Below are 55678 nucleotides of genomic sequence, written 5' to 3'. Positions count from 1 at the left end.
AGCGCTGGCAAACCACGATATCCATGAAGCCGAACAGATGACCCGCGTGCTGCGCACCCAGATCGATGTGGTGCTGACACGTGGCGCAGGTGTGCTCAATGCCGATGATGCACAGACCGCCGATCTGGCCCGCCTGTGTGATGGCCAGGTGCTGTTCTACAGCCTGGATGCCAGCAACGCCACCGTGGCCGCACACCGCGAAGCCGGTGGTCGTGCCGTGCTGCTCAAGGGCGAGGAGGTGGTGCTGGTGCAGGACAGCACCGAGCGTGTGCTGGGCACACTGACTGCGCTGCGCCCCGTCAATGGCTTTGAGCCTGACCATGCCGCACTGCTGGCGGCTGTGGCTACCGCCTGGGCGCTGGACATTACGCCGGAGCTGATTGCTGCTGGCATCAAAACTTTTGACTATCAAGCGGCTTGATGCTTGTATAAACATAGCTGCTAGCGCTTGATACATCTACGTTAGAAGCCAATTTGACTCATAACTTGGCGGAAAGACAGACCATGGAAATTTCTCGCACCCGTGCCTTGCGTGGCCCCAACCTCTGGAGCCGCAACACTGCCATCGAATGCATCGTGCACTGCACGCCGCAAGAGCACGACTTCACGCAAATTGCCGGTTTTGAAGACAAGGTGCGTGCGCGTTTCCCTGCCATCGGCAGCCTGCAGGGGCAGGGCATGGACAACACCTTGTCCATGGCCCATGTACTGGAAGCTGCTGCACTGGCCATGCAGGCACAGGCTGGCTGCCCTGTCACCTTCAGCCGTACCCACGCAACCGTTGAGGCAGGCACTTTCCAGGTGGTGGTGGAGTATTCGGAAGAAGCCGTGGGCAAGCGTGCCATGGAGCTGTCTGAAGCGCTGATCAACGCGGCCCTGAACGACACCGAGTTTGATGTCAAGGCTGCCATTGCCGAGTTGCGCGAGCTGGACGAAGAAGAGCGCATGGGCCCATCGACGGCTTCGCTGGCCAATGCAGCCAAGGCGCGTGGTATTCCCTTCCGTCGATTGACGGCAGGCAGCCTGGTGCAACTGGGCTGGGGCTCCAAGGCCCGCAAATTCCAGGCCGCAGAGGTGGACCAGACCAGCTCCGTGGCGGAAACCATTGCCCAGGACAAGGACCTGACCAAGCGCCTGCTGCATGCAGCAGGCGTGCCTGTGCCCATGGGCCGCCCCGTCAAGGATGTGGAAGATGCCTGGAAAGTGGCGCAAGAAGTGGGCTTCCCGGTGGTGGTCAAGCCCCAGGACGGCAACCAGGGCAAGGGTGTGACGGTGAACATCACCACACGCGAGCAGCTGGAGCGTGCCTATGCCACGGCCATGGAGTTTGGAACGGTGGTCATGGTGGAGCGCTTTTTGCCCGGCCATGACTTCCGCCTGCTGGTGGTTGGCAACAAGCTGGTGGCTGCCGCCCGCCGCGATCCTCCCCAGGTGCTGGGCGATGGTGAGCACACCATCCGCGAGCTGGTGGACATCGTCAACCAGGACCCACGCCGCGGCTCTGGCCACGGTACGGCGCTGACCAAGATTCGTCTGGATGACATCGCCATTGCACGCATTGCCGGTGAAGGCCTGACGCCTGACTCCATTCCCGCACAGGGCCAGCGCGTGGTGCTGCGCAACAACGCCAATCTGTCTACCGGCGGCAGCGCCACCGATGTGACCGATGACGTGCACCCTGATATTGCCGCCCGCGCCGTGGAAGCAGCTGCCTGCGTGGGCCTGCACATCTGCGGCGTAGACGTGGTGTGCGAGACCATGCTCAAGCCGCTGGAAGAACAGAATGGCGGCATTGTGGAAGTGAATGCTGCCCCCGGTCTGCGCATGCACCTGGCACCCTCATTCGGCAAGCCCCGCAATGTGGGAACCCCCATGGTGGACCTGCTGTTTGGCCCCGGTGAAGACGGTCGCATTCCCGTAGTCGCCGTGACCGGCACCAACGGCAAGACCACCACCACACGCCTGATTGCGCACATCTTTGCCTCGCAAGGTCTGCGCGTGGGCATGACCAATACCGATGGCGTCTATGTGAATGGCCGTCAGATTGACAGCGGCGACTGCTCCGGCCCCAAGAGTGCACGCAATGTGCTGGCCCACCCCGAGGTGGATGCCGCCATTCTGGAGTGCGCGCGTGGCGGCATCTTGCGTGAAGGTCTGGGCTTTGACCGCTGCCAGGTGGCCGTGGTCACCAATGTGGGCGAAGGCGACCACCTGGGCCTGAACTACATCACCACCGTGGAAGACGTGATGGTCTTGAAGCGCGTCATCGTGCAGAACGTGGCCCCCAACGGCTATGCCGTGCTCAATGCCATGGACCCCCATGTGGCCCCCATGGCCAATGTTTGCCAGGGCAAGGTGATCTACTTTGGCGCAGAGCGCTTCCACCCCGTCATGGCCACGCACCGTGCACAGGGCAACCGTGTGGTGTATGTCGATGATGGCCACATCGTCTGCGCGGAAGGTGCATTCAAGGAAAGCATTGCACTGGCAGACATTCCGCTGACCCGCAACGGCACGATTGGCTTCCAGGTCGATAACGCCATGGCATCGATTGGTGCTGCCTGGGCGGCCGATCTGCCCTGGGACACCATCCGTCGAGGCTTGGCGTCCTTCCACAACGACAGTGCCAACGCGCCCGGCCGCTTCAATGTGATGGACTACCGTGGTGCCACCATCGTGGCCGACTATGGCCACAACCCTGATGCCATCCGTGCTCTGACGCAGGCCGTCTCCACCATGCCTGCGAACCGCCGCAGCGTGGTGATCAGCGGTGCTGGTGACCGTCGTGACCAGGACATCATTGAGCAAACCCGCATTCTGGGCGCTGCGTTTGATGATGTGATCCTCTACCAGGATGCCTGCCAGCGTGGCCGTGAAGATGGCGAAGTACTGGCCCTGCTGCGCAAGGGACTGGAGGGTGCAACGCGCACCAGCTACACCACGGAAATCCACGGCGAATTCATCGCCATTGACCATGCATTGAGCCGCCTGCAACCTGGTGATCTGTGCCTGGTACTGGTGGACCAGGTGGAGGAATCGCTGGAGCACCTGCGCAAGCATGTGCAAGCGGCCTCCAAGGCTTAAGTCCAGACCTTGCTGTCATGCTAGCGAGGGCTCCGGTGACGGAGCCCTTTTTTTGTCTCTCTACGCCGAACTCGCTTGCCGCGAAAATCGCTGCATGGAAATTTTCAAAACCATCGCCCTGTTTGTTGCCACCGCACTGGCTGAAATCGTGGGCTGTTATCTGCCCTACCTGTGGCTCAAGCAAGACAAATCGGCCTGGCTGCTGCTGCCAGCCGCTGCCAGTCTGGCGCTGTTTGCGTGGTTGCTCACCCTGCACCCGACAGCTTCCGGCCGGGTGTATGCCGCCTATGGTGGGGTGTACATCAGCGTGGCCATGGTGTGGCTGCTGGTGGTGGACAAGGTGCGCCCTTCCATGACCGACTGGATTGGCGTAACAGTGAGTTTGCTGGGCATGGCCATCATCATCTTGGGTACGCGCAGTAACCCCTGAAAAACACTTTTCAAGCTGTCTGAACGGCAGCGCTTTGCTGCTTTTTGTTCCAGCGCACGCCGCACCACACGCTGATGGCAGCCAACAAGGCCAGACCCGCGCCTACGCTGCAGGCGCCTTGCCAGCCTGCCAGATTCCATGCCCAGACACCCAGCGCAGAACCTGCGGATGCACCTGCAAAGTAGCCCGTCATATAGACGGCATTCATGCGGCTGCGGGCCTCTGGCAGCAGGCTGGCCACACTGGACTGGTTGGTCACATTGATGGCCTGCAGGCCCAGGTCCATCACCAATACCCCGGCCACAAACCACCACACGCTGCTCTGCCCCTGCCACAGCAGCCACCACGACAGCAGCAAAGTCACAGCCCCCAGGCGCAGCAAGGCATTGCCTTTGCCCTTGTCAGCCCAGCTGCCTGCCATATTGGCAATCAAGGCGCCGGTCACTCCTGCCAGCCCCACCAGACCAATCTGTGCATCGCTCAAATGCAAGGGGGCGCTGGAGAGCACCAGTGCCATGGTGGCAAACATCACGCTCACAGAGGCGAACGCCAGTGCGCTGGCGGTCGTGCGCAGGCGCAGCGCAGGCTGGGTACGTAGCAGCTGCCCCATGGATCTGAGCACCTGCGTGTACGGCATGGGCTGTGGATGGCGTGAGGTGGGCAGGGCGCGGCGCAGCCACAGCGCCATCAGCACCATGGCCACGGCAGTGACCTGGTAGACCAGGCTCCAGCCGCCAATGGCAGACAGACCTCCTGCCACGCTGCGCGAAAGCAAAATGCCCACCAGCAAGCCGCTGAGCACCAGCCCCACATTGCGCCCGGCATGCCCCGGCGCTGCCAGCGCAGCTGCCATGGGCACCAGCACCTGAGCAGCCACAGAGAACAGGCCTGCTATGAGTGTGCCCGCCATGAACATGGCAAAGCTCTGGCTCCATCCCACCAGTGCGTGTCCAGCTGCAGCCAGCAGCATCAGCACCACAGCCATGCGGCGGCGCTCGAACTTGTCGCCCAGCGGGGTGATGAACAGCAGGCCCACGGCATAGGCCACCTGGGCCACGGTGACAGACAGGCCTGCTGCGGCATCGTCCACATCAAAGTGCAGGGCAATGGAGTGCAGCAGGGCCTGGTTGAAATAATTGCCGCCAGCGCACAGACCACAGGCCAGCGCCATCAATAGCAGAGCAGGCGCAGCCAGTACGGTGGGCTGTGCCTTGGGAGTAGGTGAGGGCATGAGAATGGAAACCACCGTCAAAGTGGCGCAAGCGGCAGGAGCCACTGGGCATGCGGGCTGGGTGGTGCAGCATCAGGGCATGCAGCCATGAAAAAGCAGGGAGTAATTGTCAGTCTGTCGCCCGGAGCCTGCAGCAGTTGTTTACAAAGCAGGCAGGCTTGGTGGCACATCTGCCTGCAGCCATGCACGCCAGATACACGTATGCTTGTGCGCATGAAAGTACGCACACTCTGGCTGACCAGCGCCGCTTTGCTGCTGGGCTGCGGCTATGCCACCGCAGGATCTGAAACCATTGGCTCGGTCGATACCGTGTTCAAGTGGATTGGCCCGGACCACAAGATCGTGGTCGATGCCTATGACGACCCCAAGGTTGCAGGCGTGACCTGCTATGTCTCGCGTGCCAAGACGGGAGGCGTCAAGGGAGCGCTGGGACTGGCCGAGGACAAGTCGGAAGCTTCCATCAGCTGCCAGGCCACGGGCGCCATCAGCTTTGCGGGGCCTATCAAGCAGCAGGAAGAAGTGTTTACCGAGCGTACCTCACTGCTTTTCAAGCGACTGCGCGTGGTGCGCATGGTGGACAGCAGCCGCAATACGCTGGTGTATCTGACGTATTCAGACCGCGTGATTGAAGGTTCACCCCAGAACAGTGTGGCGGCGGTTCCCGTGCCGCGCAGCACGCCGATTCCTCTGAAGTAAACGCAGAAAAAACAAAAGGCCGCTTGCGCGACCTTTTGTTGTGTAGTGCATCCACCGAAGCCTTGCAGGCTTCGGTCAGCAGCCAGGCAATTACATGCCCATGCCGCCCATGCCACCCATACCGCCCATGCCACCCATGTCAGGTGCAGCAGCTTCAGCCTTAGGAGCTTCAGCAATCATGCACTCGGTGGTCAGCAGCAGGGAAGCTACGGAAGCAGCGTTCTGCAGGGCTGTACGAGTCACCTTGGTGGGGTCCAGGATACCCATTTCCAGCATGTCGCCGTAGGTGTCGTTGGAAGCGTTGAAACCGTAGTTGCCAGAGCCGTTCAGCACAGCGTTCACCACCACGGATGGCTCGCCACCAGCGTTGGCCACGATTTCGCGCAGAGGAGCTTCCACAGCCTTCAGCACCAGCTTGATACCGGCGTCCTGGTCAACGTTGTCACCCTTGAGCTTATCGCCCACAGCTTGCTTGGCGCGCAGCAGAGCCACACCGCCACCAGCCACGATACCTTCTTCCACGGCAGCGCGGGTAGCATGCAGCGCGTCTTCCACGCGTGCCTTCTTTTCCTTCATTTCGACTTCGGTAGCAGCGCCCACCTTGATCACGGCAACACCGCCGGCCAGCTTGGCCACGCGCTCTTGCAGCTTTTCGCGGTCGTAGTCGGAAGTGGCTTCTTCGATCTGGATGCGGATTTGCTTGACGCGGGCTTCGATTTCTTCGGCCTTGCCAGCACCGTCGATGATGGTGGTGTTTTCCTTGCCGATTTCCACGCGAGCAGCCTGGCCCAGGTCTTCCAGCGTTACCTTGTCCAGTGTCAGGCCCACTTCTTCAGCGATGACCTTACCGCCAGTCAGGATAGCGATGTCTTCCAGCATGGCCTTGCGACGATCGCCAAAGCCAGGTGCCTTCACAGCCACAACCTTCAGCACGCCACGGATGGTGTTCACCACCAGGGTAGCCAGAGCTTCGCCTTCCACGTCTTCTGCAATGATCAGCAGAGGACGGCCAGCCTTGGCCACTTGCTCCAGGGTAGGCAGCAGGTCACGGATGTTGCTGATCTTCTTGTCGAACAGCAGCACGAAGGGGTTGTCCAGAATTGCAGCTTGCTTTTCGGGATTGTTGATGAAGTAGGGCGACAGGTAGCCGCGGTCAAACTGCATGCCTTCCACGACATCCAGTTCGTTGGCCAGGCTCTTGCCTTCTTCCACGGTGATCACGCCTTCCTTGCCGACTTTGTCCATGGCCTGGGCGATGATTTCACCCACGTCGGAGTCGGAGTTGGCGGAGATCGTACCCACCTGGGCGATTTCCTTGGAAGTGGTTGTAGCCTTGGACTGGGCCTTCAGTTGCTCCACCAGGGCAGCCACAGCCTTGTCGATACCACGCTTCAGGTCCATGGGGTTCAGACCAGCGGCCACGTACTTGGAGCCTTCGCGCACGATGGCCTGGGCCAGCACGGTAGCGGTGGTGGTACCGTCACCAGCGATGTCGTTGGTCTTGGAAGCCACTTCCTTGACCAGCTGAGCACCCATGTTCTGCAGCTTGTCCTTCAGTTCCACTTCCTTGGCCACGGATACACCGTCCTTGGTCACGGTGGGGGCGCCGAAGGAGCGCTCCAGCACCACGTTACGGCCCTTGGGACCCAGAGTTACCTTCACGGCGTTGGCCAGAATGTTCACGCCTTCAACCATGCGGGCGCGTGCTTCGCCGCCGAATACTACGTCTTTAGCTGCCATTTCAAATCTCCGAATTCAGTTCAAAAAGTGGGATGGGTGAAAAGTCTTGATTTACTTTTCGACGACGGCAAACAGGTCGTCTTCCTTCATCACCAGCAGTTCTTCGCCATCGACCTTCACGGTCTGGCCAGAGTACTTGCCGAACAGCACGCGGTCGCCAACCTTCACGTTCAGAGCAATGTGCTCGCCCTTGTCGTTGCGCTTGCCGGGGCCAACAGCCAACACTTCGCCCTGGTCAGGCTTTTCAGCAGCGTTGTCAGGGATATAGATGCCCGAAGCTGTCTTTGTTTCGTTCTCAAGGCGCTTGACGATCACGCGGTCGTGCAAAGGACGCAGATTCATAACATCTCCTAGATATCAATCAACAAGGTGAAACCAAGGCCACCCTGCCTGTGCAGAATGGCTGTAAATGCTGCGAGCTCAGGTGCTGTTAGCACTCAAGCCCGTCGAGTGCTAATAATAAGGTAAAAATTTTTGCTTTCAAGAGGTGGGTGCTCTCGGAATTTTGTAAACCCTGGGTGAACCTGTGAAAAAGGCTCCCGAAGGAGCCCTGTGCCAAGCCGTCTTGCAGGATCAGCATCCAGCGGTGTGGTCTTGGTTTTTGAATATGTGAGTGATTACTTTTTGGTGCACTGCGCCGCCAGGTTCTGCAGGGCGTCGCCGGTCATGCGGTAGCGAATCCACTCGGACTGGGGCTTGGCGCCCAGGCTGTCATAGAACTCGATGGACGGGGTGTTCCAGTCCAGTACGCTCCACTCAAAGCGGCCGCAGTCATTGTCTACCGCGATTTTGGCCAGGTGGCTCAGCAGCGCCTTGCCTGCGCCCTTGCCGCGGTGCTCGGGCGAGACGTACAGATCTTCCAGATACAGGCCCAGGCGGCCCTGCCAGGTGGAGTAGTTGAAGAAGTACACGGCAAAGCCCACGGGCGTGTCGCCATCCAGGCAGATCAGGCCAAAGACCTTGGGGTTGTCGCAAAACAGCGTGCGATGCACATGGGCGGGTGTGGCCAGCACTTCGTGCTCGGCTTTTTCGTAGATGGCCAGCTCGCGCACAAAGTGCAGGATCAGGTCGGTATCTTCGATCGTGGCGGGGCGGATGGTCAGGGCAGACATGGCAATCTCAGGCAAGGGGTGGGTCAGGGCAACGCAGGCTCAGGGCCAGCGCCAAAACGTGCAAAGCAGCGGCGCAGCACGTGGAAATGGTCTTCAAACATCTGGCTTTCCATGGCAGCCAGTTCGCTCACCGGTACCCAGCGGGCCGCAGCCGCATCGTCACCGCCTTGCACGGCGGGCAGGGTATCTCCGGGCAGGTGAAAGACAAACACATGGGTGATGGTGCGCCCGCGCAGGCTGCGGTCCGGGTGGTCAAACACTTTGCAGCCCTGCAAGGCGGCCTGCATGTCAGCGGCAGCCAGTGGCAGGCCGGTTTCTTCGTCAAGCTCGCGCAGGCAGGACTGCCACAGCGTATCGCGGGGCTCCACAAAGCCGCCGGGCAGCGCCCACAGGCCTTTGCCGGGTGCATGGCCGCGCTGGATCAGCAGCACATGGCCATTACAAACCAGCAGGCCATCGACGGTGACAAACACCGGCGGGTAGGGCGCACTGGCCCAGGCAGACTTGTAACCAGCAATCATGCGCCATTCGGCACGCATGGCAGCGTAGTCGGGCGTGGTTTGCCACTGGCGCAGCCACTGTGCCGTGGAAGCGGGTAGCAGCGGGGCGAGTTGTTCCCACATCTGGTCGTGCGGCAGGTCCTGCAGGTTCCAGTAGATCTCTCGCGTGGGTGTGCCGTCAAACGCGCCCTGGCGGGGCAGGCTCAGCAGCTCCCAGTCCGGAAAGCGTGCCAGATAGCTGCTGGTGGCGTCCTTGAAATGGCCCACAAGCGCAATGCGTGCACCGGCGGGGACTTCTGTGTGCACGGCTGCAATCACGGCCTGCACCCAGCGCGGCTCGTCATAGTAGTCCCGCACGGGCACGCAGCGCACGCGGGCAGCATCCGCAGCGGGCAGGCTGCCAAGGATCAGGGTCTTGCGCTCCGGCCAGGTGAAGGGGTTCTTGGGGCTGCGCGCCTGGTAGGCGCTGCCCAGCACGACGACCACTTGCGCTGCGGCCTGCAGAGCCTGCTGCAGCAGCGCCAGATGGCCCAGGTGGAAGGGCTGAAAGCGCCCGATCAGCACTGCAGTGTGAGGAACAGAAGAACTATGCATCTTTTAAAAAGAATAGCTGCTAGCGCTTGTAAATAAATGTTTTCAAATAGTTTTGTATTTGAAATTCAGGTAAATCAAGCGCTGGCAGCTATGGTTTTATTGGTCTTGGTCCGGCTCGGCAATCTGAAACACCTGGCGCAGATAGGCCAGATAGGTTTCATCTTCGCACATGGTTTTGCCGGGTGTGTCCGAGATCTTGGCCACGGGCTGGTCGTTGGCGCGCACCAGTTTCATGACGATGTTCAGCGGCGTCAGCCCCACATCGTTGGTCAGATTGGTGCCAATGCCAAAGCCCAGCTGGATATGGGGCGCAAAGTGGCGCCACAGTGCCAGGGCACGCTCCAGATTCAGGCCGTCTGAGAACACCAGCCGTTTGGTGTGCGGGTTGATGCGCAGCTTGCGGTAGTGGGCAATGGCCTGCTCGCCCCAGGCAAAAGGGTCGCCCGAGTCGTGGCGCAGGCCGTCGAACAGTTTCGCAAAGTACAGGTCAAAGTCTTCGAGGAAGGCGCGCATGCCGACGGTGTCGGTGAGTGCAATACCCAGGTCGCCCCGGTATTCCTGCACCCAGTCTTCGAGCGCGGCTTTCTGAAAGTCGCGCAGGCGCACGCCCTGAGACTGAAAGCTTTGCATGTACTCATGGGCCATGGTGCCAATGGGCACGATGTCCAGCTCCTTGGCCAGCAGCACGCTGGACGTTCCCTTGAACCACTGTGGCACTTCGCACGTCATGGTGGCGACGACTTCGCGGTGCCAGGCTTCAGAAAAGCGGCGGCGCAGGCCAAAGTCGGACAGCTCAAACGGGTGGGCCAGTACGGGCTCGTCCTTGACGGCACGCAGGCGCTCCATCTTGGCCTGCAGGCGTCGGCGGCCTTCAGGGAGGGTGTCCGCGGTCTGCAGGCGGCGGAAGTACAGCTCGTTGACGATGGCCAGCACATGGATTTCAAAGCCCATGACATGCACCTGGGGGCCGTGGGCTTCAATGCTCAGGCCGCCTTCGGGCGTGGCTGCAACCCGAACAAAGTCGCGCTGGAACTGGAACAGGCGCAGAAAGTCAACGAAATCGCTCTTGATGTAGCGCAGGCTGCTGAGGTAGTCGAGCTCGTCCTTGCTAAAGCGCAGGCTGCACAGGTGGTCCAGCTCGGCATTGACTTCGGCCTCCAGCTCCGCCAGCGGGTAGGCCGTGGCATTGCGGCAGGCAAAGCGGTACTCCGCCAGCGTGGTGGGGTGGCGGTGCAGCATGGCCTGCCACATGGTGAATTTGTAGAGATCGGTATCGAGCAGGCTGCGAATGATGGGCATGGGGCAGTCGTCCAGCAAAGGTTTACAGGCGCAGGTCTGCGGTGGTGGACAGCTGCACGCCAGCGGCCTGCATGCGCTGCAGGAAGGCAGCATGCTCAGCCGCAAAGCCGTGGACGGGGCTCATGGCATCGGTCAGCAGCACCACGCGCTGGGCAAACCCGGCGTGCGCGTGCTCCAGCAGGTGCTCGACGGTGGAGCGCACGCAGTGGCTGCTGGCTTCGCCCGCCACGATCAGCTGCTCGGCCTGCAGCAAGCTGTGCAGCAGGGCCTGGTTCAGACAGGTCTCGGGGGCAGCGGGGTCGGGCACTTCGGCTTCGAGGGCGCTGTAGTGCTCCGTCCAGGGATTCATGCCTTTGAAGACATTGCAGACGGCACGTTGCCGGGCGGTTTGCCAGTCCGCGCAGGCAGCCAGCACATCGGCATGCACACCATGGCCCCAGCTGCCAATTTCGCAGTGCACGGGCCAGACCATCAGTGTGTAGCGGCCACGGGCTTCCAGTGCATCCAGGTAGGCGAGCGTTCGTTCCAGATGCGCAGGCTGGCGTGGCTGGAACTGACCAGCACGCACCTGGGCGGCGGTGATGGCGGTAAAAGGGGAGACATCGCTGCCATCGACCTGCTGCCAGAACGCGGGGTGGGCAATGTCAAACACCTGGTGCGAGTCCAGCGTGACGGTGATGTGGTCAATCTGGCTGCCCTGCGCGCGCAGCCATGCGGACAGACGCTGCATGTCGGCATGTGCTCCGGGCACGGGCAGGCTGGGGCACAGCTGGGCGGGGCAGGCACTGGCAGGCAGATCGCAGAAATCGTTTTGCGGGTCGATCAGCAGCAGTTGGCGAAGAAGGCTCATGGCGCGTCAAACGGTACAAAGCAATAGCAAGCAGTTTAGGCGCTTGCAGACGCGGTACGGCCTAAAAGTACAAAAGGGCTGCAAGCGCAGCCCTGTCATGCACTCCGGTGTGCATGTGTCCTATTTCATCATCTTGCGTGCAGCACCCACACCCAGTGCTGCCAGCACGATAAAGATGACGGCGATGACCAGGAAGATGAAGAACAGAATCTTGGCAATGCCTGCAGCGCCTGCTGCAATTCCGGTGAAACCGAACAGACCCGCCACCAGAGAAATGATGGCAAAAATGATGGCGTACTTCAGCATGTGATGCGCTCCTGTCTGGTAGAGCCCTAAGGCCAGTAGCTTCACGATAAAAGCAATGCATCAAGCCGTTCGTCGGCTGCTGTGTGCCGAACATGTAGGAGTGCCACCTGCGCTGCAGACGTAAAAAAGCCCACGCGAAGTGGGCTAGGGCAGATGGGTGGAGCCTTGAATTACTTCAAGCCTGCAGCTGTGCGCAGCACAGCGGCCTTGTCCGTCTTTTGGTCTGCGCTTACATGGCTAAGCCATATGAGCTTCGCCCACGAACAGATACCGCGCTGATTGCGCGGTGGTTTGAATTACTTCAAACCCGCTGCGGCACGCAATGCCGCAGCCTTATCTGTTCGTTCCCAAGTGAACTCGGGCTCTTCGCGGCCGAAGTGGCCGTAGGCAGCGGTCTTGCTGTAGATGGGGCGGCGCAGGTCCAGCATCTCGATGATGCCGCGTGGACGCAGGTCAAAGTGCTCTGCCACCAGCTTGGCGATCTGCTCATCCGGAATCACGCCCGTACCTTCGGTGTAGACGGTGATGTTCATGGGGCGTGCCACGCCAATTGCGTAGGCCACCTGCACCTGGCACTGGCGTGCCAAACCGGCTGCCACTACGTTCTTGGCCACATAGCGTGCAGCGTAGGCCGCGGAGCGGTCCACCTTGGTTGGATCTTTACCCGAGAACGCGCCGCCGCCGTGGGGGCAGGCACCGCCGTAGGTGTCCACAATGATCTTGCGGCCGGTCAGACCGCAGTCGCCCTGGGGGCCACCCACCACGAAACGGCCTGTGGGGTTGATCAGATACTTGGTGTCCTGCAGCCACTCTTTGGGCAGCACGGGCTTGATGATTTCCTCAATGATGGCTTCGGTGAACGATGCCTTCATCTTGGTGGCCGACTCGGACTGGTCGGGGCTGTGCTGGGTAGATAGCACCACGGTGTCGATGCTGTGGGGCTTGCCATTCACATAGCGCATGGTCACTTGCGACTTGGCATCAGGGCGCAGGAAAGGCAGGCGGCCATCCTTGCGCAGCTGGGCCTGACGCTCCACCAGGCGGTGTGCGTAGTAGATAGGCGCAGGCATCAGCTCGGGGGTTTCGTCGCAGGCATAGCCAAACATCAGGCCCTGGTCACCGGCGCCGATGTTCAGTTCGTCGTCGCTGGCGCGATCCACGCCCTGGGCAATGTCCTGGCTTTGCTTGTCATAGGCCACGAGCACGGCGCAGCCCTTGTAGTCGATGCCGTATTCGGTGTTGTCGTAGCCAATGCGCTTGATGGTGTCGCGTGCGACCTGGATGTAGTCGACGTTGGCACCGGTGGTGATTTCACCCGCCAATACCACCAGACCGGTATTGGTCAGTGTTTCGGCTGCCACGCGGCTGTGTGGGTCTTGGGCGAAAATAGCGTCCAGAATTGCATCGGAAATCTGGTCCGCTACCTTGTCGGGGTGGCCTTCAGAGACCGACTCTGAGGTGAAGAGAAAGTCGTTCGCCATTGAATAAACTCCTGTGATCAGCAAACGCGTTGCCGCGGCTGAATGAGTCGGGGCGAACGCTTTAGCAGTCTTGTTTTATGTCGCCCTGCAAGTTGCTCTGTTAACTCGGCGACAGTCCTCTATTGTAATGCCAAGCCTTTTTCGATTTCTTTCAGTAGTGCCTTTACCCCTGGCGCACTTGTTGGGTGCTGCCATGGGCTGGATTGCGTGGCTGTGCTCGCCCACCTACAGGAAACGCTTTGCAGCCAACAGCACGCAGGCGGGCTACCGCTTTGCACAGGTGCGTCCCGCGATTGCGCATGCCGGTCGCATGGTGGCAGAGCTGCCACGCCTGTGGCTCAAGGACACAGCCGTCAATGCCGTGCATGGCACGGAGTGTGTGGAGCAGGGCTGGGCCAAAGGCAAGGGCATTCTGTTTCTGACGCCGCATCTGGGCTGTTTTGAGCTGTCGGTGCAGGGTGCGGCCAATCTGTGGTCGGCCGAGCATGGCCCTATCACCATCTTGTACCGCCCGGCCAAGCAGGCTTGGCTGGCTGAGATGATGCTCACCGCGCGCAACCGCAGCGGCATTCAGGCCGTACCCACCACGCTGGCTGGTGTGCGACAGATGATCAAGGCCTTGCGCAAGGGGCAGGCTGTGGGCCTGCTGCCTGACCAGGTGCCGCCCCACGGGCAGGGCCAGTGGGCGCCATTTTTTGGCAAAGACTCCTACTCCATGACCCTGGCGGCGCGGCTGGCGCTGCAGACCGGGGCTACGGTTATTCTGGTGCGCTGTGTGCGCCTGCCTGCAGGTCGTGGCTATGAACTCTTTTTTGAAGCTTTGCCTGCGCAGCTGTCCAGTGATCTGGATACGGCCGTGGTGCAGATCAACCAGGCTATGGAACATACGATTCGTCAATGCCCCGAGCAATACCTCTGGGGCTATGGCCGCTACAAGCAGCCCCGCCGTGAAGCCGCAGTGAGCGCCGATGCAGAAGGTGGTGCGCAATGAGCTGGAGCAAACTGGGCGTGGGCCTGATGCATGTGCTGGCCAAGCTGCCGCTGCCTGTGCTGCGCGGGCTGGGGCGCGTCGTGGGCAATGTGCTGTATGTGGTGGCAGCGCCGCGCCGCAAGGTAGCGCTGCGCAATCTGGAACTGTGCTTCCCTGAAAAGACCGATGCCGAGCGCAAGGCGCTCGCCAAGGAAAGCATTGTCGTGTTCTGCCAGACCTTTCTGGACCGCAGCTGGCTGTGGTTTGGCTCGGAGGCGCTGGTGCGCAGCCGCGTCAAGCTCACGGGAGCCGTGCATGAGCTGGATGGCGACACACCCACGATTGTGTTTGCGCCACACTTCTACAGCATGGATGCTGGAGGTCTGGCCCTGCCCCTGAACACCGAGCGCGAGTTCACCTCCATCTTTGCCACCAATCCTGATCCGGTGCTGGATGCCTGGTTCATGGCTGGCCGCCAGCGCTTTGGCAAGGTGCGCATGCTCAACCGTGCCGATGGGGTCAAGCCCATCATCTCCACGCTGCGCAAAGGCGGTCTGCTGTATCTGCTGCCGGACATGGACTATGGCAAGAACGACTCCGTCTTCGTGCCGTTCTTTGCCGTGCCGGAGACGGCCACCATTCCTTCACTGTCGCGCTTTGCGCGCCTGGGCAAGGCCAAGGTGGTCGGGCTGTACAACCGCATGACGCCTGATGGCTATGTGGCGGAGATGACGCCTGCCTGGGACAACTTTCCTACTGAAGACCATGTGGCCGACACAGCGCGCATGAACCGTGAACTGGAAGCTGCGATTCGCACCATGATTCCGCAGTACTACTGGGTGCACCGGCGTTTCAAGACACGGCCTGATGGGCAGGAGTCTTTGTATAAAAAATGACCGCTAGCGCTGATGTAGCAAGCGCTGGCAGCTATTAAAAATAAAGCCAGTCAATGACTGGCTTTATTGGTTGGGAGTTGCGGTCAGCCTTGGGTGCGGGGTGTGGGGACTGCTTCCAGCACAGGAGGCAGACCTTCAGGATGGCTCCAGTGCCACAGCAGCTGCGCCACTTCGTTGACGCCCTGCTTCTTCAGCGCAGAGAACATGCGCACTTCACCACCTGCTGCATTGAGCTTGGTGATGGACAGAATCTTGGCCTGCTCGGAGCGCGTGAGCTTGTCCGCCTTGGTCAGCAGCACGAGGAACTTCAGTCCCTTTTCTACGCGGGGGCGCAGGGCGTGCAGCAGGGCTTCGTCCAGTTCAGTCAGGCCCAGGCGTGGGTCGCACAGCAGCACCACGGCGGTGAGGCTTTCGCGCTGCAGCAGGTAGTTGAGCATCACGCGCTGCCAGCGCTCCTTGTCCGAGTGTGAAACTGCGGCATAGCCGTAGCCTGGCAGGTCAGCCAGCACGGCATCCGTCACGCCCTGCTTGCCCAGCGCAAACAGGTTGATGTGCTGGGTGCGGCCGGGTTTCTTGGAGGCAAAGGCCAACTGCTTTTGCTGCGTCAAGGTGTTGATGGAGGTGGACTTGCCAGCGTTGGAGCGGCCCACGAAAGCGATTTCGGGCACGTCCACCTTGGGCAGTTGGTCCAGCTGCGCAGCTGTGGTGAGGAACCGCGCAGTATGCATCCAGCCCATTGCGATTTTGGGATCAATGAGGGAAGTTTGACCCGCAGCAAATGTAGAAGAGTTGGTCGTCATGGGGGAGTATTAAGCGTGAAGGCCTCATTGTAGAATCTGGCGGTTTTGCGGACATAACCAGACCCACAATATGAAGTTGCTCGCCTCTTTGATGACGGCTGCCGCGCTGGCAGCACCCGTTTTCCCGGCAATTGCTGCGGGTGAAACCCCTGCTAAGGCTGACCTCGTTCAGGGCCAGGCCAGCTATGAGGCTGTCTGCGCAGCATGTCATGGAGTGGATGGCAATTCACAGATTGTCATCAATCCCAAATTGGCACAACAACATCCTGAGTATTTGATCAAGCAATTGCACGATTTCAAGGACGACAAGCGTGCAGATCCTGTGATGAAGGGCTTTGCCATGATGCTGTCCGACGAAGAGATGAACAACATCTCTGCGTGGCTGGCACAGCAGAAGGCGCAGCCTGGTTATGCCACCGACAAGGAACTGGTGCAGCTGGGTGAGCGCATCTACCGTGGTGGCATTGCAGACCGCAATATTGCTGCCTGCGCCAGCTGCCACAGCCCCAATGGTGCCGGTATTCCCTCGCAGTACCCACGTCTGGCGGGTCAGCATGCGGACTACACCATCAAGCAGCTCAACACTTTCCGCGATGGCAGCCGTAACAACAGCGTGCAGATGCGTGATGTCGCCGCCAAGATGACGGATCGCGAGATCAAGGCTGTGGCTGACTATATTGCCGGCTTGCGCTAAATCAAACAGATGACGGTTTGAGCGGGAACTTGCCGCGCACAACGACTCTCATTCAGGGCGGGGCCATCGTGTACGATGGCCCCGCCTTTTGCTATCCGGGTTCCGGTGTTTTCTTCCATGTCTGATTCATCTTCTGGCCAGCCTGCCCCGCACGACCGCCCACAGCATGTACGCGCAGTCATGGAACTGCTGGCATCCATGCGTTTTGCAATTGCCTTGCTCACCGTGATCTGTATTGCTTCGGTGATCGGCACGGTCCTCAAGCAGCACGAACCTGCGGTCAATTACGTCAACCAGTTCGGACCTTTCTGGGCGGAGCTGTTTCTGGCGCTCAAGCTCAATGCGGTCTACAGCGCCTGGTGGTTCCTGCTGATCCTGGCATTTCTGGTGCTCAGCACCAGTCTGTGTCTGCTGCGCCATACACCCAAGTACCTGGCAGACCTGCGCAATTACAAGGAAAACATCCGCGTCCAGAGCCTGCAGGCCTTTCACCACAAGGCGCAGGCTGAACTGAATGAGGCGCCAGAGGCGGCAGCGCAGCGCATCGGCGGCGTGCTGGCGCGCAGTGGCTGGAAGGTCAAGCTGCAGGAGCGTGCCTTGCCTCAGGGCAAGGGCTATATGCTCGCGGCCAAGGCGGGTGCAGCCAACAAGCTGGGTTACATCGCTGCCCACACGGCGATTGTGCTGATCTGTATTGGTGGCCTGCTCGATGGTGACATGGTGGTGCGTGCGCAGATGTGGTTTGGTGACAAGACGCCATACACCGGCGTAGGCCGCATCTCGGACGTGCCTGAGCAGCACCGCCTGTCCATGCGCAACCCCACCTTCCGAGGCAATCTGATGGTGGCTGAGGGCACGCAGGCTGACACGGCCATTCTGAACCAGTCGGATGGCGTGCTGCTGCAGCCGCTGCCTTTCTCGGTAGAGCTGAAGAAGTTCATTGTCGAGTACTACGACACGGGTATGCCCAAGCTGTTTGCCAGCGACATCATCATCCACGACAAGGAAACTGGCGAGCAGATCGCAAAGCGTATTGAGGTCAACCATCCCGCCAGCTACCGCGGCATGGAGATCTACCAGTCCAGCTTTGACGATGGGGGCTCACGCGTGAAGCTGCAGGCCGTGCCGTTCACGCTGGGCGGAGAGGGGTTTGAGGTGGATGGTCATATTGGCACCAGCACCCAGCTGCTGCGTGCAGGCTCCAGCAAGCCCGAAGATGCGCTGACGCTGGAATTTACCGAACTGCGCACCATCAACGTCGAAAACTTCGGTTCGCAGAAAACACCGGGTGATACCGCCGTGGATGTGCGCAAGGTAGATCTGCGCAGTTCCATTGAGTCGCGCCTGGGTGCTGGTCACAAGACTACAGGTGGCAAGGACTTGCGCAATATCGGCCCCAGCATTGGCTACAAGCTGCGTGATGCTTCGGGCCAGGCGCGTGAATACCAGAACTATATGAGCCCTGTGGACCTGGGCGACGGTGGCGCTGTCTTCCTGCTGGGCGTGCGTGAGACACAGGCCGAGCCTTTCCGCTACCTGCGTCTGCCAGCCGATGAGCAGGGCAGCATGCAAGGCTTTATGCGTCTGCGCGCTGCGCTGATGGACCCCGCCATGCGTGAAGAAGCCGTGCGTCGCTATGCCAAGCAGGCGGTGCAGGAAGACCGCGCAGACCTGCGCGAAGCACTGGCGCAGTCTGCACTGCGCGTAGTGAACCTGTTTGCAGGGACTACGTTGGCCATCGACGGTGGCAAGCCTGATGGTGGCCTGCAGGCCGTGGCGCAGTTCATCGAGTCCAGTGTGCCGGAGGCCGAGCGTGAACGCGCCAGCGAAGTGCTGCTACGCATTCTGAATGGCGTGCTGTATGACCTGGCACAGCTCAGCCGTGAAAAAGCCGGACTGCCCGCTATGGAAGCTGGCCCGCAGACCCTGGCTTTCATGACGCAGTCCGTCTTTGCGCTCAGCGATGCGCAGTTCTACCCAGCGCCCATGGCTTTCATGCTGCAAGACTTTACCCAGGTGCAGGCCAGCGTGTTCCAGGTAGCGCGTGCGCCGGGGAAATACATTGTGTATCTGGGCTGTCTGTTCCTGATCATTGGCGTGTTTGCCATGCTGTATGTGCGTGACCGCCGTCTGTGGGTCTGGGTGGCAGCGCAAGATGGCAAGGCACAGGCCACGATGGCGCTGTCTTCCAACCGCAAGATCATGGACACTGACCGAGAATTTGAGCAATTGCAAGAAAAGCTGCTCCGCGCCCCCGGCAACGAGCATCCCCCCACGGAGCGTTCTGTATGAGTAGTACGACTACTTCCACCATCACCTTGAATGAGGGCTTTTTTGCACGCCGCAACTGGCTGGACTGGCTGTTTGCCGTGCTGGTGATTGCGGGCGGGGGCTTTGCCTTCCAGCGCTACAGCTATGCCATGGATGGCTACGAACAGGCCATTCTGGTGGGCACGGTTCCCTGCATGATCTGGCTGGGCTGGTTCTGGCGGCCGCTGCAAAAGCTGATGCTGGCCGTGGCAGCGCTGTCGCTGCTGGCGATCTGGCTGTATCAGGGGCCAGATGGTGTGGCGCAGATTGACCGTTCAGACACGGTCTTTGGCCTCAAATATTTTCTGTCCAGCCAGTCAGCCATCCTGTGGATGAGCATGCTGTGCTTCATGGCTACGGTGTTTTACTGGATTGGCCTGTTTGCCAAGGGCGAGCGTGACAGCTTCAGCAAGATCGGTTCGCGCATGGTCTGGATGGCCGTGACGCTGGCCCTGGTGGGCACCATGGTGCGCTGGTATGAGAGCTATCTGCTGGGGCCAGACATTGGCCACATTCCAGTGAGCAATCTGTACGAGGTGTTTGTGATGTTCATCTGGATGACATCGCTGTTCTACCTCTACTACGAAGCGCAGTACAAGACCCGCGCGCTGGGTGGTTTTGTGATGCTGGTGGTCAGCGCTGCCGTGGGCTTTCTGCTCTGGTACACCGTGGTGCGTGAGGCGCATGAAATCCAGCCCCTGGTGCCTGCACTGCAAAGCTGGTGGATGAAGCTGCACGTGCCGGCCAACTTTATTGGCTATGGCACTTTTGCGCTGGCGGCCATGGTGGCCTTTGCCTATCTGATCAAGCAACAGGCGCAGGAGACGCGGTGGTACAAGCTGGCACCGCTGTGGCTGCTGGGCGTGGCCCTGTGCTTTGAGCCGCTGGCTTTCCGCCAGAGCCAGGAAATGGGTGGCAGCTACTGGATTGTGTACTTTGGCATTTCTGCCCTGATCGTGGCGGCCATTCTGGCAGCACGCAAACAGATTGCATCACGTCTGCCCAGCTATGAAATTCTGGACGATGTGATGTATAAGTCCATCGCCGTGGGCTTTGCCTTCTTCACCATTGCCACCGTGCTGGGGGCGCTGTGGGCCGCAGAAGCCTGGGGCGGCTACTGGAGCTGGGACCCCAAGGAAACCTGGGCACTCATCGTCTGGCTGAACTACGCTGCCTGGCTGCACATGCGCCTGATGAAGGGCCTGCGCGGCACGGTATCGGCATGGTGGGCGCTGGTGGGTCTGGCCATCACCACCTTTGCCTTCCTGGGCGTGAATATGTTCCTGTCTGGCCTGCACAGCTATGGTGAGCTGTAAGCGCTGCGCAGCAGTCGGAGCAACAAAAAGGAGCGCCTTGGCGCTCCTTTTTTCATGGGCTGTGCTTACTGGCGATCGCCCAGTGCACGCTGGATCTTCTGGTCGGTCTTGTACTGGCTCAACGCATAGACGGCCCAGATGGCAGCAGGCACCCAGCCAATCAGGGTGATCTGCAAAATCAGGCACAGCAGCCCGGCAAAGGGGCGGCCAATGGTGAAGAACACGGAAAACGGCAGAAGCAGGGCAAGCAGCAGGCGCATGGCAGTACAGAAAAGCGTTGTCAAAATGGGCCGGGGGCAGTGCCCGGGCATGGGGGCAAGTATCGCCGCAGTAGCTGCTTTGTGCATGCCATGGCTTGCAGGGGCCGAGCGGCAGGGCATACTTTGCGGGTCTGATGACTGATGTGATAAGGAGCCACAGAGACATGAGCAGCTTTCAACTGACCAGCCCCGACATTCCCGCAGACGGCAGCATCGCCCCCGTGTTTGAGTCCGACATGTTCGGCTGCGGCGGTGCCAACCAGTCGCCCGTGCTGCAGTGGAGCGGCGCACCCGAAGGCACCAAGAGCTTTGCCGTGACCGTGTATGACCCCGATGCACCGACGGGCTCGGGCTGGTGGCACTGGATGGTGATCAATATTCCCGCCAGTGTCACAGAACTTAAGGCCAACGCCGGAGACAAGAGCGGCGCCAACCTGCCCGACGGCGCACGCCAGATGCGCAATGACTATGGCATCTACGCCTGGGGTGGCATGTGCCCGCCACCGGGTGACAAACCCCACCGCTACATCTTCACGGTGCATGCGCTGTCGGTGGACAGGCTCGATATTCCCGAAGACGCGACCACGGCAGTGGGCGGCTTCATGATCAACGCCAACACCATTGCCAAGGCATCGTTTACCTCGACCTACGCACGCGCGGCGTAAAGAACTTTTCAAAAACTGAAGCGGCTAGCGCTGAATATTTGTGGGTTTCAGATGGTTTTGTATCTGAAATCAAGCAAACACAAGCGCTAGCCGCTTTGTTTTTAGGAGTTTTAAGCGTTTGTTGGCGTGCTTTTAATGCGTGTTCATGCCCAGAAACTGCCGCAGCTCCGGTGTCCTGGGGGTGCCAAACAGTTCCTCGGGAGGGCCCATTTCATGCACCTTGCCCTGGTGCATAAAGACGACCTGGTCGCTCACCTTGCGTGCAAAGTTCATTTCATGCGTGACCATGACCAGGGTCATGCCCTGCTCGGCCAGGCTTTCCACCACGCTGAGCACTTCGCCGACCAGCTCGGGGTCGAGTGCCGAGGTCACTTCGTCACACAGCAGAATTTCCGGGTCCATGGCCAGTGCACGGGCAATGGCCACGCGCTGCTGCTGCCCGCCCGAGAGCTGGTCGGGCATGGCATCAAACTTTTCTGCCAGACCCACACGCGCCAGCAGGCGCTCGGCATTGCTGCGCGCCACGTCCTTGGGCTGGTCCATGACCAGCGTGGGGGCCAGCATCACATTGCGGCCGACCGACAGGTGCGGAAACAGGTTGAAGCTCTGGAAGATCATGCCCACGTTCTTGCGCAGCTCGCGCATGGCCTGCGGGTTGTCGGCCTGCAGGGGCTGGCCGTGCACCGTCAGCTGGCCTTCCTGAAAGACTTCCAGGCCGTTGATGCAGCGCAGCAGCGTGCTCTTGCCGGAGCCGCTCTTGCCGATGATAGAGACCACTTCGCCGCGCTGGATCTGCAGGTCTACGCCCTTGAGCACTTCATTGCTGCCGTAGCGTTTGCGCAGACCACGGATATCGACCAGTGGCAGGATGGGAGGGGAGGAAACAGGTGCAGTCATAGGTCTCAGATTCAGGAACGTTGGGGGCGCAGGCGGCGCTCCAGGCGCTGGCTCCACAGCGACAGTGGAAAGCACAGGGCAAAGTACAGGGCGGCTACGCAGCCGTAGACCAGGAAGGGCTCAAACGTGGCGTTGGCAATCAGCTGGCCAGCCTTGGTGATTTCGATAAAACCAATCACGCTGGTCAGCGCTGTGCCCTTGATGATCTGCACCACAAAACCGGCGGTGGGCGCAATGCCCAGACGCATGGCCTGCGGCAGGATGACGTGGCGCAGCTGCTCGGTAAAGCTCATGGCCAGGCTGGCCGAGGCTTCCCACTGGCCACGGGGCACGGATTCCACGCAGCCGCGCCAGATGTCACTCAGATAGGCGGCGGAGTACAGCGTCAGGCAGACGCTGGCAGCCAGCAGGGGCGAGGTGTCGATGCCGATCAGCGCCAGACCAAAGTAGGTCAGAAAGATCTGCATCAGCAGCGGCGTGCCCTGAAAGATCTGCACATACAGGCTCACACAGCGGGTGGCGCCGGGCAGCTTGGACAGGCGCAGCACCAGCAGACCCAGACCCAGCAGTGCGCCGCAGACAAAGGCGATGACGGACAGCGCTACCGTCCAGCGCAGGGCCAGCAGCAGTTGGTAGGCAATGTCCCAGAAGGTGAATTCAACCATGGTGTCTCTCCGGGTCAGGCGCGGCGGCGGCCAAAGATAAAGCGGGGGCCGATCCACACCAGGAACTGGCGCAGCAGCACGGCCAGCATCAGGTACACCAGCGTGACGACGATGTAGCTTTCAAAGCTGCGGAAGGTGCGGCTGGAGATCAGATTGGCGGCGTAGGACAGCTCTTCGGTCGAGATCTGGCTGCACACGGCAGAGCCCAGCATCACGATGATCATCTGGCCCGTGAGCGCGGGCCACACGCGGCCCAGTGAAGGGGGCAGCACCACACGGGTAAAGGTCTGCCAGCGGTTCAGGGCCAGGCTCATGGCCGCTTCCAGCTGGCCGCGCGGCGTGGCTTCAATGCCAGCGCGGATCTGCTCGCAGGCATAGGCGCCCAGGTTCAGCGTCATGGCCAGAATGCTGGCGGTCTCTGGCGACAGGCGCACGCCCATGGAGGGCAGGCCGAAGAACAGAAAAAACAGCTGGATGATGAACGGGGTGTTGCGAAACACCTCCACATAGGTGGCGACCAGCGTGCGCACCGCCAGCCCGGCATGCAGGCGGGCCCAGGCGCAGGCAATGCCAAGCATCACGCCCATGGGCAGTGCAAAGGCGGTGAGCACAAGGGTGAGCAGCAGCCCTTTGAGCAGCATTGGCCAATTGGCCAGCACTGGTAAGAAATCCATGGTCATGGGCAACTCTTGTGAAAACGGAATCCGGAAAACGGTGTGGGCCTTGCACCCACTGGGGCGCAGGCAGTCCGTGCCTGCGCGTTCAGGTTCGCAGCTGTGTCATCCCCGGTGCGGCAGCGTAGTCAGGGGTGACGGCGCAGCGATGGATCAGTCAGGCAGGTTGCCCGCACCGCGACCCAGCCACTTCTGCGAATAGGCTTCAATGGTTCCGTCGGTCTTGGCGGTGCGCAGGATGTCGTTGACCTTGTTCAGCAGCTCGGTTTCACCCTTGCGCACGCCGATGTAGTTGGGCGAATCCTTGATCAGCAGCTTGTACTCCGCCTGCACCTTGGGGTTCTTCTGGAGCGCAGCAGCGGCTACGGCAGCACCCACGGCCACAAACTGGGTCTGCTGGCTCATGAAGGCCGCCATGGTGGAGTTGTCGTCTTCAAAGCGCTGAATCTTCAGTGTCTTGGGGGCCAGCTCCTGCAGGGCATCGTCCTGGATGGTGCCGCGTGTCACGGACAGGGTCTTGCCGCCCAGATCCTCAAAGCTCTTGATCTCCACGTCCTTGGGGCCGAACACGGCCTGGAAGAAGGGGGCATAGGCCACGGTGAAGTCGATCACCTTGGCGCGCTCTTCGTTCTTGCCCAGGGAGGAGACGATCAGATCAATCTTCTTGGACTGCAGGTAGGGAATGCGGTTGGGGGTACTCACGGGCACCAGCTCGGCCTTCACGCCCAGCTTGTCGGCAATCAGCTGCGCCACGGCCACGTCCATGCCGGTGGGCTTGAAGTCAGGGCCCATGTAGCCATACGGTGGGTAGTCGGTAGGAATGCCCAGTGCGATGGACTTCTTGTCCAGAATGTTTTGCAGGGACTTGTCTTCCTGGGCGTAGGCACCGGAAGCAACGGTCAGGGCAGTCACAGCAACGGCGCTGACGGCAAAAAGGCGGCGGGTCAGGGACATGTTGAACACTCCGTGGAACAAAAAATTTCAGATGGAGTGCTCTGAGCACAGACCGTGCCAGCTTTTTGAAATCTGAGTTTCAGCGGTGGTGCTGGGCTGTTTCAGTGCGTGGGCGCTGGTTGCACCGCTGTATACAAAAACGGTGACAAAGCCTTGATTCACAAGGAAGGGGGCAATGCGTGCAAACAGGCATTGCTTTTGCATTCCAGGTGCTGAGCATGAAACCAAAGTGCCAGTATTTCAAGAAACTGGCACAAAAGTTTCAGAAGTTGGTGCAGACCGTCTCCATGTTGGTGCGGCGCACCACGTTGGAGACACAAGGCCTTTTGTATGACGCACACCGCCACTGCTACCACGCTGGAATCACGCATTCGCCATGTCTATGGCGCGCTGTCTGATGCAGAGCGAAAGATTGCCGACGTCGTGCTGGCACGCCAGCGCGAGCTGCTGGGCTACTCGGCCACGGAGCTGGCCCATCTGGCTGGCACATCCAAGTCCAGCGCAGCCCGTTTTTTCCGCAGTCTGGGTTACGCCGGGTATGACGAGTTTCGCCATGCGCTGCGCCAGGCACAGGAGCAGCAGTCACCGCTGGCCCGCATGCAGGGCAAGCGCAGCAGCGACAGCGTGGGTCAGCAGTTTCAGGCGCATCTGCAGCTGGATGCCGCACGCCTGCAGGAATGGTCAGAAGCCGTGCCCCAGGCACAGCTGGAAGCCGCACTGGCCCTGCTGCGCAAGGCACGCAAGGTCTGGGTGGTGGGCTATCGCCACAGCCACCTGACGGCGTTCTATGCGCAGTCGCTGCTGGCCCAGGTGCGGCCTGAGGTGCTCACGCTCAACGACGCGGCCGGGCGCGAGGCGGATCTGCTGGCCTGCGCCAGCGACAAGGATGTGGTGCTGGCCGTGGACTTTCGCCGCCGCAGCACACGCCTGCCGCAGGTGCTGGCAGCAGCACGCACCGTGGGTGCCCAGACCGTGGTGCTGACCGATGCGCCCGTATCTGCACTGGCCATGCAGGCGCAGGTGGTGCTGCGCTGCGGTGCCAGCAGCCAGCAGGGCCTGTTTGATTCCTATGTCTGTGGCGTCAGCCTGGTGAACTTTCTGGCCGCCACGCTGGCGCAGCAGCTGCGCAACGCCACGCAGGAGCGGCTGGCGCGCATTGAACGGCTGCATGTGGCCTTGAACGATCTGGAGCCGCAGCTGTGAAGGCTGCGGCCTGTATGCAACCTCTTTTTTCCTGACCGAAAGCCTGTATGACTGCTTCCGTACTCCCCTCCCTGACCGTTGAATGCCTGGCCAATCCGGCAGCCAACCGCATGACCCCCTATGGCGCGCGCCGCAGTGAAATTCTGGGCGCTGATGCGCTGGCGCTGGCGCAGCGCGAACTCACGCAATGGCAGGGCTATGCCGTCACGCCACTGCACAGCCTGCCCGCACTGGCACAGGCCATGGGCGTAGCCAGCGTGCACTACAAGGATGAAGGCAGCCGCTTTGGCCTGGGCAGCTTCAAGGCGCTGGGTGGAGCCTATGCGGTGGCTCGTCTGCTGTGCCGTGAGCTGGGTGCCCAGCTGGGCCGCACGCTCACCACGCAAGACCTGCTCACGCCCGAGCTGCGTGCCCTGTGCGGTGGCATCACCGTCACCTGCGCTACCGATGGCAACCACGGCCGCTCCGTGGCATGGGGTGCGCAGCTGTTTGGCTGCCAGTGCGTGATCTACATCCACGCCACCGTCAGCGAAGGTCGCAAGGAGGCCATTGCGCAATACGGCGCACAGGTGGTGCGCACGGCAGGCAACTATGACGATGCCGTGCGCCAGGCCGATCTGGATGCCAAGCAGTACGGCCGTTTTGTGATTTCTGACACCTCCTACCCCGGCTACATGGAGGTGCCGCGCGATGTGATGCAGGGCTACCAGCTCATGGTGGAAGAAGCCGCGCAGCAGCTGCCTGAGCGCCCCACGCACATCTTTGTGCAGGCTGGGGTGGGTGGACTGGCCGCCGCCGTCTGCGGCTACTTCTGGGAGCGTGATGCGGGTGACCGCCCCATCTATGTGGTGGTGGAGCCAGACAAGGCCGACTGCCTGACGCAAAGCGCCAAGGCCGGGCAGCTGACGGCGGTGACGGGTGATATCGACACGCTGATGGCAGGCCTGGCCTGTGGTGAGGTCTCGCACCTGGCCTGGGAGATTCTGGAAAAAGGCACAGATGTCTTCTGCGTGATTCCTGACGATGCCGCCGTGGCGGCCATGCGCCTGCTGGCCCACCCGTTGGGCAGCGACCCAGTGATCGTCGCCGGTGAATCTGCCGTAGCCGGAGTGGCGGCCGCCATTGCCGCCAGCCAGAGCGATGCTGCCAGGCAGACGCTGGGCCTGAATGCCGACAGCCGCATTCTGTTCTTTGGCTCTGAAGCTGCGACCGACCCCGCGCTGTACGAACAGCTGGTGGGCGAAAGCGCCGAAGCCGTGGCCGCCCGTGCCAAGGAGCGTGCATGAGCGATCTGAACACTTTGCGCATTGACGGTGCGCGCCTGTTGCAGCGCCTGCGTGATCTGGGCCAGTGTGGTGCGCTCGAAGGCGGCGGCACCAACCGCCTGGCGCTCAGCGATGCCGACCAAGCTGCCCGCGACTGGACCGTGCAGCAGATGCGCGATCTGGGCATGGAGGTGCAGATTGACGCGATTGGCAACGTGGTCGCCACCTATGCGGGCACGGAGGCCGACGCCCTGCCCGTGATGACGGGCAGCCATATCGACACCGTGCGCACCGGCGGCCTGTATGACGGCAACTATGGCGTGATGGCTGGGCTGGAAGTGGTGGCCACGCTGCGCGATGCGGGGCTGCGCACGCGCCGTGCCTTGCAGGTGGCGTTTTTCACCAACGAGGAGGGTGCACGCTTTCAGCCGGACATGCTGGGCAGCCTGGTCATGGTGGGTGGCATGCCGCTCGAAGCAGCGCTGGCCACCCAAGCTGTGGACAACGGCGCACGCCTGGGTGATGAACTGCAGCGCATTGGCTACGCAGGCTCAGCCCCCGTGGGCGCACCCAAGGTGCACCGCTTTGTGGAACTGCACATTGAACAAGGCCCGGTGCTGGAGCAGCAGGGCGTAGACATTGGTGTGGTCGAAGGTGTGCAGGGTATCTGCTGGATGGAGCTGCACTTTCAGGGCACCAGCAACCACGCAGGCACCACGCCCATGGCACTGCGCCATGACGCAGGCATGTGCGCCATGCGCGTGGCGGCCTTTGTGGCCGATCTGGTGCAGCGCTACGGCGGCCGCCAGCTGGGCACCGTGGGGGCCGTACAGCTCAAGCCCAATCTGATCAATGTGATTGCCAGCGAAGCGCTGATGACCGTGGACCTGCGCAATACCGACGGCCAGCGCCTGCGCGATGCACAGGCTGAGGTGCTGGCTTTTGCACGGGGGCTGGCTGCCCAGCAAGGTGTGCAGTTCAGCCACCGCCAGCTGGCGGACTTTGAACCGGTGGCCTTTGACGCACAGCTGGTGCACCGCGTGGAGCAGCACGCGCAGGCGCTGGGCCTGTCCACGCTGCGCATGCCCAGCGGCGCAGGCCATGACGCGCAGATGCTGGCGCGCATCTGCCCGACCGCCATGGTGTTTGTGCCCAGCGCCGGTGGCCTGTCGCACAACGTGCGTGAGCACACCGATGCCCACCAGCTGGAGCAGGGCGCGAATGTGCTGCTGCAGGTGCTGCTGGAAGCAGCGAACAGCTAAGAAGTTTTGAAAGAAATTGGCTGCTAGCGCAGATGTAGCAAGCGCTGGCAGCTATCAAAGGGAGAGTTAAAAATGAGCCGTATTGTCAATGTTGCCCTGGGCCAGCTGGGGCCCGTGCAGAAAGCCGATTCGCGTGCCAGCGTGGTCAAGCGTCTGTGTGAAATGATGCGCGAGGCCAAGAGCCTGGGCGCGGATGTTATTGTCTATCCCGAGCTGGCGCTGACCACCTTTTTCCCGCGCTGGTACATCGAAGATCAGGCCGAGCTGCACAGCTACTACGAGCGCGAAATGCCCGGCCGCGACACCATGCCGCTGTTCGAGCTGGCACGCGATCTGGGCATTGGCTTTTACCTGGGCTATGCCGAGCTGGCGGAGGAAGAGGGCCAGCTCATGCAGTACAACACCGCCATCCTCGTGGACAAGCGCGGCCAGATTGTGGGCAAGTACCGCAAGATCCACGTGCCCGGTCACTTCGAGCACGAGCCCTGGCGCAAATTCCAGCATCTGGAAAAACGTTACTTCACACCCGGCAAACACTTTGGTGTGTACCAGGCCTTTGGCGGCACCATGGGCATGGCGCTGTGCAACGACCGCCGCTGGGCCGAGAGTTACCGCGTCATGGCGCTGCAGGGCGCGGAGATGATCTTTATTGGCTACAACACGCCCGTACACAACGCACCCGCGCCGCAGCACGATGATCTGTCGCTGTTCCACAACCAGCTCTCTGTGCAGGCCGGGGCCTACCAGAACGGCTGCTGGGTGGCCAGCGTGGCCAAGGGCGGGGTGGAAGAGGGTGTGGACAGCATTGCAGGCAGCCTGATGGTGGCCCCCAGCGGCGAAGTCGTGGCGCGCTGCATCACCAAGGATGACGAAGTGGTGCTGGGCCGTGCAGATCTGGACTTCTGCGCCGTCTACAAGCGCACCACGTTCAACTTTGACCTGCACCGCCACCCCGAGTGCTATGGCCTGATCGTGCAGAAAAAGGGCGAAACCCTGGCGGCTGACGGCACGCCGTGGAAGGGTTGATGCTCTGAAAAGAAAAGCGGCCAGCGCTTGAAAAATAAAGGTTTCAGATATTTTTCTTTCTGAAATCCTGTCAATTCAAACGCTGGCCGCTTGTTTTATGGGAGCGTGCTTAGCTCAGCAACTCATCACGCACGCCTTGCCCCTGCAGATGGGCCACATCCCCCCAGCCCACCAGCGTCAGCCCTTCGGGTGTCCACAGCAGACGGTTGATGGCTGCGTTGTGCAGCTCCCAGGTACGGGGGGCCTGCAAGTCCTGGCGGGTGGCCAGGCGGTAGAGCATGTCCATGACGCCGCCGTGGGCCACCAGTGCAATCTGGCCGCCCATGTGCTGCGAGGCCAGGCGGTCTACCGTATGCTGAATGCGACTGCGCAGCATGGCCAGCGATTCGCCGCCGCCATCGGGCACGAAGTCCGGATCGCGCTTGCGCCAGCGCAGGGCCTGCTCGGGCTGCTCGGCCTCGACTTCCTTGAAGGTGTGCCCCTCAAAGCTGCCAAAGCAGCGCTCGCGCAGGCCTGCATCGGGCTGTACGGGGCAGCCTGTGGTCTGGCCTACAGCCTGCGCCGTACTCAGTGCGCGCTGCAGGTCGCTGCTGTAGATGGCATCCAGGCGCTCATCCGCCAGCGCAGCACCTGCGCGCTCGGCCTGCCACAGGCCGATGTCGTTGAGAGGAATGTCCAGATGCCCCTGGATGCGGGCGTCCACGTTCCAGGCGGTTTCGCCGTGGCGTATGGCAATGATGCGGGTAGCTTGCATGCAGCAAAGTGGGCCAGCAGGCCCTCGGAAGAAAAGGCAAAGCCAACATGCTTGCCCGGCACTGTGCAGCAGCGCTGTCATTGGCAAGCAGCGAATCCGCCATTGTCTCGCATGCGCGCATACAACGCCTGTGCAGGCGAAACAAGATTTTTTGCGTGAAGGCAAGCAAGTTGTGCGCTTTTTGCGTGAATTCAGGTGCTTCTCGCTATAAACATGAGCAGAAAAAGCAAGAAGCGACAAGCGGCGCAGTTTTTGCATCGCTAGGCAAAGCCCTAGGGCTATGTACGCACCGTCCGTGGCATACCGACACTTTCACCTGACTGAGGAGACACACATGATTCTGAAGACTCTGGGTACCGCATTGCTGGCCGCAGGCCTGCTCACTTCTGCAGCACTGGTACAGGCTGAAACGGTGCGCTGGTCGCGCTCGGCCGATGTGACCACGCTGGACCCCCATGTGTTCAATACCGGCACCAACTTTGTGCTCATGCACCAGATGTATGAGACGCTGGTCAACCGCACGGCCGATGGCAAGCTCAAGCCCCTGCTGGCGACCGAGTGGAAGATGCTGGAGAGCGACCCCACGGTCTGGGAGTTCAAGCTGCGCCCTAACGTCAAGTTCCATGACGGCACGCCGCTGACGGCCAAGGATGTGGTCTTCTCGCTCAACCGCGCACGTGGCCCCAATGCACAGGTCAAGTCGCTGCTGGCTTCGGTGGACAGCATCAAGGCCGTGGATGACCTGACCGTGCACGTCAAGACCAAGGGCCCGAACCTGATCTTCCCGAACAACCTGACCAACCTCTTCATCATGAGCGAGGACTGGGCCAAGAAGAACAACGCCACGGAAACCCAGGACCCCAACAGCAAGCAGGAAAACGGTGCGACCCGCGCGGTCAACGGCACAGGCGCTTTCATGCTGGCTTCGCGTGAAATCGACAGCAAGACGGTGATGAAGCAAAACCCCAACTACTGGGGCAAGGACCAGGTGGGTGATGTGACCGAGCTGGTCTATCTGCCCATCAAGTCACCCGCCACACGCGTGGCTGCACTGCTGTCGGGTGAAGTGGACTTTGCCCAGGACATTCCCGCGCAGGACGTGGCGCGCCTGAAGCAGGACAGCAAGCTGCGCATCAACGAAGGGCCTGAAAACCGCTCCATCTTCCTGGGCCTGAACGTGGGCGCGGCAGAGCTCAAGTCCAGCAACGTCAAGGGCAAGAACCCGCTGGCCGACCCCAAGGTGCGCGAAGCCATTGAACTGGCGATTGACCGCGATGCCATCAAGCGTTCGGTGATGCGAGGTCTGTCCAACCCCTCGGGTGTGATGGCCCCTCCCTTTGTCAACGGCTATGACAAGAGCATGGCGGCCTACAACAAGGCTGACATCAACAAGGCCAAGCAGCTGCTCAAGGAGGCTGGCTATCCCGATGGCTTCGCCATCACACTGCACTCGCCCAATGACCGCTATGTGAATGACGAGGCCATCAGCACTGCCATTGCGGGCTTTCTGGGGCGCATTGGTATCAAGACGGAAGTGTCCTCGCGCCCCATTGCGCAGCACAGCGTCTCCATCGTGAATGCCGACAGCGACTTCTACCTCTACGGCTGGGGCGTGCCCACCTATGACTCGGCCTATATCTTTGACTTCCTGGTTGCCACCCGTGGCAAGGAAGGCCGTGGGGCGCAGAACGCCACCGGCTACAGCAATCCTGAGGTGGATGCCAAGATCATCTCGCTGTCTTCCGAGAGCGATGTGGCCAAGCGCAATGACACCATCAAGCAGATCTGGGACGTGGTGCAGAAAGAGCGCTTCTACATTCCGCTGCATGACCAGGTCATCCACTTCGCTTCGGTCAAGTCCATCGACGTTCCCGTGCACCCTGACAACACGCTGCACTTCAAGGACGTAAAGATCAACAAGAACGCCAAGTAAGCCCATGCTGGTCCATCTGCTGCGCAGACTGGGCCAGTCAGTATTGGTACTGCTGGCCGTCTCGTTCATTTCCTTCATGGTGTTTCGCCACATTGGCGACCCCACCATCAGTTTGCTGGGCGAAGATGCCACGCTGCAAGAGCGTGAAGCCCTGGTCGAAGAGCTGGGGTTTAACAAGCCCGTTCCGCTGCAATACCTGTCCTATGTGGGCAAGGTGTTGCATGGGGACCTGGGCATTTCCTACCGCCTCAAGCGCCCTGTGGCCGAGGTGATTGCCGAGCGCCTGCCCGCCACGCTGGAGCTGGCGCTGACGGCTTCGGTGCTGGCACTGCTGGTGGGCATTGTGCTGGGCGTGTACACCGCCATCCGCAAGGATGGCTGGCTCTCGCGCACCATCATGACCGTCTCGCTCGTGGGTGTGTCGCTGCCCACGTTTCTGATTGGCATTGGCCTGATCTATGTGTTTGCCGTAGAGTTGCGCTGGCTGCCGTCCTTCGGGCGGGGGCAGACCGTCAATATTGGCGGCTGGGAAACCGGCTTTCTCACGGCGTCGGGCTGGGCGGCGTTGATCCTGCCTGCCATCACGCTGGGCTTTTACAACATGACGCTGATCATGCGGCTGGTGCGTGCCGAGATGCTGGAAGTGCTGCGCTCGGACTACATCCGCTTTGGCCGTGCGCGCGGCCTGCATGACAAAAGCCTGTACTTTGGCCATGCGCTGCGCAATACGCTGATTCCCGTCATCACCATTGCAGGCTTGCAGATTGGCTCGCTGATTGCCTTTGCCATCGTTACGGAAACCGTGTTCCAGTGGCCGGGCGTGGGCTTGCTGTTCATCTCGTCCGTGCAGGGCGTGGATGTGCCTTTGATTGCGGCCTATCTGATGTTCATCGCCCTGCTGTACGTGGTGATCAACCTGTTCGTGGATTTTCTGTATGTGCTGGTGGACCCCCGCCTGCGTAAGAAATAAGGGGCCCGCAAATGACTGATTCCGTAAAACCTACGGGCTGGAAAGCCAGTGACTCGCCCGTCAAGCGCGCCTTTGCTCGATCGCGTCTGGTGCAGGTAGCCGCTGGCGTGATGGCTCTGCTGGTGCTGGCCACTGTATTTGCACCGCTGCTGGCGCTGCACAACCCGTTTGAACCTGCCAATCTGGACTTGATGGATGCCTTCACGCCCCCCTGGAGCCAGGGCATGGGTGAGATGTTCTACCCGCTGGGTGCCGATGACCAGGGGCGTGACGTGTACTCCGCCATCCTCTACGGCCTGCGCATGTCGGTGATTGTGGGTGTGGCTGCTGTGGCGCTGTCGCTCATCATTGGCGTGCCACTGGGCCTGATTGCGGGCTATGCCGGTGGCTGGTTTGACACCATGCTCATGCGCATTGCCGATGTGCAGCTCACCTTCCCCGTGATTCTGGTGGCGCTGCTGATCTTCGGTATTGCACGCGGCATGCTGCCCGAGGGCTACCGCGACGACATGGCCGTGTACGTCATCATCATTGCCATCGGCCTGTCTGACTGGGTGCAGTACGCGCGCACCGTGCGTGGCGCGGTCATGGTGGAAAAGCAGAAAGACTATGTGCTGGCTGCCCAGCTCATCGGGCGCAGCCGCACGGCCATTCTGGCCAGGCACATCCTGCCCAATCTGCTGGCCCCCATTCTGGTCATTGCCACTATCAGCTTTGCGCAGGCCATCGTGGCGGAGTCCACGCTGTCCTATCTGGGCGTGGGCCTGCCCCCCACGGCCCCCTCGCTGGGTACGCTGATCCGCATTGGTCAGGGCTTTCTGTTCTCGGGCGAGTGGTGGATTCTGATGTTCCCCGGGCTGGTGCTGCTGGCGCTGGCCCTGTCGGTCAACCTGGTGGGCGACTGGCTGCGTGACGCTCTCAACCCCAAGCTGCAATGAAGATGCACACAGACACTCCATCCCCCGTGCCTGCTGATGGTGCAGCAGGCGGCACGCCCGTGCTGCGGGTGCGCAATCTGAGCGTGACGTTTGACACCCACAAAGGCCCGGTGCATGTGCTGCACGATGTGTCGTTTGACATCTGGCCAGGAGAAATCCTGGGCGTGGTGGGCGAGTCCGGCGCGGGCAAGTCCATGACGGGCTCTGCCATCACCGGCCTGATCGAGCACCCGGGCCGCATTTCCGGCGGTACGGTCGAACTGCAAGGCCAGCGCATTGACCAGCTGCGTGGTGAAGATCTGCGCCGCATTCGTGGCAAGCGCATTGGCACCATCTTCCAGGACCCGCTCACCAGCCTGAACCCGGTCTATACCGTGGGCTGGCACTTGGTGGAAACCATTCGCACCCACCTGCCTGTGAGCGAAAAAGAAGCCGAGGCACGTGCGCTGGCGCTGCTGGAAGAAGTGGAAATTCCGCATGCCAAGGAACGCATGGGGCAGTACCCGCACCAGTTCTCCGGCGGCATGCGCCAGCGCGTGGCAATTGCGCTGGCACTGTGCGCAGAGCCGGAACTCATCATTGCGGACGAGCCCACCACGGCGCTGGATGTGTCCGTGCAGGCGCAGATCATCCAGCTGCTGCGCAAGGTCTGTAAGGAGCGCGGCGCTGCCGCCATGCTGATCACCCACGACATGGGCGTGATTGCCGAGACAGCCGACCGCGTCATGGTCATGTACCACGGTCGCGTGCTGGAGACCGGCCATGTACGCCAGGTGCTGGACGCCCCGCGTGACCCCTACACCCAGGTGCTCATGGCAGCCATTCCCAGCGTGCACCAGCGCGTGGAACGCCTGCCTGTGCCTGAAGTGGGCGGTGGGCCCGTGGTCAAAGCGGTGCCGTGGACGCCCAAGCCCGCAGACCCTGCGGCTGCCGCTGCACGCCCGCTGGTCGAGGTTCAAGACCTGTGCAAGGAATACGACCTCTCTGGCGGCTGGCTGGCCCGTGTGCTCGCACGCCAGGACCAAAAAATCCTCAAGGCCGCAGACCATGTGAGCTTCAACATCCGCAAAGGCACGACCTTTGGGCTGGTGGGCGAATCTGGCTCCGGCAAATCCACCGTGGCACGCATGATTGCGGGGCTGACCCGCCCCACCAGCGGCACCATCCTGTTTGACGGTGTAGACAAGTGGAGCGCCGCCGCACAGACCGTGGCCATGCGCCGCCGCTTTCAGATGATTTTTCAGGACCCGTACGCCAGCCTCAACCCACGCTGGACGGTGGAGCAGCTGATTGCCGAGCCCTTGGTAGTGCTGGGCATTACGCAGTCCAAGGAAGAAACCGCCGAACGTGTGCAGCAAGCCCTGCACCGCGTGCGCATGAAGCCGGACGACGCCAAGAAGTACCCGCACCAGTTCTCCGGCGGCCAACGCCAGCGCATCGCCGTGGCGCGCGCACTGGCCAGCAGGCCGGAGTTCATCATCTGTGACGAGCCCACCTCGGCGCTGGACGTATCCGTGCAGGCCCAGGTGCTCAACCTGATGCGTGATCTGCAGGAAGAGTTTGGCCTGACTTATCTGCTCATCAGCCACAACCTGGCCGTGATTCGCCATATGTGCGACGACATCGGCGTCATGCAGCGCGGCCAGCTGGTGGAAGTGGGCGATGCGCAGGCCGTGCTGGATGATCCGCAGCACCAGTACACCAAGGACTTGATGGCGGCGATTCCGGATATTGCGCACGTGCATTGAAGCACGGTAGCAGCTTGCCCCAAGCTGCTGACAATGCGCTGCATAGCTCCCTCTCCCGCTTGCGGGAGAGGGCAGGGGTGAGGGCCGCATTCACTCCTTCCCCCGCTGGGGGAAGGCGGGGATGGGGGCCGTTGCTGCTTCTTGTTTGGGCGGTGTGCTTGGTTTGAGGCAGGAGGTCGGGTTTCGGCCCGACAGCCGACCCCATTTCTTTTGCGTCGCCAAAAGAAATGGGGGAAAGAAAAGGCGAGCCTTGCAGGCGGCTTGTCCGGCTGAACTCCCGTCGCTCCTGCGTCGCTCTGGTCAAACAGGCAGCCGGAAATCAGATTTTTTATGTCCAAGCACGCCAGTCTTACAGCTGGCGTGCGGGGTGGCACAAGCGCTGTGCCTTGCACTCCCTCGCCTGCTTGCGGGAGAGGGTTGGGGAGAGGGCTGCATTTCACACATTCCCCCGCTGGGGGAAGGCGGGGATGGGGCCGTTGCTGCTTCTTGTTTGGGCGGTGTGCTTGGTTTGAGGCAGGAGGTCGGGTTTCGGCCCGACAGCCGACCCCATTTCTTTTGCGTCGCCAAAAGAAATGAGGGAAAGAAAAGGCGAGCCTTGCAGGCGGCTTGTCCGGCTGAACTCCCGTCGCTCCTGCGTCGCTCTGGTCAAACAGGCAGCCGGAAATCAGATTTTTTTATGTCCAAGCACGCCAGTCTTACAGCTGGCGTGCGGGGTGGCACAAGCGCTGTGCCTTGCACTCCCTCGCCTGCTTGCGGGAGAGGGTTGGGGAGAGGGCTGCATTTCACACATTCCCCCGCTGGGGGAAGGCGGGGATGGGGCCGTTGCTGCTTCTTGTTTGGGCGGTGTGCTTGGTTTGAGGCAGGAGGTCGGGTTTCGGCCCGACAGCCGACCCCATTTCTTTTGCGTCGCCAAAAGAAATGAGGGAAAGAAAAGGCGAGCCTTGCAGGCGGCTTGTCCGGCTGAACTCCCGTCGCTCCTGCGTCGCTCTGGTCAAACAGGCAGCCGGAAATCAGATTTTTTTATGTCCAAGCACGCCAGTCTTACAGCTGGCGTGCGGGGTGGCACAAGCGCTGTGCCTTGCACTCCCTCGCCTGCTTGCGGGAGAGGGTTGGGGTGAGGGTTGTATTTCACTCCTTCCCCCGCTGGGGGAAGGTGGGGATGGGGGCCTTTGCTGCTTCTTGTTTGGGCGGTGTGCTTGGTTTGAGGTGGGGAGTCGCAAGGAGGGTAAACATGAACCATTCGGACCAGAAAGCGGCATGGGATCAGCGCTGGCTGGCACTCAAGCTGCCGCCGCTGTTGCTCGTGGCATTGGTGGTTGCGGGTATCTGGAGCACATCGGCGTTGCTGCCCATGCAGTGGGTGACGCCGTTGCGTTGGGCTGTGGCTGCGGTATTTGGTGCTGCCGGGCTGGCGGTGTGCGTGGCCGGGGTCTGGGCCTTCCGGCAGGCGCGAACGACGGTAAGCCCGGTGGCGCCGGAAAACGCTTCGGCGCTGGTGGTGCGTGGCATTTACCGCTGGACGCGCAATCCCATGTATCTGGGTTTTGTGCTGGGTTTGCTGGGGTGGTCGCTGGCGCTGGGTACGTGGAGTGGGGTGCTGTGGTGCGCCGCCTTGGTGTGCTATCTGCAGCGCTACCAGATTCGCCCGGAGGAAGCGGTGTTGCGCCAGAAGTTTGGGGCGGACTATGTGGCTTACTGCGCGCAGGTGGGGCGCTGGTGGGGGTACGGAATTTAAGCATTTTTGGCCTCTAACGAAGTCCCATCGAGCGCTGGCAGCTATCACTTTTATAAGTTCCATCACTTTGTCATTGTCTGAATCACCATGGCTCACTGACAATCAACACGCTTATAAAAATCAGAGCAGGAGTGGCGGTGGAGACAACGCTGATCGTGGTGGTCGCCGGGGCCATGTGCGCCGGTTTTGTGCAGGGCGTTTCAGGCTTTGCGTTTGGCATGGTGGCTATGTCGTTCTGGGCCTGGGTGCTGGAGCCGCAGGTGGCTGCCGCGCTGGCCGTGTGCTGTTCGCTGGCGGGGCAAATCCTCGCGGCCTTTAGCGTGCGCCGGGGTGCGCACTGGCCGCAGCTGCTGCCGTTTGTGCTCGGTGGGCTGGCAGGCATTCCCGTGGGCTTGTGGCTGCTGCCGCAGCTGAACATGCTCTGGTTCAAGGCCGGGCTGGGCGCGCTGCTGCTGATCTGGTGCCCCACCATGCTGCTGATGCAGCGCCTGCCCCCCATTACGCATGGCGGGCGCGTGGCCGATGCAGTGGCGGGCTGGGCGGGTGGTGTGCTGGGTGGTCTGGGTGGCTTTACGGGCACGATTCCCACGCTGTGGTGCAGCCTGCGCCGCTTTCCCAAAGACACACAGCGTGCGGTGATTCAGAACTTCAACCTGTCCATGCTGTGCGTGGTGGCTCTGCTGTATGTGGAGCGCGGCCTGATTACCGGCCCGGTGCTGCACTGGCTGGCATGGCTGCTTCCCGCCATGCTGGTGCCAGCCTGGCTGGGCATGCATACCTACAAGGGCATGAGTGAGGCCGCCTTTCGCCAGCTGATTCTGGTGATGCTCACGCTCTCGGGTCTGGCCATGCTGGGCAGTTCTGTGTCCCAGCTGTGGGACAGCATCTGAAAGAAATTCGCATCAAATTGGGCTCTAGCGCTTATGTAGTAAGCGCTGGTAGCTCTGTTTTTTGATTGCTTGATATTTGCGCCAGTATGTGCTTGCTGGTTCGCTCACCTACCTGTGAACGCGTCAACCCCGCATGGGCAGCACAATGCGGTTTCGCGTATGGTCAATGCATAAGGCGCAAGCAGCGCGTGCTGCGCGGTGTGCCGCTACTGTTGGGGAGTGAATGCATGAACGATCGCATTTTTATCAACGCCGTAGATATGGATGGCGCACCTGTGCATGTGGCGGTGCAGCAGGGGCGTATTACCAGCATGGCCAGCGAGTGCCCAGTGCTGCCGCATGCAGAGGTGGTGGATGTGGCAGGCCATGTGCTGCTGCCGGGGTTTGTGGATGGCCATATCCATCTGGACAAAAGCTTTGTGGGCGACCGCTGGCATTCCCACCAGCCCGTGAGCAGCCTGCGTGAGCGTCTGGCGGTGGAAAAACAGGCGCTGGCCTCCGCCCGGCCCATGGTGGCGCGTGCTGAGGCCTTGATGGCGCAGGCCGCGGGGTTTGGCACCATGGCCATGCGCTGCCATGTGGATGTGGACGCGACCACACAGCTCACGCATCTGGAAGCCGTGCTGCAGGCACATGCCAAGTGGGAACAGTGGCTGGAGATAGAGCTGGTGGCCTTCCCGCAGGCTGGCGTGGTGAGCTGCCCGGGCACGGCGCAGGTGCTGGATCAGGCCATGCGTGCCGGGGCGCAGGTGGTGGGCGGCATTGACCCCACTACTTTCGATGGTGACCCCGATGGGCAGCTGGACGTGGTGTTTGATCTGGCCGAGCGGCATGCCGCCAAGGTAGACATCCACCTGCACGAGCCCGGTGAGATTTGCATGGCCGATCTGCAGCGCATTGCTGCGCGCACCGAGGCACTGGGCATGCAGGGGCGTGTGGCCGTCAGCCATGCCTATGGCCTGGGGGATCTGGACGATGCCGCACTGCAGCGCATTGCGGAGGTGCTGGCCCGGGCGGGCATTGCCATCATGACGAATGCACCGGGCAACCATGGCTTTCCGCCAGTGCTCAAGCTGCGCGAGGCCGGGGTACGGGTGTTCAGCGGCAATGACAATATTCAGGATGCCTGGTGGCCCTTTGGCAATGGCGACATGTTGCAGCGCGCCATGCTGGTGGCCTATCGCTCAGGCTTTTACACCGATGCCGATCTGCGCGTGGCGCTGGACATGGCAACGCATGCCAGCGCAGCGGTGATGGGCAAGGCCGACTACGGCCTCCAGCCCGGCCATGCGGCAGATTTTGTGCTGGTGCAGGCCCCGAATGCAGCCGCTGCCGTAGCGACTGCACCGTATGCACGCAAGGTGGTGCGCAAGGGTGAGATCTGGCAGCTGCCAGAAGCGGTGGCTGCCCGCTGAGCAGCATGCGGTTCAAAGTTTGACGAGGAGCGTGGCAATGTTCTGGAAACGCAGGGGAATGGCCTTGGGGGTGCTGCTGGCCATGTGGATGTCTGCCACCGCCAGTGCCAGCGGCGGTGCGCCGCCGCAGCCACTGCACGAGGCAGCGCAGCGTGGCGATGTGGTGCAGCTGCGCGCAGCACTGGAGCAAGGCGCGCAGGTGGATGCACGCAACCGCCGTGGCGAAACACCGCTGCTGGTTGCGACCCACCACAACCAGGTGGAAGCTGCGCGGCTGCTCATGGCCGCCGGGGCTGATGTGAACGCCAAGGACCAGATACAGGACAGCCCCTACCTCTACGCGGGGGCACGTGGGCACAACGAAATTCTCAAGATGACGCTGCAGCACGGTGCAGACCTGCAAAGCCTGAACCGCTATGGCGGCACGGCCCTGATTCCTGCCGCGGAGCGTGGCCATGTGGAAACGGTGCGCCTGCTGATTGCCGCAGGGGTAGATGTGAACCACATCAACCGCTTGCACTGGACGGCGCTGATGGAAGCCATTGTGCTGGGCCAGGGCGGCCCGCAGCATGTGCAGATCGTGCAGGATCTGCTGGCGGCCGGGGCAGACCCGCATATTGCAGATGCCGAAGGTATCACCCCCTTGCAGCATGCCCGCCAGCGTGGCTATGGGCAGATCGAGGCTTTGCTGCTGCAGGCGGGGGCGAAGCGTTAAAGCGCCAGCGTGTAGGGCCAACACAGGGCAGGGCATAGCGCGAATCGCCAACAATAGCGCTGCTTTTTGCTGCGTTTTTTGGTTGGAAAAACTTCATGCTCTCTCGCCGCCTGTTTACGACTTCTGCTTGTTTGACCCTGCTGGCTGGCTGTGCCAGCGCAAAAACCGATCACCGTTCAGCCTCTTTGCAGGCGCACTGTCAGGCCCTGGAGGCGAAGGCACAGGGGCGACTGGGCGTGAGCATTGTGGACACTGCCACCGGGCAGCAATGGGGCTGGCGCGAAGATGAACGCTTCATGATGCTCAGCTCTTTCAAGCTGCTGGCCAGTGCCCTGGTGCTGCACCGTGTCGACCAAGGGCAGGAGTCGTTGCAGCGGCGTATGGCCTACCCGCGCAGTGCGCTGATTCCCTGGTCACCCATCACCGAAAAACATGCCGATGGCCCGGGGCTGACGCTGGGCGAGCTGTGCGCGGCCACCATCACCACCAGCGACAACACAGCAGGCAATCTGATTCTGGAAAGCTACGGTGGCCCTGCAGCGCTGACCGCCTATGCGCGCCAGCTGGGGGACGCGGTTACACGGCTGGACCGCAATGAGCCAACGCTCAACCGCCCCTCCAGCGATGGGTTGCTGGACACGACCAGCCCCCGTGCCATGGCACAGACCATGCACAAGCTCTTGGTGGGCGGGGCGCTCTCAACGGCATCGCGCCAGCAGTTGCGGCAATGGTTGCTGGCCAACACCACAGGTGGCAAACGTCTGAAAGCGGGTGTGCCTGCATCGTGGCAGGTGGGCGATAAAACCGGCACCAATGCCACGGATGCGAACGACATTGGCTTCTTGATCCCACCCCAGGGTGCGCCATGGATCGTGACGGCGTATCTGGCTGGCAGCAGTGCCGAGGGAGCGGTCAAAGATGCCTGTCTGGCGGATGTGGCTGCATGGGTGGCGCAGCAGGTGGCAGCGCAGGGCGCATGAACATCATTCTTGTACCGCTGTGATGTAGCAGTTTTTTGCCTGCCAGCGCTTATCGAGTAAGCGCTGGCAGCTATTTTTTTGAAAGTCACGGCCAAGCACAATGGCTGTGCCGTGAGAAAGGCTTATGCCGCCTTGATGCTTGCCTGGGCCGCTGCTGTGTGGTGCACGGCAGGCAGCTCCTGCAGACCGAAGTGGCCGCGCAGCGTGTGGCTGCTGTAGTCGCTGCGGAACAGGCCACGCTTGCGCAGAATGGGCACGACCTCGCTGGCAAACAGTTCCAGCTGCTGGTTGATGATGGGCGGCATGACGTTAAAACCATCGGCAGCGCCGGTGGTGAACCAGTCTTCAATGGTGTCAGCCACTTGCTCGGGCGTGCCCGCAATCGCCAGGTGGCCGCGTGCACCCGCCAGACGCTTGAGCAGCTGGCGCAGTGTGAGTCCATCGCGCAGCGTGGTTTCCACATAGCCAATGGCACGGCTCTTGGAGGCTTCGACCAGATGGGGATCGGGGAAGTCATCACGGCTGAGCTTGCGATCCAGTGGCAGGTGCGAGAAGTCGTTTCCACCGAAGCGTGCGGACAGGCGGGTCAGGCCTACTTCTACGCTGGTCAGGCTGTCCAGCTCTTCCCAGACCTGCCGTGCCTCGTATTCGGTGGAGCCAATGGCAGCGCTGATGCCGGGCAGGATGACGATGTCTTCCGGGCGGCGGCCTGTTGCCTGGGCGCGGCCTTTGATGTCCTGGTAGAAGTCCTGCGCCGATGCCTTGCTGCCATGGGCGGTAAAGATGGCCTCAGCCCACTGGGCAGCAAAAGCGCGCCCGTCTTCGGACTGGCCCGCCTGCACCAGCACCGGGCGGCCCTGCGGGCTGCTGGGCACATTCAGCGGGCCACGGGTGCGGATGTGCTGGCCAGCGTAGTTGACGGGGCGAATCTGCCCAATATCCACAAACTGGCCGCTGGCTGCATCGTCCACGATGGCGCTGGCAGGGTAGCTGCGCCACAGCGCATCCACGGCTTCGACAAACTCTTTGGCAATGCGGTAGCGGTCACCATGCTCAATGTCGGTGCTCAGGCCGTAGTTTTCACCAGCGCGTGGCGCCCAGGACGTGACGATGTTCCAGCCTGCACGGCCCTTGGAGATGTGGTCCAGCGAGGCGAACTGGCGTGCCAGCGTGTAAGGGTGGCTGTAGGAGGTGGAGGCAGTGCCGATCAGGCCAATGCGTTCCGTTCTGGTGGCAAGCGCAGTCAGCAGTGTCAGCGGCTCCAGCGTGCCGGAGGTGAGCTGACCGCTTTCAGGGCCGACCAGACTGTCGGCCAGAAACACCGCATCAAACTTGGCGGCTTCGGCAATCCGGGCAGCGTCAACGTACAGCTCCAGGTCAGTCAGTGACTTGGGATTGGCTGCAGGATGGCGCCAGGCACCTTCGTGATGGCCGCGGGTCATGAGGAAAAGGTTCAGGTGCAGTTGTCGGGACATGTTGCAAACTCCTTCAGGCAAGGGCGGGGGCTATGGTTTCCACGCCCAGGCTGCGCAGCAGTTCGGTACGCAGCTGCATGAAGCGGTGGTGGTCGGGGCGACGGGGCTGGGGCAGGCCTACGTCGTGGTCCTGGGCGATCTTTCCGTGCTGTATGACCAGAATGCGGTCGGCCAGCAGCAGGGCTTCGTCCACGTCATGGGTGACCAGAATCACCGTGGGATGGGTGCGCTCTACCAGCTGCAGCAGCAGGCTTTGCATGCGCATGCGGGTCAGCGCATCCAGCGCGCCAAAGGGCTCGTCGGCCAGCAGTACATGGGGCTCGCGCAGCAGTGAGCGCGCCAGTGCGGCGCGCTGTTTCTGACCGCCAGACAGCGTGCTGGGCCAGACGCTGGCCTTGTCGCCCAGGCCGACTTCCTGAAGCAGATGCTGGGCACGTGCGTGGACATGGGGCTGTTGCTCGATTCCCAGCGTGAGGTTGTCCATGACGGATAGCCAGGGCAGCAGGCGCGAGTCCTGAAAGAGCACGGAGACATTGCCGCTGGCTTGCGCCAGACCTGTGCTGTGTGCATCGCTGTCCAGCCCCGCCACGGCACGCAGCAGCGTGGTCTTGCCGGAACCGGATTCACCAAGCAGGGCCACAAACTGGCCTGCAGGAATGTGCAGGTCGATGGCGTCCAGAATGCGCTTGTGCTGAAAGCTGCGGCTGAACTGGCGCAGTTCGACCTGGCCGAGGGGAAGGGTGTCTGTGGTCATGAGCCCAGCGACCTCCGGTAGGACAGCACACGGGCTTCCAGGCGGCGCACAGCAGCATCAGAGAGCAGGCCCAGCAGTGCGTAGATGAGGATGCCGACCACGATCACATCGGTCTGGCCCCAGTCACGGGCACGGTTCATCAGGTAGCCAATGCCAGTCTGGGTGTTGATCAGCTCCAGCACGACCAGTGCCGTCCAGCACAGGGCTACAGCCATGCGCAGGCCCACAAAGAAGCCGGGCAGGGCACCGGGCAGGGCCACTTTGCGGATGAAGGTGGCACGCGACAGGCCCAGTGTCTGTGCCAGTTCGACATGGCCAATATCAATGCTGCGCAAGGCGGCGTGGGTGTTGATATACACGGGTACGAGCACGGCGGTGAAGATGAGAAACACCTTCATGGCCTCACCAATGCCCAGCCAGATGATGGCCAGTGGAATCAGCGCCAGGGTGGGCACGGCACGCTTGATTTGCACAATGCCATCAATCAGGGCTTCGCCCGTACGGGTCAGGCCGGCAGCCAATGCCAGCACCACGCCGGTGAGCACGCCCAGCAGCAAGCCCGTGTAGGCGCGTGTGGCAGAGGCCAGCAGATGGGGCATGAGCGAGCCGTCGCTCAGCATTTCATAGCCAACGGCCAATGCCTGCGAAGGGGCGGTGAGTGTTTCGGGCGAGAGCCAGCCTGCGCGGGATGCGATTTCCCAGACCAGAAACAGCAGCACAGGGCCGAGCATGAGCAGGGATGCAGGCGCACGGGCAGGCACCAGTGCGGGCGTAGCGCGTACTGCGGCGGCAGGCACAGCCGCTGGTGCCGTGTGCAAACCTGATGCATCGGTGGAGCGTTCAGACCAGCGGGCAGAGGCAGAGAGAGGGATGGAGGGCATGGCAATGTCCAGTCAGTTTTTTGGCGGGAGCTTGTCAGCGTGTGGCGGTCACGACGGAGTCAAACGTGGTGACGAAAGAGTCTTTGGCATCCAGGCGCTGTGGCAGTGAGCCCGCTGCGTACAGGGTGTCAATCAGGCGCTGGTGCAGGGGCTGGGCTTCGGCGGCAGTCTCGAAGATCAACGGAGACAGCGAGGTCTGAATGGCAGCCGTGGTCTGTGCATCCAGTCGCTGGAACTTGCGGTAGTAGTGCTCACCCCATGCGGCCTCGTTGGCATTGCTCCAGTTGCCTGCACGCACAAAGGCAGCCAGAAACTGTGCAATGGCCTGTGTTTTCTGTGGGTCTGCCAGCACTTCAGGGCGTGCATAGAGGTAGGAGGTGGAAGGCAGAAGCTGGCGCTCCTGTGGGTCAGGCACCAGGCGTGCACCGATTTGCTTGCTCAGGCGCGAGACGTGGGGCTCGGTAATGACGGCAACATCCACGGCCTTGGCGCGCAGTGCATCGTTGAGCTCAGAGACGCGCAGATGCACAGGCTGTACGTCTTTGAGGGTGAGGCCTGCGCGGTTGAGTGCTTCGATCAGAAACACCTGGCGGCCAGAACCTTCCACATAGCTCACGCGCTTGCCGCGCAGATCGCTCAGGCGCTCTACACCTGCATTGGCATGCTGGAGCAGGCGGTATTGCGCCAGTTCACGGCTAAAGGTGGCAATGATGGGCAGGTGTACGCCTGCAGCCCGGGCCTGGATGGGCGGTGTATCGCCCACATAGGCAATGTCCAGCGCACCTGCACGCATGGCTTCAAAAATGGCAGGACCGCCTGCAAAGTTGGGCAGCTCCAGCTGGAAGGGCAGTGTCTTGCGCTCTCCGCTGGCATCGAGCAGATGGCGAATCAGCTCACTCTGGTCGGCCACGACCAGCTTGGTTTTGTGGTCTACGGCGGCTGACGTTGCTTGCGCACTGCCAGCCATGTACCAGGCCAGCAAGGCGGCGCTGCCTGTTAAGAATTGACGCTTGTGCATACGGCGGCTCCCTTGTGTTTGGAATGGGGCGGATGCTAGGCAAGCGCTGCAGCGCAGGGAACGAAGGATTCTTTATTTGAAAACAACCAAAACATCCATCTGCGCACGGGGTGCGTGGTGCTGGCAGTCGATCAACGACAGAAAGTTCTGTGGCAACAGTGACTTAAAGAGCGAATGGCCGGAAGCGCGGCGTGCAGCCTGTGCGCAGGTATCTCTGTTTGCGCAATATGCTCATGCAATCAATTTCGTTGGTGCATGCGTGTGCAGCACTTGTAATCGACGGTATTCATTCACTGGCGGTCACCGCCACGCCGCATTTTTTTGGATTGCTCACGCCCATGTCTACGCAACGCTCTATCCGTACGGTCATCTTGAATGGCAGTCTGGCTCGCCCCTCCAAAACACGATCGCTGCTGGATGCGCTGCATGCCCAGCTGCATACCCAGTTGCCGCTGGAGACCTTGCACATCGACCTGGTAGATCTGTTTGAAGACATCGGCACCTGTCTGTGGCGTGAGCAACTGCCAGAGCGTGCCATGCGCGCATTGCAGGCCATAGAAACGGCTGACTTTCTGATCGTAGGAGCACCTGTCTTTCGAGGCAGTGTGCCGGGCCTGTTCAAGCACCTGTTTGACTTGCTGGATACGCCTGCGATGGCTGATAAACCTGTGCTGCTGGCAGCGACGGGTGGCAGCCAGCGGCATGCCCTGGTGATTGAGCACCAGCTGCGCCCCTTGCTGTCTTTTTTCCAGACCCTGACATTGCCGGTGGGGGTGTATGCCTCGGCAGAAGACTTTCAGGACGGCAGACTGCACAGTGCAGCGGTGGATGCGCGCATTGCGCTGGCAGTGCAGACCACTGTGCCCGTGCTGCAGGCGCTGGCTTCTGCAAAGGAACTGATGCCAGTCTGATACCGTCCACCCTGGCAGCAGGGTGTGGAGGTTTTTATGGCTTCAGCGCTTATGGCATAAGCACTGGCAGCTATGTTTTTTAAGCCTGCTGCAGCGGGGTCGGGCTGCTTGGTTTTGACAGTCTGTGACTGTGCAGTGAGTGTGCAACCCATGGATGCCAGCATGATCAGACCAATGGCCAGGCACTGGCTCCAGCTGAGCACCTCACCAAGTAGCAGCAGCGCCAGCAAGGCCGCCACGGCAGGCTCCATGCTGGTCATGGTGCCAAAAACGTTTTTGGGCAGATGCTTCAGTGCAAACAGTTCCAGCGAAATGGGAATGGCACTGGAGATCAGGGCTACGCCCAGACTGGTGAGCAGTACGTCTGGCGCCAGCAATGCAGTGCCTGCATGCACCACCCCCACAGGGACAACCACCAAGGCAGCCATGGCAGCGCCCAGCGGTGCGGTAATGCTCACCGGAAGGTGTCCCACACGCTTGCCAAAGATGATGTAGCAGGCCCAGCCCGTTCCACCCAGTGCGGCCCATGCCATGCCTGTGGGGTCAAGGGTGTTGATGTCATGCCCCAGCGGCAGCAGCAAAGCCAGACCCGCCACGGCCAGTGCAATCCAGACAAAGTCCACAGGGCGGCGCGAGGACCAGACGGCCACACTCAGGGGACCGGCAAATTCAATCGCCACAGCGATGCCAAAAGGCAGGGTGCGCAGAGACAGATAAAACGACAGGCACATCACGCCCAGCGTGGCGCCATAGACTGCGATGTGGCGCAGGTCTGCACGTGCTACGTGGTGTCGCCAGGGGCGCCAGGATGGAAAGCAAGAAAGTGGGGCGCTGCGCAGACATAGGGCGTGAATGTAGCGCTTTGCGGGCCACCGTGGTTCGCGTGCGGCGTGAGGCACAGGGCGGGTGGTGGTGCAGCCGATTCACGGGACCGTCAAAGGCCTGTGGGTGGCACACGGGCCTGCCGCGGGTGGGCATGTCGCCCGGTCTCTGTGGCCTGCCGTGGGGCCGGCATGTGGGCCTGGGCGCAAGTGCGGCGGGGTCACCAGGGCAATCCCAAGATCTGGGTGGCGCGATTTATCGGGTGTTTTCACTGTATAGCACACACAGGATCGGCGCAGCCTGCTCTGATTTTTAGGGCGTGCACGCCGGCTCACCCTGCGTGGCGCAAGGGCTTGACCTTCCCATCATGGCAAGCTTTAGTCTGGCGCCATTGCATTTTGACCAGGAGTTTTGCCATGCAATTTCACATCGACAGCATGACCTGCGGCGGCTGCGCCCGCAGCGTGACCAAGGCGATCCAATCCGTAGATGCCGCCGCGCAGGTGACGGTGGACATCCCCACCCACACAGTGCAGGTGCAGACCACGGCCTCGCAGGCCGCGGTGGTGGCGGCGCTGGAAGAGGCGGGCTACCCCGCGCAGGTGCAGTAAGCGCGCTGCGCCACCCCGTGGGGGGCGGCTGCGGCTGACCCACGCCACGCGCGCCCCAAAGGCCATGGCACATGCCATGGCCTTTTTTGTGGGGCGTTGCGGTGATGGGCGGCTAGCGGGCGGGCGGGCAGCAGGTGGCCTGGGTCGGGGCCGCACCGTCCTCCGCGCCGGGTGCGGGGAGGTCGGCCGTCTCCAGCCCTTGCAGGATGGGGCAGTCGGGCCGTTCATCGCCCGCGCAGCAGGCGGTCAGCGCCTGCAGGGTGTCGGACATCTGCTGCAGCTCCTGGATGCGCCGCTGCAGATTCTGGATGTGCTGCATCGCCACGCGCTTCACGTCCGCGCTTTTGCGGCTGCGGTCCCGCCACAGGTCCAGCAGGTCGTGAATCTCCGCCACCGCAAACCCCAGATCGCGTGCGCGGCGGATGAAGCGCAGCATGTGCACATCCGACCCGCTGTACGCGCGGTAGCCGGACTCGGTGCGGTGGATAGGCGGAATCAGCCCCACCGACTCGTAATAGCGAATCATCTTGGCCGACACGCCCGAGGCCTTGGCTGCTTCTCCGATGTTCATAGGCTCTCTCCGAAAATTTTCACCGTGCACCGATGGTTGGGAACATGCGGCACAGCGCAGGCACTACGGCAGACCTGCCGCAGCGCTGCTGCGCGACAGGTCTGCATCCATCTCCTGACGCGCCGCGGATGTTTGAGCGGCGCGCTGGTACAGCGGACAGCAAGTTTCGCGGCGGGCAGGCCCAAGCGCATCTTTGGTGACCTTCTGGGCGCACCCAGAAAATCACTTGGCCGCCGGGACGAACTCCCGGCCTCTGCCGTCAAAGATGGGATGGTCGCCATCGATCAGGCCGCAGCCTCTGCCATCGGCGCCTTAAAGCTGCGCAAGCGCAAGGCATTGCCCAGCACAAACACACTCGACAGTGCCATGGCACCGGCCGCAAAAATCGGCGACAGCAGGACACCATACGCGGGGTAGAGCGCGCCGGCAGCCACGGGGATCAGCGCCGTGTTGTAGGCAAAGGCCCAGAACAGGTTCTGCCGGATGTTGCCCATGGTGGCCTTGGACAGCGCAATCGCGTTCGGCACGCCCTGCAGGCTGCCGGACATCAGCACCACGTCGGCGGCTTCCACGGCCACGTCGGTGCCGCTGCCGATCGCGATGCCGACATCGGCCGCGGCCAGCGCTGGCGCGTCGTTGATGCCGTCGCCGACAAAGGCGACATGGCCGTGTGTGGCCTGCAGCTGCTGCAGCGTGGTCACCTTGCCTTCGGGCAGCACCTCGGCCACCACTTCGTCAATGCCCAGGCGCGCGGCAATCGCCTGCGCGGTGCGGGCGTTGTCGCCGGTGATCATGATGACTTTCAACCCCAGGGCATGCAGGGCGGCAATGGCGCCGGGCGTGCTGGGCTTGATGGGGTCGGCCACGGCGATGATGGCGGCCAGCTGCCCGTCCACCGCCACGTACAGTGGCGACTTGCCTTCGCTGCCCAGGCGGGCCGCCGTGGCGGCGAAGCGCGCCACGTCCAGCCCCAGGGCGTGCATGAAGCGGTCGGCACCGACCTCCACGCGCTGGCCCAGGGCCGTGGCGCGCACGCCCATGCCGGTGATGGAGGCAAAGTCGCTGAGGGCGGGCACGGTCAGTTGCTCGTGCTCGGCGGCTTGCACGATGGCGCGGGCAATCGGGTGCTCGGAGCGCGATTCGGCGGCCGCGGTCAGCGCCAGCACCTGGGCGCGGTCAAAGCCCTCGGCCACTTCCAGGTCGGTCAGCGCGGGGTGGCCTTCGGTCAGGGTGCCGGTCTTGTCCACGGCCACGGCCTGGGTGTTTTTCAGCAGCTGCAGCGCTTCGCCCTGGCGGAACAGCACGCCCAGCTCGGCGCCCCGCCCGGTACCCACCATGATGGAGGTGGGGGTGGCCAGGCCCATGGCGCAGGGGCAGGCGATGATGAGCACGGCCACGGCATTGACCAGCGCAAAGCTCAGCGCCGGCGTGGGGCCGAACACCAGCCACACCAGGAAGGTGAGCACGGCGGCGGCCATCACGGCGGGCACGAACCACAGTGTGACCTTGTCCACCACGGCCTGGATGGGCAGCTTGCCGCTCTGGGCCTGCTCCACCAGCCGGATGATCTGCGCCAGCACGCTGGCGCTGCCCACGGCCGTAGCGCGCAGAGTGAAGGCCCCGGTCTGGTTGACCGTGCCGCCCACCACGCGGTCATCAATGGTCTTTGCCACGGGCACGGGCTCGCCGGTGATCATGGATTCGTCCACATAGCTCTGGCCGTCCAGCACCGTGCCGTCCACGGGCACGCGCTCGCCGGGGCGCACCTGGATGAGGTCGCCGGTCTGCACGTCGGCCGCCGGCAGCTCCACCCACTGCCCGTCGCGCTGCACGCGCGCCGTCTGCGGCTGCAGGCCGATGAGCCGCTGGATGGCCTGCGAGGTGCGGCCCTTGGCGCGGGCCTCCAGCATGCGGCCCAGCAGGATCAGCGCGACGATGACGGCGGCGGCCTCGAAGTACACATTCACAGTGCCGGCCGGCAGCAGGCCGGGCAGGAAGGTGGCGACCACGGAATAGCTGAACGCCGCCAGCGTGCCCACGGCGACCAGGGAATTCATGTCTGGCCCACCGCGCAGCAGGGCGGGCAGGCCCTTGGTGTAAAAGCGCCGTCCGGGAATCAATAGCACCAGCGCGGTCAGCACACACTGCAGGTACCAGCTGTTTTGCAGGCCGATGGTGCCCGCCACCCAGTGGTGCATGCCGGGGAGCAGGTGCGAACCCATCTCCAGCACAAACACCGGCAGTGCCAGCACCGTAGCAAGGGTGAAGTCGCGCTGCAGCGCGGCGTATTCGGCTTCCTTGTGTGCGGCCTGGGCCTCGGCTTGCGCCCGCGCGGCCTGGGTGTCGATGGGTTGGCCGGGGTAGCCGGCCTTGTCCAGCGCGGCCAGCAGAGCCTCCAGCGTGGCGCTGCCTTGGACCGTGGCGCGCTCGGTGGCCAGGTTCACCTGGGCCGCGGTCACGCCGGGCACTTTTTGCAGGGCACGTTCAACCCGGCCCACGCAGCTGGCGCAGGTCATGCCTTCCACGGCCAGCTCGACGGTCTGGCTGGGCACCTCGTAGCCGGCCTTTTCAATCGCTTGCACCACGGCGGCCGTGTCCAGCGGGCCAGCAGGCTGGATGTGGATGCGCTCGGTGGCCAGGTTGACACTGACCTCGGCCACGCCAGGCACCTGGCGCACGGCCTTTTCGACCCGGCCCACGCAGCTGGCACAGCTCATGCCGTGCACGGGCAGGCTGAGGACAGCGGCGGTGGGGGGGTGGGCGTGGGGCGTGGATGGTGGGGTGGACATACGCAGAACCTGTGGTGCTAAAGGGAATAGGGTGCAGCGTAATCCTTGACATCATGGGAAGGTCAAGCGCAGGGGTATGGTGTCGTCTCCGGACAGCAAAAAGGCTTGCACACTGTGCAAACCTTTTGACCTTCCAGCGCTTGTAGCGTAAGCGCAGGAAGCTATGGTTTTGGTGGTTAGAGCAAGGACTTGGCGTTGTCCAGCACCAGGTCGCAGGCTTTTTCCTTGAGGTCGCCCTTGAGCTTGTCCATGCTGAAGCTCTGACCATCCTTGCCGGTAATCATGCCTGCCAGTCCGCTCAGATAGCCCTGGTCTTTGGGCTCTTCCTTTTTCTGGGGGCTCAGGCCCAACTTGCCCAGCAACTCGGCCTTGACCTGTTCAGCCTTGTTGGCGTTCAGGTAGTTGTTTTTGACGCAATAGGTGATCAGGCCTGCGGCATTGCTGGCAGAGTCTGCGGCAGGCATGCCCAGCGAAGACAGCAAGCCTGCAGACGCACCGCTATTGCCCAGCAGGTCGCCAAGGGCTGAACTGCTGGTGGATGGCTCGCTGCTGCTGCCACCCAGACCAAACTGGCTGGCCTGCTGGCGCAGGCTGTCCAGACCTGAGGCATGTGCGCCAAGGCTGGCGCTGCACAGGGCTGCAGCCAGGGCGGCGGTGGAAATCCAAGAATGCATGGTGAAGTTCCTGCTGGGGAAATGGCTTAAACGTAGCACGCCTCGGTGTGTGGTCAGCGTCAGCCATGTAGTGTTTTGCAACTGCACCAGGCCGCCGTAGCAGCCCGGTGCAGGCCATGTGCCGTGTTACTTGCTGGATGCAGGAGCAGTGGGTGTGGCTGGTGCAATCGTGGTCTGCACCTGGCGTACGCCCTGTGGTGGGTTGGGGAAGTCATTCAGGGCAGAGCTGAACAAGATGCCCCAGATCTGCGGATCATTGCCCTGCATGTCGTTGTACTGGGCCGAGGTCTCATAGACGATGCGCTGGGTCTTGGCATCGCGCATCACCAGATTCACAGAGCGGTGGTAGACGGTGGAGGGAAAGTCCGTGGCCCATGCCATGGCAGGGCCGGGGCCGAAGGGACCAGGGCCCCAGGGGCCGGGTGTCCATGGGCGGCCGTAGCCCCAGCCATAGACGCCGGGCGGTGCGTAAAACGCGGAGTCGTTATACGGCGTTGTGGTGTTGGCCACGCTGATGGCATCAATCTGCACCACCAGATGGGCCTGCGTGGGGTCTGCAGCGGGGCGCAGGCCCACCTGGTCCAGCGCCTGCTGGGCGGAAGCTTCAATCACACCAAAGCTTTGCTGGTTCTGCACCTGTGAGGGCAGCAGTTCAATGCGATAGGTGGTGGGCAGCTGCACGCCAGCCATGCCGGAGTAGCTCTGCACGCTGGTGGTGTAAGTGGTGGGACCGCTGGCACAGCCAGCAAGAAGGGCTGCGGCAGCAAGGCTCAGCAGCAAGGAGGAAGTGGTGCGCATAAGCGAGACTCTGATCTGAAATAGACAGGTACAAGGTATAGCACTGCGGCATCGCAGCAGCGTGTCCGCCGATGCCGCAGTTTGCTGTCACCCGTGGGGTTCAGGGCGTCTTGGTGTCACTGCCTGCAGCCGGTGTGCTGCCACTGGCAGGGGCAGCATCCGTTGCGGGCTTTGCAGCAGGCAGCGGGGTGATGGTGGTGCGCACCTGGCGAGTACCTTGGGGCGGATGGGGAAAGTCGCTCAGCGCTGCGTCAAACAGCACACGCCAGATCTGCTGGTCATCGACGCGGATTTCGTCGTACTTGGCCGAAGTTTCATAGACGATCTGCTGCGTCTTGGTGTCACGAATCACGAGCTGTACACCACGGTAGTACACCATGGGGGGCGCATCCATCCAGCTCATGCCCATGCCCCAGCGAGGGCCGCCAAAGCCCATACCCAGCCCCCAGCCAAAGCGTGGCCCGTAGAACCAGTTGTCATATCCAGGGTGGTAGGCATAGCCCTGGTCGGCGCTGGCACCAATCTGCACCACCAGGCGTGCCAGATCGGGGCGAGGATCGCGTGTCAGACCCACACGCTGCAGGGCATCCTGTGCAGCGGCTTCAATGCGGGCAAAGCTTTGCTGGTGCGTCTGTGAGGGCAGCAGCTCCATGCGATAGGTGGCGGGCAGGTGGATGCCACCCATGTTGGCATAGGACTGAACGCTGGAGGTGATTTCACGTGGCCCGGTGGCGCAGCCTGCCAGTGCGGCAGCCATCACCAGGGCAGCGCCCATGCAGCAGCGACGGAGGAATCTTGTGGCGGTCATAGGTGTGCTCCTTGAGATCAGCAAGCATGCCAAGTGTGGCATGCAGAGGCGTAGCAAGGTGTAAAAAAGCCCCGCATTGCGGGGCCGGTCAAACGCTTTAGTTGATCTGTACCACCTGCACGCCGCCAGGCAGTGCAGAAGGCTTGGGCAGCTCTTCGTGGTCGAACGCGGTGTCGCCATTGGGGTCGGCAATGCCGGTGGCCTTGGCGTTCTTGAAGTCGTGCAGCTGGGGGTCCATCATGTGGGTGGTCACGATGTTGCCCATGGCGCGGAACATGCTCTCGATACGGCCAGGGAACTTCTTGTCCCACTCTCGCAGCATGTCGCCCACGGCCACGCGCTGCAGGCCGTCCTGGCTGCCGCACAGGTTGCAGGGGATGATGGGGAAGTTCTGGTACTTGGCCCAGCGTGCAGTGTCCTTCTCGGGCACATAGCACAGGGGGCGAATCACCACGTGCTTGCCGTCATCCGACACTAGCTTCGGTGGCATGCCCTTCATGCGGCCGCCGTAGAACATGTTGAGCATCAGCGTTTGCACGATGTCATCACGGTGGTGGCCCAGGGCTACCTTGGTGCAGCCCAGCTCATCGGCCACCTTGTACAGGATGGCGCGGCGCAGGCGCGAGCACAGACCGCAGGTGGTCTTGCCTTCGGGCACGACGCGCTTGACCACGGAGTAGGTGTCCTGGTTTTCGATGTGGTAGTCCACGCCGATGGACTGGAAGTACTCAGGCAGCACATGCTCAGGAAAGCCGGGCTGCTTCTGGTCCAGGTTCACGGCCACGATGTCGAACTTCACGGGCGCGCGCTTTTGCAGCTTGCGCAGGATGTCCAGCAGGGTGTAGCTGTCCTTGCCGCCGGACATGCAGACCATGACCTTGTCACCGTCTTCAATCATGTTGAAGTCCATGATGGCGCGGCCCACTTCGCGGCACAGGCGCTTTTCGAGCTTGATCTGCTCACGCTCGATCTTGATCTTGCCAGGCTTGGCTTCAGCGGCGTCGTTGCCTGCTGCGGCTGCTTCAGCCGATTCGTCTTCGCTAATCCAGGGGTTTTCAGTCACAGCATTCATGGGGTTCACCATTGTCCGGTTTCGACGCGAATTGCTACTTCGCAGTCATCAAAAATTTCAAGTTTGGCGATCTTCACGCGCACGCCCACCACGCCGGGCAGCTGCATCAGGCGTTGCGCGACCTTGCCGATCAGGCTCTCGAGCAGGTTCACATGCTCGGACGTGCATTCGTCAATGATGATCTGGCGCACCTTGCGGTAGTCCAGCACGTTGGAGATGTCCTCATCCGCGTGGCGCAGGGGCTGTTCCCCCTGGTTGAGCTCGGCGTCCACCTGGATGGGCTGGGGCGTGGTTTTTTCGTGATCGAGGATGCCCAGACTGGCGTTAAAGCGCAGTCCAGTCAGGGTCAGAATTTGCTTGCTGCTTGCAGTGTGCATGGCGCAGGGAATCAGCCCTTGTGGGGCTTACATCAAGGAAAAGTCGCGTTCAAAACGCTGTAGGTGCTGGCCGCCGTCGACCAGCAAGGTGGTTCCTGTGATGGAGCGGTTTTCCAGCGCAAAACGCACGGTAGCCGCCACATCGCCAGGGGAGGAGCTGCGCCCCAGTGGGCTGAGCTGGTGCAGCTGTGCAAAGCGTTCGTCGCTGAGCATGTGGCTGGTCAGGGTCAGGCCCGGAGCCACACCGACCACACGCACCAGCGGCGCCAGGGCCAGCGCCAGCATGGTGCCAGCGGCTTCCAGCGCAGCCTTGGAGAGGGTGTAGCTCATGAAGTCCGGGTTCTGGTTCCAGAGCTTCTGGTCCAGCAGGTTGACCACAACGCCTTCGGCAACGGCCTCACCGCTGTCGCGGCGCTGGCGGATGTGCTGGTGCAGCGCACGCGCCAGCGCAATCGGGGCGGCGGTGTTGCTGCGCCAGTGCTTTTCCATCAGCGCGTAGCTGAAGCTTTCGGCACTGTCATGCTCAAACAGGGAAGCGCTGTTGACCACGGCATCCACCGGGCCTAGCGCTTGCGTGATGGTGGGCAGCAGGGCATTGGCGGCAGCTTCGTCGGCCAGATCGGCCGCAAAGGCAGCGCTGCGCACGCCCAGCGCCTGGCACTCTGCCACGGTGGCGTGGGCACCGTCTACCGAGCGGTTGAAGTGCACGGCCACATCCCACCCCGCCTTGGCCAGGGCGAGCGCAGTCTCGCGGCCCAGGCGACGGCCTGCACCAGTAACCAGCGCACAACGAGTGCTTCGTTCAGAAACAGCCATGGAACAAGAGACAATGGGGGGTGATGACAGAACCCGCAATTTT

General features: G+C 61.9%; 54 protein-coding genes (1 of these 54 only partly in view). 25 read left to right on the top strand and 29 right to left on the bottom strand.

Annotated elements, in window-relative coordinates; genetic code table 11:
• From B5M06_RS03745 to B5M06_RS03735, 3 genes are all read left to right on the top strand, one after another.
• Positions 1-421 carry the end of a cyanophycin synthetase family protein gene (locus tag B5M06_RS03745; protein ID WP_054065173.1) on the top strand. The gene continues 1580 nt to the left of window position 1, outside the view, so the window shows 421 of its 2001 coding nt (coding positions 1581-2001); the start codon falls outside the window, past its left edge; its stop codon occupies positions 419-421.
• A gap of 83 nt (positions 422-504) precedes the next feature.
• Positions 505-3084, top strand: coding sequence for a cyanophycin synthetase (gene cphA / locus B5M06_RS03740; protein WP_054065174.1), 2580 nt, complete (start codon positions 505-507; stop codon positions 3082-3084).
• Positions 3085-3178: 94 nt separating this feature from the next.
• Entirely contained in the window at positions 3179-3514 is a 336-nt protein-coding gene (locus tag B5M06_RS03735) for a YnfA family protein (RefSeq protein WP_054065175.1), read from the top strand.
• Positions 3515-3524: 10 nt separating this feature from the next.
• Here B5M06_RS03735 and B5M06_RS03730 read toward each other — a convergent pair whose 3' ends face one another.
• Positions 3525-4745, bottom strand: a complete 1221-nt coding sequence (locus B5M06_RS03730) for an MFS transporter (protein ID WP_054065176.1) — start codon at positions 4743-4745, stop codon at positions 3525-3527.
• Between the two features lie 213 nt (positions 4746-4958).
• On the opposite strand from B5M06_RS03730, the gene B5M06_RS03725 reads away from it, so the two are divergent.
• Entirely contained in the window at positions 4959-5441 is a 483-nt protein-coding gene (locus B5M06_RS03725) for a CreA family protein (RefSeq protein WP_054065177.1), read from the top strand.
• A 90-nt stretch (positions 5442-5531) separates the two neighbouring features.
• Here the strand turns inward: B5M06_RS03725 and groL are convergent, their stop codons facing one another.
• The 8 genes from groL to metK form a co-directional block, all read right to left on the bottom strand.
• Positions 5532-7181: a chaperonin GroEL gene (groL, locus tag B5M06_RS03720; protein WP_054065178.1), complete on the bottom strand. Its 1650-nt coding sequence runs from the start codon at positions 7179-7181 to the stop codon at positions 5532-5534.
• A 51-nt stretch (positions 7182-7232) separates the two neighbouring features.
• Positions 7233-7523, bottom strand: coding sequence for a co-chaperone GroES (gene groES, locus B5M06_RS03715; RefSeq protein ID WP_054065179.1), 291 nt, complete (start codon positions 7521-7523; stop codon positions 7233-7235).
• A 275-nt stretch (positions 7524-7798) separates the two neighbouring features.
• Positions 7799-8293 (bottom strand): GNAT family N-acetyltransferase, encoded by a 495-nt coding sequence (locus B5M06_RS03710; protein WP_054065211.1) that lies wholly within the window; start codon positions 8291-8293, stop codon positions 7799-7801.
• Between the two features lie 23 nt (positions 8294-8316).
• Positions 8317-9387: a bifunctional nicotinamide-nucleotide adenylyltransferase/Nudix hydroxylase gene (locus B5M06_RS03705; RefSeq protein ID WP_054065180.1), complete on the bottom strand. Its 1071-nt coding sequence runs from the start codon at positions 9385-9387 to the stop codon at positions 8317-8319.
• Between the two features lie 96 nt (positions 9388-9483).
• Entirely contained in the window at positions 9484-10686 is a 1203-nt protein-coding gene (gene pncB / locus B5M06_RS03700; RefSeq protein ID WP_054065212.1) for a nicotinate phosphoribosyltransferase, read from the bottom strand.
• 22 nt (positions 10687-10708) lie between these two features.
• Complete coding sequence (locus tag B5M06_RS03695) at positions 10709-11536, bottom strand: cysteine hydrolase family protein (protein WP_054065181.1); 828 nt, start codon at positions 11534-11536, stop codon at positions 10709-10711.
• A 120-nt stretch (positions 11537-11656) separates the two neighbouring features.
• Entirely contained in the window at positions 11657-11842 is a 186-nt protein-coding gene (locus tag B5M06_RS03690; protein ID WP_054065213.1) for a DUF1328 domain-containing protein, read from the bottom strand.
• 296 nt (positions 11843-12138) lie between these two features.
• Positions 12139-13323, bottom strand: a complete 1185-nt coding sequence (gene metK / locus B5M06_RS03685) for a methionine adenosyltransferase (protein WP_054065182.1) — start codon at positions 13321-13323, stop codon at positions 12139-12141.
• Positions 13324-13450: 127 nt separating this feature from the next.
• Here metK and B5M06_RS03680 point away from each other — a divergent pair, with 127 nt between their 5' ends.
• Both B5M06_RS03680 and B5M06_RS03675 read left to right on the top strand, forming a co-directional pair.
• Positions 13451-14314 (top strand): lysophospholipid acyltransferase family protein, encoded by an 864-nt coding sequence (locus B5M06_RS03680; protein WP_054065183.1) that lies wholly within the window; start codon positions 13451-13453, stop codon positions 14312-14314.
• A complete protein-coding gene (locus B5M06_RS03675; protein ID WP_054065184.1) occupies positions 14311-15189 on the top strand; it encodes a lysophospholipid acyltransferase family protein in 879 nt (292 codons plus the stop codon). The genes B5M06_RS03680 and B5M06_RS03675 overlap by 4 nt, the downstream gene beginning before the upstream one ends.
• An 83-nt stretch (positions 15190-15272) precedes the next feature.
• Here B5M06_RS03675 and yihA read toward each other — a convergent pair whose 3' ends face one another.
• The gene (gene yihA / locus B5M06_RS03670) at positions 15273-15989 is read right to left on the bottom strand and encodes a ribosome biogenesis GTP-binding protein YihA/YsxC (RefSeq protein ID WP_054065185.1); all 717 of its coding nucleotides are present in this window, start codon (positions 15987-15989) and stop codon (positions 15273-15275) included.
• Between the two features lie 70 nt (positions 15990-16059).
• On the opposite strand from yihA, the gene B5M06_RS03665 reads away from it, so the two are divergent.
• The 3 genes from B5M06_RS03665 to ccsB all read left to right on the top strand — a co-directional run bounded on the left by B5M06_RS03665 (position 16060) and on the right by ccsB (position 20309).
• Positions 16060-16683 carry a c-type cytochrome gene (locus B5M06_RS03665; RefSeq protein ID WP_054065186.1) on the top strand — a complete coding sequence of 208 codons (624 nt, stop codon included), beginning with the start codon at positions 16060-16062 and terminating at the stop codon, positions 16681-16683.
• 117 nt (positions 16684-16800) lie between these two features.
• Entirely contained in the window at positions 16801-18975 is a 2175-nt protein-coding gene (locus B5M06_RS03660; protein ID WP_054065187.1) for a cytochrome c biogenesis protein ResB, read from the top strand.
• Entirely contained in the window at positions 18972-20309 is a 1338-nt protein-coding gene (gene ccsB, locus B5M06_RS03655) for a c-type cytochrome biogenesis protein CcsB (RefSeq protein ID WP_054065188.1), read from the top strand. The genes B5M06_RS03660 and ccsB overlap by 4 nt, the downstream gene beginning before the upstream one ends.
• A gap of 65 nt (positions 20310-20374) precedes the next feature.
• Here the strand turns inward: ccsB and B5M06_RS03650 are convergent, their stop codons facing one another.
• Positions 20375-20569 (bottom strand): YqaE/Pmp3 family membrane protein, encoded by a 195-nt coding sequence (locus tag B5M06_RS03650; protein ID WP_054065189.1) that lies wholly within the window; start codon positions 20567-20569, stop codon positions 20375-20377.
• Positions 20570-20733: 164 nt separating this feature from the next.
• Between B5M06_RS03650 and B5M06_RS03645 the strand changes: the two genes are divergently transcribed.
• A complete protein-coding gene (locus tag B5M06_RS03645; RefSeq protein ID WP_054065190.1) occupies positions 20734-21234 on the top strand; it encodes a YbhB/YbcL family Raf kinase inhibitor-like protein in 501 nt (166 codons plus the stop codon).
• Positions 21235-21366: 132 nt separating this feature from the next.
• Here B5M06_RS03645 and B5M06_RS03640 read toward each other — a convergent pair whose 3' ends face one another.
• The 4 genes from B5M06_RS03640 to B5M06_RS03625 all read right to left on the bottom strand — a co-directional run bounded on the left by B5M06_RS03640 (position 21367) and on the right by B5M06_RS03625 (position 24424).
• Positions 21367-22131 carry an amino acid ABC transporter ATP-binding protein gene (locus B5M06_RS03640; RefSeq protein WP_054065191.1) on the bottom strand — a complete coding sequence of 255 codons (765 nt, stop codon included), beginning with the start codon at positions 22129-22131 and terminating at the stop codon, positions 21367-21369.
• Between the two features lie 11 nt (positions 22132-22142).
• Complete coding sequence (locus B5M06_RS03635; protein WP_054065192.1) at positions 22143-22796, bottom strand: amino acid ABC transporter permease; 654 nt, start codon at positions 22794-22796, stop codon at positions 22143-22145.
• A gap of 14 nt (positions 22797-22810) precedes the next feature.
• Entirely contained in the window at positions 22811-23476 is a 666-nt protein-coding gene (locus B5M06_RS03630; protein WP_054065193.1) for an amino acid ABC transporter permease, read from the bottom strand.
• Between the two features lie 147 nt (positions 23477-23623).
• Positions 23624-24424: a transporter substrate-binding domain-containing protein gene (locus B5M06_RS03625; RefSeq protein ID WP_054065194.1), complete on the bottom strand. Its 801-nt coding sequence runs from the start codon at positions 24422-24424 to the stop codon at positions 23624-23626.
• Positions 24425-24754: 330 nt separating this feature from the next.
• On the opposite strand from B5M06_RS03625, the gene B5M06_RS03620 reads away from it, so the two are divergent.
• The 4 genes from B5M06_RS03620 (at position 24755) to B5M06_RS03605 (ending at position 29180) form a co-directional block, all read left to right on the top strand.
• Positions 24755-25627 carry a MurR/RpiR family transcriptional regulator gene (locus tag B5M06_RS03620; protein ID WP_054065195.1) on the top strand — a complete coding sequence of 291 codons (873 nt, stop codon included), beginning with the start codon at positions 24755-24757 and terminating at the stop codon, positions 25625-25627.
• 47 nt (positions 25628-25674) lie between these two features.
• Positions 25675-26913 (top strand): diaminopropionate ammonia-lyase, encoded by a 1239-nt coding sequence (locus B5M06_RS03615; protein ID WP_054065196.1) that lies wholly within the window; start codon positions 25675-25677, stop codon positions 26911-26913.
• On the top strand, positions 26910-28154 hold the full coding sequence (locus B5M06_RS03610; RefSeq protein WP_054065197.1) for a Zn-dependent hydrolase: 1245 nt from the start codon (positions 26910-26912) through the stop codon (positions 28152-28154). Before B5M06_RS03615 ends, B5M06_RS03610 begins: the two co-directional genes overlap by 4 nt.
• A 72-nt stretch (positions 28155-28226) precedes the next feature.
• Complete coding sequence (locus B5M06_RS03605; RefSeq protein ID WP_054065198.1) at positions 28227-29180, top strand: N-carbamoyl-D-amino-acid hydrolase; 954 nt, start codon at positions 28227-28229, stop codon at positions 29178-29180.
• A gap of 109 nt (positions 29181-29289) precedes the next feature.
• On the opposite strand, the gene B5M06_RS03600 is transcribed toward B5M06_RS03605, so the two are convergent.
• Positions 29290-29934, bottom strand: a complete 645-nt coding sequence (locus B5M06_RS03600) for a histidine phosphatase family protein (RefSeq protein WP_054065199.1) — start codon at positions 29932-29934, stop codon at positions 29290-29292.
• Positions 29935-30268: 334 nt separating this feature from the next.
• Between B5M06_RS03600 and B5M06_RS03595 the strand changes: the two genes are divergently transcribed.
• From B5M06_RS03595 to bla, 9 genes are all read left to right on the top strand, one after another.
• Entirely contained in the window at positions 30269-31867 is a 1599-nt protein-coding gene (locus tag B5M06_RS03595) for an ABC transporter substrate-binding protein (protein WP_054065200.1), read from the top strand.
• A gap of 4 nt (positions 31868-31871) precedes the next feature.
• Positions 31872-32837: an ABC transporter permease gene (locus B5M06_RS03590; RefSeq protein ID WP_054065201.1), complete on the top strand. Its 966-nt coding sequence runs from the start codon at positions 31872-31874 to the stop codon at positions 32835-32837.
• A gap of 11 nt (positions 32838-32848) precedes the next feature.
• The gene (locus B5M06_RS03585) at positions 32849-33775 is read left to right on the top strand and encodes an ABC transporter permease (protein WP_054065202.1); all 927 of its coding nucleotides are present in this window, start codon (positions 32849-32851) and stop codon (positions 33773-33775) included.
• Between the two features lie 2 nt (positions 33776-33777).
• Positions 33778-35523: an ABC transporter ATP-binding protein gene (locus B5M06_RS03580; RefSeq protein WP_054065214.1), complete on the top strand. Its 1746-nt coding sequence runs from the start codon at positions 33778-33780 to the stop codon at positions 35521-35523.
• Between the two features lie 1231 nt (positions 35524-36754).
• Entirely contained in the window at positions 36755-37258 is a 504-nt protein-coding gene (locus tag B5M06_RS03570) for a methyltransferase family protein (protein ID WP_054065763.1), read from the top strand.
• A gap of 137 nt (positions 37259-37395) precedes the next feature.
• Complete coding sequence (locus B5M06_RS03565; protein ID WP_205245349.1) at positions 37396-38148, top strand: sulfite exporter TauE/SafE family protein; 753 nt, start codon at positions 37396-37398, stop codon at positions 38146-38148.
• Positions 38149-38375: 227 nt separating this feature from the next.
• Positions 38376-39563, top strand: a complete 1188-nt coding sequence (locus B5M06_RS03560; RefSeq protein WP_054065762.1) for an amidohydrolase family protein — start codon at positions 38376-38378, stop codon at positions 39561-39563.
• A 37-nt stretch (positions 39564-39600) separates the two neighbouring features.
• Positions 39601-40278 carry an ankyrin repeat domain-containing protein gene (locus B5M06_RS03555; protein ID WP_058879460.1) on the top strand — a complete coding sequence of 226 codons (678 nt, stop codon included), beginning with the start codon at positions 39601-39603 and terminating at the stop codon, positions 40276-40278.
• Between the two features lie 95 nt (positions 40279-40373).
• Positions 40374-41258, top strand: a complete 885-nt coding sequence (bla, locus tag B5M06_RS03550) for a class A beta-lactamase (RefSeq protein ID WP_080025160.1) — start codon at positions 40374-40376, stop codon at positions 41256-41258.
• A 122-nt stretch (positions 41259-41380) separates the two neighbouring features.
• Here the strand turns inward: bla and B5M06_RS03545 are convergent, their stop codons facing one another.
• From B5M06_RS03545 to B5M06_RS03530, 4 genes are read right to left on the bottom strand one after another with little or no spacing between them, the layout of a single operon-like run.
• Positions 41381-42733 carry an LLM class flavin-dependent oxidoreductase gene (locus tag B5M06_RS03545; protein WP_054067806.1) on the bottom strand — a complete coding sequence of 451 codons (1353 nt, stop codon included), beginning with the start codon at positions 42731-42733 and terminating at the stop codon, positions 41381-41383.
• Between the two features lie 13 nt (positions 42734-42746).
• The gene (locus tag B5M06_RS03540) at positions 42747-43487 is read right to left on the bottom strand and encodes an ABC transporter ATP-binding protein (RefSeq protein ID WP_054067805.1); all 741 of its coding nucleotides are present in this window, start codon (positions 43485-43487) and stop codon (positions 42747-42749) included.
• Positions 43484-44368, bottom strand: coding sequence for an ABC transporter permease (locus tag B5M06_RS03535; protein ID WP_054067804.1), 885 nt, complete (start codon positions 44366-44368; stop codon positions 43484-43486). Before B5M06_RS03535 ends, B5M06_RS03540 begins: the two co-directional genes overlap by 4 nt.
• A gap of 34 nt (positions 44369-44402) precedes the next feature.
• Entirely contained in the window at positions 44403-45386 is a 984-nt protein-coding gene (locus B5M06_RS03530; RefSeq protein ID WP_054067803.1) for an ABC transporter substrate-binding protein, read from the bottom strand.
• A 338-nt stretch (positions 45387-45724) separates the two neighbouring features.
• Here B5M06_RS03530 and msuE point away from each other — a divergent pair, with 338 nt between their 5' ends.
• Positions 45725-46297, top strand: coding sequence for an FMN reductase (gene msuE, locus B5M06_RS03525; RefSeq protein WP_077345309.1), 573 nt, complete (start codon positions 45725-45727; stop codon positions 46295-46297).
• On the opposite strand, the gene B5M06_RS03520 is transcribed toward msuE, so the two are convergent.
• Positions 46183-47028 (bottom strand): EamA family transporter, encoded by an 846-nt coding sequence (locus tag B5M06_RS03520; RefSeq protein WP_054067798.1) that lies wholly within the window; start codon positions 47026-47028, stop codon positions 46183-46185. The two genes, msuE and B5M06_RS03520, sit on opposite strands and share 115 nt — an antisense overlap.
• Before the next feature lie 507 nt (positions 47029-47535).
• Between B5M06_RS03520 and B5M06_RS03515 the strand changes: the two genes are divergently transcribed.
• The gene (locus B5M06_RS03515; protein WP_054067797.1) at positions 47536-47730 is read left to right on the top strand and encodes a heavy-metal-associated domain-containing protein; all 195 of its coding nucleotides are present in this window, start codon (positions 47536-47538) and stop codon (positions 47728-47730) included.
• A gap of 112 nt (positions 47731-47842) precedes the next feature.
• On the opposite strand, the gene cueR is transcribed toward B5M06_RS03515, so the two are convergent.
• From cueR to B5M06_RS03475, 8 genes are all read right to left on the bottom strand, one after another.
• Positions 47843-48301, bottom strand: coding sequence for a Cu(I)-responsive transcriptional regulator (gene cueR, locus B5M06_RS03510; protein ID WP_054067796.1), 459 nt, complete (start codon positions 48299-48301; stop codon positions 47843-47845).
• Between the two features lie 284 nt (positions 48302-48585).
• Complete coding sequence (locus tag B5M06_RS03505; RefSeq protein WP_054067795.1) at positions 48586-51090, bottom strand: heavy metal translocating P-type ATPase; 2505 nt, start codon at positions 51088-51090, stop codon at positions 48586-48588.
• A gap of 176 nt (positions 51091-51266) precedes the next feature.
• Positions 51267-51764: a YjjA family protein gene (locus B5M06_RS03500; RefSeq protein ID WP_054067794.1), complete on the bottom strand. Its 498-nt coding sequence runs from the start codon at positions 51762-51764 to the stop codon at positions 51267-51269.
• 126 nt (positions 51765-51890) lie between these two features.
• Positions 51891-52562: a DUF4136 domain-containing protein gene (locus B5M06_RS03495; RefSeq protein WP_054067793.1), complete on the bottom strand. Its 672-nt coding sequence runs from the start codon at positions 52560-52562 to the stop codon at positions 51891-51893.
• 100 nt (positions 52563-52662) lie between these two features.
• Positions 52663-53370, bottom strand: a complete 708-nt coding sequence (locus B5M06_RS03490; RefSeq protein ID WP_080025159.1) for a DUF4136 domain-containing protein — start codon at positions 53368-53370, stop codon at positions 52663-52665.
• Positions 53371-53467: 97 nt separating this feature from the next.
• On the bottom strand, positions 53468-54454 hold the full coding sequence (ttcA, locus tag B5M06_RS03485) for a tRNA 2-thiocytidine(32) synthetase TtcA (protein ID WP_054067791.1): 987 nt from the start codon (positions 54452-54454) through the stop codon (positions 53468-53470).
• Entirely contained in the window at positions 54448-54819 is a 372-nt protein-coding gene (locus B5M06_RS03480) for a dihydroneopterin aldolase (RefSeq protein WP_054067790.1), read from the bottom strand. The genes ttcA and B5M06_RS03480 overlap by 7 nt, the downstream gene beginning before the upstream one ends.
• Before the next feature lie 27 nt (positions 54820-54846).
• Positions 54847-55635 (bottom strand): SDR family oxidoreductase, encoded by a 789-nt coding sequence (locus B5M06_RS03475; protein WP_054067789.1) that lies wholly within the window; start codon positions 55633-55635, stop codon positions 54847-54849.
• Positions 55636-55678 lie beyond the last annotated feature (43 nt).

The sequence above is a fragment of the Comamonas kerstersii genome (assembly GCF_002056725.1).
Taxonomy (GTDB): Bacteria; Pseudomonadota; Gammaproteobacteria; order Burkholderiales; family Burkholderiaceae_C; genus Comamonas; species Comamonas kerstersii.
The sequence above is the reverse complement of the archived record's forward strand: the minus strand, read 5'-3'. Positions and strand labels throughout refer to the sequence as shown.

Coding starts and splice junctions, on each gene's coding strand:
- cphA (WP_054065174.1), top strand. CDS start 505: ATGGAAATTTCTCGCACCCGTGCCTTGCGTGGCCCCAACCTCTGGAGC.
- B5M06_RS03735 (WP_054065175.1), top strand. CDS start 3,179: ATGGAAATTTTCAAAACCATCGCCCTGTTTGTTGCCACCGCACTGGCT.
- B5M06_RS03730 (WP_054065176.1), bottom strand. CDS start 4,745: ATGCCCTCACCTACTCCCAAGGCACAGCCCACCGTACTGGCTGCGCCT.
- B5M06_RS03725 (WP_054065177.1), top strand. CDS start 4,959: ATGAAAGTACGCACACTCTGGCTGACCAGCGCCGCTTTGCTGCTGGGC.
- groL (WP_054065178.1), bottom strand. CDS start 7,181: ATGGCAGCTAAAGACGTAGTATTCGGCGGCGAAGCACGCGCCCGCATG.
- groES (WP_054065179.1), bottom strand. CDS start 7,523: ATGAATCTGCGTCCTTTGCACGACCGCGTGATCGTCAAGCGCCTTGAG.
- B5M06_RS03710 (WP_054065211.1), bottom strand. CDS start 8,293: ATGTCTGCCCTGACCATCCGCCCCGCCACGATCGAAGATACCGACCTG.
- B5M06_RS03705 (WP_054065180.1), bottom strand. CDS start 9,387: ATGCATAGTTCTTCTGTTCCTCACACTGCAGTGCTGATCGGGCGCTTT.
- pncB (WP_054065212.1), bottom strand. CDS start 10,686: ATGCCCATCATTCGCAGCCTGCTCGATACCGATCTCTACAAATTCACC.
- B5M06_RS03695 (WP_054065181.1), bottom strand. CDS start 11,536: ATGAGCCTTCTTCGCCAACTGCTGCTGATCGACCCGCAAAACGATTTC.
- B5M06_RS03690 (WP_054065213.1), bottom strand. CDS start 11,842: ATGCTGAAGTACGCCATCATTTTTGCCATCATTTCTCTGGTGGCGGGT.
- metK (WP_054065182.1), bottom strand. CDS start 13,323: ATGGCGAACGACTTTCTCTTCACCTCAGAGTCGGTCTCTGAAGGCCAC.
- B5M06_RS03680 (WP_054065183.1), top strand. CDS start 13,451: ATGCCAAGCCTTTTTCGATTTCTTTCAGTAGTGCCTTTACCCCTGGCG.
- B5M06_RS03675 (WP_054065184.1), top strand. CDS start 14,311: ATGAGCTGGAGCAAACTGGGCGTGGGCCTGATGCATGTGCTGGCCAAG.
- yihA (WP_054065185.1), bottom strand. CDS start 15,989: ATGACGACCAACTCTTCTACATTTGCTGCGGGTCAAACTTCCCTCATT.
- B5M06_RS03665 (WP_054065186.1), top strand. CDS start 16,060: ATGAAGTTGCTCGCCTCTTTGATGACGGCTGCCGCGCTGGCAGCACCC.
- B5M06_RS03660 (WP_054065187.1), top strand. CDS start 16,801: ATGTCTGATTCATCTTCTGGCCAGCCTGCCCCGCACGACCGCCCACAG.
- ccsB (WP_054065188.1), top strand. CDS start 18,972: ATGAGTAGTACGACTACTTCCACCATCACCTTGAATGAGGGCTTTTTT.
- B5M06_RS03650 (WP_054065189.1), bottom strand. CDS start 20,569: ATGCGCCTGCTGCTTGCCCTGCTTCTGCCGTTTTCCGTGTTCTTCACC.
- B5M06_RS03645 (WP_054065190.1), top strand. CDS start 20,734: ATGAGCAGCTTTCAACTGACCAGCCCCGACATTCCCGCAGACGGCAGC.
- B5M06_RS03640 (WP_054065191.1), bottom strand. CDS start 22,131: ATGACTGCACCTGTTTCCTCCCCTCCCATCCTGCCACTGGTCGATATC.
- B5M06_RS03635 (WP_054065192.1), bottom strand. CDS start 22,796: ATGGTTGAATTCACCTTCTGGGACATTGCCTACCAACTGCTGCTGGCC.
- B5M06_RS03630 (WP_054065193.1), bottom strand. CDS start 23,476: ATGACCATGGATTTCTTACCAGTGCTGGCCAATTGGCCAATGCTGCTC.
- B5M06_RS03625 (WP_054065194.1), bottom strand. CDS start 24,424: ATGTCCCTGACCCGCCGCCTTTTTGCCGTCAGCGCCGTTGCTGTGACT.
- B5M06_RS03620 (WP_054065195.1), top strand. CDS start 24,755: ATGACGCACACCGCCACTGCTACCACGCTGGAATCACGCATTCGCCAT.
- B5M06_RS03615 (WP_054065196.1), top strand. CDS start 25,675: ATGACTGCTTCCGTACTCCCCTCCCTGACCGTTGAATGCCTGGCCAAT.
- B5M06_RS03610 (WP_054065197.1), top strand. CDS start 26,910: ATGAGCGATCTGAACACTTTGCGCATTGACGGTGCGCGCCTGTTGCAG.
- B5M06_RS03605 (WP_054065198.1), top strand. CDS start 28,227: ATGAGCCGTATTGTCAATGTTGCCCTGGGCCAGCTGGGGCCCGTGCAG.
- B5M06_RS03600 (WP_054065199.1), bottom strand. CDS start 29,934: ATGCAAGCTACCCGCATCATTGCCATACGCCACGGCGAAACCGCCTGG.
- B5M06_RS03595 (WP_054065200.1), top strand. CDS start 30,269: ATGATTCTGAAGACTCTGGGTACCGCATTGCTGGCCGCAGGCCTGCTC.
- B5M06_RS03590 (WP_054065201.1), top strand. CDS start 31,872: ATGCTGGTCCATCTGCTGCGCAGACTGGGCCAGTCAGTATTGGTACTG.
- B5M06_RS03585 (WP_054065202.1), top strand. CDS start 32,849: ATGACTGATTCCGTAAAACCTACGGGCTGGAAAGCCAGTGACTCGCCC.
- B5M06_RS03580 (WP_054065214.1), top strand. CDS start 33,778: ATGCACACAGACACTCCATCCCCCGTGCCTGCTGATGGTGCAGCAGGC.
- B5M06_RS03570 (WP_054065763.1), top strand. CDS start 36,755: ATGAACCATTCGGACCAGAAAGCGGCATGGGATCAGCGCTGGCTGGCA.
- B5M06_RS03560 (WP_054065762.1), top strand. CDS start 38,376: ATGAACGATCGCATTTTTATCAACGCCGTAGATATGGATGGCGCACCT.
- B5M06_RS03555 (WP_058879460.1), top strand. CDS start 39,601: ATGTTCTGGAAACGCAGGGGAATGGCCTTGGGGGTGCTGCTGGCCATG.
- bla (WP_080025160.1), top strand. CDS start 40,374: ATGCTCTCTCGCCGCCTGTTTACGACTTCTGCTTGTTTGACCCTGCTG.
- B5M06_RS03545 (WP_054067806.1), bottom strand. CDS start 42,733: ATGTCCCGACAACTGCACCTGAACCTTTTCCTCATGACCCGCGGCCAT.
- B5M06_RS03540 (WP_054067805.1), bottom strand. CDS start 43,487: ATGACCACAGACACCCTTCCCCTCGGCCAGGTCGAACTGCGCCAGTTC.
- B5M06_RS03535 (WP_054067804.1), bottom strand. CDS start 44,368: ATGCCCTCCATCCCTCTCTCTGCCTCTGCCCGCTGGTCTGAACGCTCC.
- B5M06_RS03530 (WP_054067803.1), bottom strand. CDS start 45,386: ATGCACAAGCGTCAATTCTTAACAGGCAGCGCCGCCTTGCTGGCCTGG.
- msuE (WP_077345309.1), top strand. CDS start 45,725: ATGTCTACGCAACGCTCTATCCGTACGGTCATCTTGAATGGCAGTCTG.
- B5M06_RS03520 (WP_054067798.1), bottom strand. CDS start 47,028: ATGTGCCTGTCGTTTTATCTGTCTCTGCGCACCCTGCCTTTTGGCATC.
- B5M06_RS03515 (WP_054067797.1), top strand. CDS start 47,536: ATGCAATTTCACATCGACAGCATGACCTGCGGCGGCTGCGCCCGCAGC.
- cueR (WP_054067796.1), bottom strand. CDS start 48,301: ATGAACATCGGAGAAGCAGCCAAGGCCTCGGGCGTGTCGGCCAAGATG.
- B5M06_RS03505 (WP_054067795.1), bottom strand. CDS start 51,090: ATGTCCACCCCACCATCCACGCCCCACGCCCACCCCCCCACCGCCGCT.
- B5M06_RS03500 (WP_054067794.1), bottom strand. CDS start 51,764: ATGCATTCTTGGATTTCCACCGCCGCCCTGGCTGCAGCCCTGTGCAGC.
- B5M06_RS03495 (WP_054067793.1), bottom strand. CDS start 52,562: ATGCGCACCACTTCCTCCTTGCTGCTGAGCCTTGCTGCCGCAGCCCTT.
- B5M06_RS03490 (WP_080025159.1), bottom strand. CDS start 53,370: ATGACCGCCACAAGATTCCTCCGTCGCTGCTGCATGGGCGCTGCCCTG.
- ttcA (WP_054067791.1), bottom strand. CDS start 54,454: ATGGTGAACCCCATGAATGCTGTGACTGAAAACCCCTGGATTAGCGAA.
- B5M06_RS03480 (WP_054067790.1), bottom strand. CDS start 54,819: ATGCACACTGCAAGCAGCAAGCAAATTCTGACCCTGACTGGACTGCGC.
- B5M06_RS03475 (WP_054067789.1), bottom strand. CDS start 55,635: ATGGCTGTTTCTGAACGAAGCACTCGTTGTGCGCTGGTTACTGGTGCA.